This is a genomic window from Desulfallas thermosapovorans DSM 6562, assembly GCF_008124625.1.
GTDB classification, from domain to species: Bacteria; Bacillota; Desulfotomaculia; order Desulfotomaculales; family Desulfallaceae; genus Sporotomaculum; species Sporotomaculum thermosapovorans.
The window spans coordinates 115343-173013 of the sequence record NZ_VNHM01000001.1 but is presented as its reverse complement, the minus strand read 5'-3'; the positions used below and the strand labels follow the sequence as shown (position 1 = coordinate 173013).

62 protein-coding genes and 1 riboswitch (2 of these 63 running past the window's edge) are annotated in these 57671 nt (G+C 46.9%); of the genes, 55 read left to right on the top strand and 7 right to left on the bottom strand.

Features of this window, described 5'->3' with window-relative positions; translation table 11 throughout:
• The 52 genes from LX24_RS00850 to guaB all read left to right on the top strand — a co-directional run.
• A protein-coding gene (locus LX24_RS00850; RefSeq protein ID WP_166510242.1) for a bifunctional riboflavin kinase/FAD synthetase crosses the window boundary here: on the top strand, positions 1 to 176 show its 3' end. 787 nt of this gene lie to the left of the window's left edge; the window shows 176 of its 963 coding nt (coding positions 788–963); its start codon lies beyond the left edge, outside the window; it ends in the stop codon at positions 174 to 176.
• Positions 177 to 301: 125 nt separating this feature from the next.
• The gene (locus LX24_RS00845; protein WP_166510241.1) at positions 302 to 532 is read left to right on the top strand and encodes a hypothetical protein; all 231 of its coding nucleotides are present in this window, start codon (positions 302 to 304) and stop codon (positions 530 to 532) included.
• A gap of 12 nt (positions 533 to 544) precedes the next feature.
• Positions 545 to 766 (top strand): hypothetical protein, encoded by a 222-nt coding sequence (locus LX24_RS00840; RefSeq protein ID WP_166510419.1) that lies wholly within the window; start codon positions 545 to 547, stop codon positions 764 to 766.
• An 80-nt stretch (positions 767 to 846) separates the two neighbouring features.
• Positions 847 to 1116, top strand: a complete 270-nt coding sequence (gene rpsO, locus LX24_RS00835) for a 30S ribosomal protein S15 (RefSeq protein WP_166510240.1) — start codon at positions 847 to 849, stop codon at positions 1114 to 1116.
• A gap of 208 nt (positions 1117 to 1324) precedes the next feature.
• Positions 1325 to 3541, top strand: a complete 2217-nt coding sequence (locus LX24_RS00830; protein WP_166510239.1) for a polyribonucleotide nucleotidyltransferase — start codon at positions 1325 to 1327, stop codon at positions 3539 to 3541.
• Positions 3542 to 3655: 114 nt separating this feature from the next.
• Positions 3656 to 4330 carry a class I SAM-dependent methyltransferase gene (locus tag LX24_RS00825; RefSeq protein ID WP_166510238.1) on the top strand — a complete coding sequence of 225 codons (675 nt, stop codon included), beginning with the start codon at positions 3656 to 3658 and terminating at the stop codon, positions 4328 to 4330.
• Between the two features lie 83 nt (positions 4331 to 4413).
• On the top strand, positions 4414 to 5184 hold the full coding sequence (locus LX24_RS00820; RefSeq protein ID WP_243131550.1) for a polysaccharide deacetylase family protein: 771 nt from the start codon (positions 4414 to 4416) through the stop codon (positions 5182 to 5184).
• A 47-nt stretch (positions 5185 to 5231) separates the two neighbouring features.
• On the top strand, positions 5232 to 6356 hold the full coding sequence (locus LX24_RS00815; RefSeq protein ID WP_243131549.1) for a D-alanyl-D-alanine carboxypeptidase family protein: 1125 nt from the start codon (positions 5232 to 5234) through the stop codon (positions 6354 to 6356).
• Positions 6357 to 6474: 118 nt separating this feature from the next.
• Positions 6475 to 7734, top strand: coding sequence for a M16 family metallopeptidase (locus LX24_RS00810; RefSeq protein ID WP_166510237.1), 1260 nt, complete (start codon positions 6475 to 6477; stop codon positions 7732 to 7734).
• Between the two features lie 21 nt (positions 7735 to 7755).
• Complete coding sequence (gene dut, locus LX24_RS00805) at positions 7756 to 8205, top strand: dUTP diphosphatase (protein WP_166510236.1); 450 nt, start codon at positions 7756 to 7758, stop codon at positions 8203 to 8205.
• 124 nt (positions 8206 to 8329) lie between these two features.
• Positions 8330 to 8665, top strand: coding sequence for a hypothetical protein (locus tag LX24_RS00800; protein WP_166510235.1), 336 nt, complete (start codon positions 8330 to 8332; stop codon positions 8663 to 8665).
• A gap of 27 nt (positions 8666 to 8692) precedes the next feature.
• Positions 8693 to 8962, top strand: a complete 270-nt coding sequence (locus LX24_RS00795; protein WP_166510234.1) for a YlmC/YmxH family sporulation protein — start codon at positions 8693 to 8695, stop codon at positions 8960 to 8962.
• A gap of 187 nt (positions 8963 to 9149) precedes the next feature.
• Positions 9150 to 10040: an SDH family Clp fold serine proteinase gene (locus tag LX24_RS00790; protein WP_243131547.1), complete on the top strand. Its 891-nt coding sequence runs from the start codon at positions 9150 to 9152 to the stop codon at positions 10038 to 10040.
• A 47-nt stretch (positions 10041 to 10087) separates the two neighbouring features.
• A complete protein-coding gene (locus LX24_RS00785) occupies positions 10088 to 10267 on the top strand; it encodes a hypothetical protein (RefSeq protein WP_166510232.1) in 180 nt (59 codons plus the stop codon).
• 199 nt (positions 10268 to 10466) lie between these two features.
• Entirely contained in the window at positions 10467 to 11267 is an 801-nt protein-coding gene (gene dapB, locus LX24_RS00780) for a 4-hydroxy-tetrahydrodipicolinate reductase (RefSeq protein ID WP_166510231.1), read from the top strand.
• A 91-nt stretch (positions 11268 to 11358) separates the two neighbouring features.
• Positions 11359 to 12240: a dipicolinate synthase subunit DpsA gene (gene dpsA / locus LX24_RS00775; RefSeq protein ID WP_166510230.1), complete on the top strand. Its 882-nt coding sequence runs from the start codon at positions 11359 to 11361 to the stop codon at positions 12238 to 12240.
• Positions 12241 to 12272: 32 nt separating this feature from the next.
• A complete protein-coding gene (locus tag LX24_RS00770; protein WP_166510229.1) occupies positions 12273 to 12860 on the top strand; it encodes a dipicolinate synthase subunit B in 588 nt (195 codons plus the stop codon).
• Positions 12861 to 12910: 50 nt separating this feature from the next.
• The gene (locus LX24_RS00765; protein WP_166510228.1) at positions 12911 to 13930 is read left to right on the top strand and encodes an aspartate-semialdehyde dehydrogenase; all 1020 of its coding nucleotides are present in this window, start codon (positions 12911 to 12913) and stop codon (positions 13928 to 13930) included.
• 4 nt (positions 13931 to 13934) lie between these two features.
• Positions 13935 to 15155: an aspartate kinase gene (dapG, locus tag LX24_RS00760; protein WP_166510227.1), complete on the top strand. Its 1221-nt coding sequence runs from the start codon at positions 13935 to 13937 to the stop codon at positions 15153 to 15155.
• Between the two features lie 35 nt (positions 15156 to 15190).
• Complete coding sequence (gene dapA, locus LX24_RS00755; RefSeq protein WP_166510226.1) at positions 15191 to 16075, top strand: 4-hydroxy-tetrahydrodipicolinate synthase; 885 nt, start codon at positions 15191 to 15193, stop codon at positions 16073 to 16075.
• A 311-nt stretch (positions 16076 to 16386) separates the two neighbouring features.
• Positions 16387 to 18051, top strand: coding sequence for a ribonuclease J (locus LX24_RS00750; RefSeq protein WP_166510225.1), 1665 nt, complete (start codon positions 16387 to 16389; stop codon positions 18049 to 18051).
• 104 nt (positions 18052 to 18155) lie between these two features.
• Entirely contained in the window at positions 18156 to 18977 is an 822-nt protein-coding gene (locus tag LX24_RS00745; RefSeq protein WP_166510224.1) for a ClpP family protease, read from the top strand.
• Positions 18974 to 19189, top strand: coding sequence for a YlzJ-like family protein (locus LX24_RS00740; RefSeq protein WP_166510223.1), 216 nt, complete (start codon positions 18974 to 18976; stop codon positions 19187 to 19189). Before LX24_RS00745 ends, LX24_RS00740 begins: the two co-directional genes overlap by 4 nt.
• Positions 19190 to 19351: 162 nt before the next feature.
• Positions 19352 to 21613 (top strand): FtsK/SpoIIIE family DNA translocase, encoded by a 2262-nt coding sequence (locus LX24_RS00735; protein ID WP_166510222.1) that lies wholly within the window; start codon positions 19352 to 19354, stop codon positions 21611 to 21613.
• Between the two features lie 76 nt (positions 21614 to 21689).
• Positions 21690 to 22751, top strand: coding sequence for a tRNA 2-selenouridine(34) synthase MnmH (mnmH, locus tag LX24_RS00730; RefSeq protein WP_166510221.1), 1062 nt, complete (start codon positions 21690 to 21692; stop codon positions 22749 to 22751).
• A 4-nt stretch (positions 22752 to 22755) separates the two neighbouring features.
• A complete protein-coding gene (locus LX24_RS00725; RefSeq protein ID WP_166510220.1) occupies positions 22756 to 23535 on the top strand; it encodes a helix-turn-helix domain-containing protein in 780 nt (259 codons plus the stop codon).
• Between the two features lie 80 nt (positions 23536 to 23615).
• Positions 23616 to 24947 (top strand): 30S ribosomal protein S12 methylthiotransferase RimO, encoded by a 1332-nt coding sequence (rimO, locus tag LX24_RS00720; protein WP_166510219.1) that lies wholly within the window; start codon positions 23616 to 23618, stop codon positions 24945 to 24947.
• Entirely contained in the window at positions 24944 to 25489 is a 546-nt protein-coding gene (gene pgsA / locus LX24_RS00715; RefSeq protein WP_166510218.1) for a CDP-diacylglycerol--glycerol-3-phosphate 3-phosphatidyltransferase, read from the top strand. Before rimO ends, pgsA begins: the two co-directional genes overlap by 4 nt.
• A gap of 190 nt (positions 25490 to 25679) precedes the next feature.
• Positions 25680 to 26231, top strand: coding sequence for a hypothetical protein (locus tag LX24_RS00710; RefSeq protein WP_166510217.1), 552 nt, complete (start codon positions 25680 to 25682; stop codon positions 26229 to 26231).
• Positions 26224 to 27699 carry an AAA family ATPase gene (locus LX24_RS00705; RefSeq protein ID WP_166510216.1) on the top strand — a complete coding sequence of 492 codons (1476 nt, stop codon included), beginning with the start codon at positions 26224 to 26226 and terminating at the stop codon, positions 27697 to 27699. Before LX24_RS00710 ends, LX24_RS00705 begins: the two co-directional genes overlap by 8 nt.
• Positions 27700 to 27945: 246 nt before the next feature.
• Positions 27946 to 28461, top strand: a complete 516-nt coding sequence (locus tag LX24_RS00700) for a CinA family protein (RefSeq protein WP_243131545.1) — start codon at positions 27946 to 27948, stop codon at positions 28459 to 28461.
• 94 nt (positions 28462 to 28555) lie between these two features.
• Complete coding sequence (gene recA, locus LX24_RS00695) at positions 28556 to 29596, top strand: recombinase RecA (RefSeq protein ID WP_166510214.1); 1041 nt, start codon at positions 28556 to 28558, stop codon at positions 29594 to 29596.
• Positions 29597 to 29601: 5 nt separating this feature from the next.
• The gene (locus LX24_RS00690) at positions 29602 to 30078 is read left to right on the top strand and encodes a regulatory protein RecX (protein ID WP_166510213.1); all 477 of its coding nucleotides are present in this window, start codon (positions 29602 to 29604) and stop codon (positions 30076 to 30078) included.
• 270 nt (positions 30079 to 30348) lie between these two features.
• On the top strand, positions 30349 to 31923 hold the full coding sequence (gene rny / locus LX24_RS00685; RefSeq protein ID WP_166510212.1) for a ribonuclease Y: 1575 nt from the start codon (positions 30349 to 30351) through the stop codon (positions 31921 to 31923).
• Positions 31924 to 32089: 166 nt separating this feature from the next.
• The gene (locus LX24_RS00680) at positions 32090 to 32608 is read left to right on the top strand and encodes a hypothetical protein (RefSeq protein WP_166510211.1); all 519 of its coding nucleotides are present in this window, start codon (positions 32090 to 32092) and stop codon (positions 32606 to 32608) included.
• 15 nt (positions 32609 to 32623) lie between these two features.
• Entirely contained in the window at positions 32624 to 33403 is a 780-nt protein-coding gene (locus LX24_RS00675) for a TIGR00282 family metallophosphoesterase (RefSeq protein WP_166510416.1), read from the top strand.
• Positions 33404 to 33522: 119 nt separating this feature from the next.
• On the top strand, positions 33523 to 33783 hold the full coding sequence (locus tag LX24_RS00670; protein WP_161822673.1) for a stage V sporulation protein S: 261 nt from the start codon (positions 33523 to 33525) through the stop codon (positions 33781 to 33783).
• Positions 33784 to 33885: 102 nt separating this feature from the next.
• The gene (locus LX24_RS00665) at positions 33886 to 34833 is read left to right on the top strand and encodes a dipeptidase (RefSeq protein WP_166510210.1); all 948 of its coding nucleotides are present in this window, start codon (positions 33886 to 33888) and stop codon (positions 34831 to 34833) included.
• 114 nt (positions 34834 to 34947) lie between these two features.
• Positions 34948 to 35775, top strand: a complete 828-nt coding sequence (locus tag LX24_RS00660) for a PHP domain-containing protein (protein ID WP_166510209.1) — start codon at positions 34948 to 34950, stop codon at positions 35773 to 35775.
• Positions 35776 to 35816: 41 nt separating this feature from the next.
• Complete coding sequence (locus LX24_RS00655; RefSeq protein ID WP_166510208.1) at positions 35817 to 36995, top strand: LL-diaminopimelate aminotransferase; 1179 nt, start codon at positions 35817 to 35819, stop codon at positions 36993 to 36995.
• Positions 36996 to 37061: 66 nt separating this feature from the next.
• Complete coding sequence (locus tag LX24_RS00650; protein WP_166510207.1) at positions 37062 to 37316, top strand: translation initiation factor 2; 255 nt, start codon at positions 37062 to 37064, stop codon at positions 37314 to 37316.
• A gap of 128 nt (positions 37317 to 37444) precedes the next feature.
• Positions 37445 to 37650: riboswitch (cobalamin riboswitch) on the top strand.
• Positions 37651 to 37797: 147 nt separating this feature from the next.
• The gene (gene cobU / locus LX24_RS00645; protein ID WP_166510206.1) at positions 37798 to 38379 is read left to right on the top strand and encodes a bifunctional adenosylcobinamide kinase/adenosylcobinamide-phosphate guanylyltransferase; all 582 of its coding nucleotides are present in this window, start codon (positions 37798 to 37800) and stop codon (positions 38377 to 38379) included.
• Positions 38379 to 39914 (top strand): cobyric acid synthase, encoded by a 1536-nt coding sequence (locus LX24_RS00640; RefSeq protein ID WP_207706486.1) that lies wholly within the window; start codon positions 38379 to 38381, stop codon positions 39912 to 39914. The genes cobU and LX24_RS00640 overlap by 1 nt, the downstream gene beginning before the upstream one ends.
• 2 nt (positions 39915 to 39916) lie before the next feature.
• Positions 39917 to 40876, top strand: a complete 960-nt coding sequence (cbiB, locus tag LX24_RS00635; RefSeq protein ID WP_166510205.1) for an adenosylcobinamide-phosphate synthase CbiB — start codon at positions 39917 to 39919, stop codon at positions 40874 to 40876.
• Between the two features lie 151 nt (positions 40877 to 41027).
• Positions 41028 to 42419 (top strand): cobyrinic acid a,c-diamide synthase CobB, encoded by a 1392-nt coding sequence (locus LX24_RS00630; RefSeq protein WP_166510204.1) that lies wholly within the window; start codon positions 41028 to 41030, stop codon positions 42417 to 42419.
• Entirely contained in the window at positions 42416 to 43183 is a 768-nt protein-coding gene (gene cobS, locus LX24_RS00625) for an adenosylcobinamide-GDP ribazoletransferase (RefSeq protein ID WP_166510203.1), read from the top strand. The genes LX24_RS00630 and cobS overlap by 4 nt, the downstream gene beginning before the upstream one ends.
• A 19-nt stretch (positions 43184 to 43202) precedes the next feature.
• Positions 43203 to 44309, top strand: a complete 1107-nt coding sequence (gene cobD / locus LX24_RS00620) for a threonine-phosphate decarboxylase CobD (protein ID WP_207706485.1) — start codon at positions 43203 to 43205, stop codon at positions 44307 to 44309.
• Positions 44302 to 44934 (top strand): alpha-ribazole phosphatase, encoded by a 633-nt coding sequence (cobC, locus tag LX24_RS00615; protein WP_166510201.1) that lies wholly within the window; start codon positions 44302 to 44304, stop codon positions 44932 to 44934. The genes cobD and cobC overlap by 8 nt, the downstream gene beginning before the upstream one ends.
• A gap of 165 nt (positions 44935 to 45099) precedes the next feature.
• Positions 45100 to 45426 carry a YtrH family sporulation protein gene (locus tag LX24_RS00610; protein ID WP_166510200.1) on the top strand — a complete coding sequence of 109 codons (327 nt, stop codon included), beginning with the start codon at positions 45100 to 45102 and terminating at the stop codon, positions 45424 to 45426.
• On the top strand, positions 45423 to 45905 hold the full coding sequence (locus LX24_RS00605) for a sporulation membrane protein YtrI (RefSeq protein WP_166510199.1): 483 nt from the start codon (positions 45423 to 45425) through the stop codon (positions 45903 to 45905). Before LX24_RS00610 ends, LX24_RS00605 begins: the two co-directional genes overlap by 4 nt.
• A gap of 50 nt (positions 45906 to 45955) precedes the next feature.
• On the top strand, positions 45956 to 46180 hold the full coding sequence (locus LX24_RS00600) for a helix-turn-helix domain-containing protein (RefSeq protein WP_166510198.1): 225 nt from the start codon (positions 45956 to 45958) through the stop codon (positions 46178 to 46180).
• A gap of 108 nt (positions 46181 to 46288) precedes the next feature.
• Positions 46289 to 47746, top strand: coding sequence for an IMP dehydrogenase (gene guaB / locus LX24_RS00595; protein ID WP_166510414.1), 1458 nt, complete (start codon positions 46289 to 46291; stop codon positions 47744 to 47746).
• A 116-nt stretch (positions 47747 to 47862) separates the two neighbouring features.
• Here the strand turns inward: guaB and LX24_RS00590 are convergent, their stop codons facing one another.
• Positions 47863 to 48489 (bottom strand): GNAT family N-acetyltransferase, encoded by a 627-nt coding sequence (locus LX24_RS00590; protein ID WP_243131570.1) that lies wholly within the window; start codon positions 48487 to 48489, stop codon positions 47863 to 47865.
• 197 nt (positions 48490 to 48686) lie between these two features.
• Here LX24_RS00590 and LX24_RS00585 point away from each other — a divergent pair, with 197 nt between their 5' ends.
• The 3 genes from LX24_RS00585 to LX24_RS00575 all read left to right on the top strand — a co-directional run bounded on the left by LX24_RS00585 (position 48687) and on the right by LX24_RS00575 (position 53208).
• Positions 48687 to 50084, top strand: coding sequence for a phage-shock protein (locus LX24_RS00585; RefSeq protein WP_166510197.1), 1398 nt, complete (start codon positions 48687 to 48689; stop codon positions 50082 to 50084).
• Positions 50085 to 50194: 110 nt separating this feature from the next.
• Positions 50195 to 51778: an ASKHA domain-containing protein gene (locus LX24_RS00580; protein WP_166510196.1), complete on the top strand. Its 1584-nt coding sequence runs from the start codon at positions 50195 to 50197 to the stop codon at positions 51776 to 51778.
• A gap of 254 nt (positions 51779 to 52032) precedes the next feature.
• Positions 52033 to 53208, top strand: a complete 1176-nt coding sequence (locus LX24_RS00575) for an aminotransferase class V-fold PLP-dependent enzyme (RefSeq protein WP_423244308.1) — start codon at positions 52033 to 52035, stop codon at positions 53206 to 53208.
• A 69-nt stretch (positions 53209 to 53277) separates the two neighbouring features.
• Here LX24_RS00575 and icmB read toward each other — a convergent pair whose 3' ends face one another.
• From icmB to LX24_RS00545, 6 genes are all read right to left on the bottom strand, one after another.
• A complete protein-coding gene (gene icmB, locus LX24_RS00570) occupies positions 53278 to 53679 on the bottom strand; it encodes a coenzyme B12-dependent isobutyryl CoA mutase small subunit (protein ID WP_166510194.1) in 402 nt (133 codons plus the stop codon).
• A 26-nt stretch (positions 53680 to 53705) separates the two neighbouring features.
• On the bottom strand, positions 53706 to 55355 hold the full coding sequence (locus LX24_RS00565; RefSeq protein ID WP_166510193.1) for an acyl-CoA mutase large subunit family protein: 1650 nt from the start codon (positions 55353 to 55355) through the stop codon (positions 53706 to 53708).
• 4 nt (positions 55356 to 55359) lie between these two features.
• Positions 55360 to 56307 (bottom strand): methylmalonyl Co-A mutase-associated GTPase MeaB, encoded by a 948-nt coding sequence (meaB, locus tag LX24_RS00560; protein ID WP_166510192.1) that lies wholly within the window; start codon positions 56305 to 56307, stop codon positions 55360 to 55362.
• 23 nt (positions 56308 to 56330) lie between these two features.
• Positions 56331 to 56870 (bottom strand): cob(I)yrinic acid a,c-diamide adenosyltransferase, encoded by a 540-nt coding sequence (gene cobO / locus LX24_RS00555; protein ID WP_166510191.1) that lies wholly within the window; start codon positions 56868 to 56870, stop codon positions 56331 to 56333.
• A gap of 228 nt (positions 56871 to 57098) precedes the next feature.
• Positions 57099 to 57308: a hypothetical protein gene (locus LX24_RS00550; protein ID WP_166510190.1), complete on the bottom strand. Its 210-nt coding sequence runs from the start codon at positions 57306 to 57308 to the stop codon at positions 57099 to 57101.
• Positions 57295 to 57671 carry the 3' portion of an acyl-CoA dehydratase activase gene (locus LX24_RS00545; protein WP_166510189.1) on the bottom strand. 604 nt of this gene lie beyond the right edge of the window, so the window shows 377 of its 981 coding nt (coding positions 605–981); the start codon falls outside the window, past its right edge; it ends in the stop codon at positions 57295 to 57297. Before LX24_RS00545 ends, LX24_RS00550 begins: the two co-directional genes overlap by 14 nt.

Genomic DNA, 57671 nt, shown 5'->3' with positions numbered 1-57671 from the left:
ATTTTTACGGTGATTTATATGGCAAAGCGATAAAAGTGTATTTCATCAGGCGGCTGCGCAATGAGAAAAGATTTAACTCAGCAGGTGAATTAATTGAACAAATTCAAAGAGACATTTTTGAAGCTCGTATAGATGCGCCGGTGCCGGGTATGGAAAGTTTGAAGTGGGGCCTGTGAGCGATTCTTCATCTTGATAAGTTTACTTGCCAGGTAGAATATGTTACAATGAGTAAGTAATCAAATACGGTTTTGTTACCCAGCCGATAAACGTCCCATAAAAATTGAAGGGAGACGTTTTGTTTATGGGGGTGCCCAAGATCGATTTGCCGGAAGAAGAGATTAAAAGATGGTTAAACCATATTGCACTGATTTGTCTAAGTGAGGATTTTCAAAGTTTAAAAAAGGAACTGGAAAAAATATATTTGCAGGCCAGCACCGAGGAAGATGCACAAATAGCGGCTTTCCAGGATGCTTTATATGCATTTCTGGCCCAGGAAGAAGATGAACTAACCTGCAAATCCGGGGCAAACTAAAGTAATATGGAAATGAACGTAATTATTACTGAACACGCGCGCAAGCGATTACGTGATTATCGCCAGGATAAAATCACGGTTGCTGATATTATAGCCGCTTCCAATGGTATACCGGGTCGCATACCCACAGCAACCCGTTTTAGGGGTTTTTTTGCAAAATCGGGGCGCATGTTTGACATTGTTGCCAAGGATATATCCAGCGGGCGGCTGGTTATTACCGTGATAGGTAAATAAGAACTGTTAGCTAGGGAACTCGCTTATCTCCGGCGATTAGCTTGGCTAGCAGCGATTACAAAATAAAGGAGGTGAACCCTGTGGCATTATCGGTGCCGGATAAACAGTCCGTTATCGACAGATTTAAGCTGCATGAGAGCGATACCGGATCACCCGAAGTACAGGTGGCTTTATTGACCAGGCGGATCAACGACCTTACAGAGCATCTCAAGATCCATAAAAAAGACCACCATTCCAGACGTGGACTTTTGAAAATGGTTGGTCAACGGCGGGCCTTGTTGAATTATTTAAAAGGCCGGGATTTTAATCGTTACCGCGAGTTAATCGAAAAATTGGGGTTGCGCAAATAGAGCGGGTATATATACCCGCTTTTTACATTTTATACAAGTAATAAAAATATCAATGTATTTTTTATATTTTAGGCAGGATATAATACTAAATGTGTAGAAAGAGTTTTTTTTATGATTATAGTAAAATGCCAGTCTAAAATAGAGCTTGACTGGATGAGGAAGGAGGTCTACCGGTTCGGTGTTTTTCGGGCCGGAATAAAAGCAGGATATGCAGCAACAAAAAATTTTAAGTAAAAGCATTGACATTGGTGGCAGACAAATGACCATAGAAACAGGCCGGGTGGCCAAACAGGCTGGCGGGGCCGTTTTGGTTCGTTATGGTGATACCGTGGTACTGGTTAATGCCACTATGGCCAAACAGCCCAGAGAAGGGATTGATTTTTTTCCTCTCACTGTCGATTACGAAGAACGTCTTTACGCGGTGGGCAAAATACCCGGCGGTTTTATTAAAAGAGAGGGGCGGCCCAGTGAAAAGGCAACCTTGACGGCGCGGTTAATTGACCGGCCCATACGTCCCCTGTTTCCCAAAGGTATGCGTAATGAAGTGCAAGTTATTGCTTTGGTATTATCGGTGGATAAAGATAACCCACCGGAAATGGCTGCCATGGTAGGGGCATCAGCCGCCCTGCATATTTCAGAAATTCCGTTTAACGGGCCCATCGGCGGTGTTATTGTGGGGCGGGTGGATAATAAGCTTATTATTAATCCCAACATAGCCGACGCAGAGAAGAGTGACATGCATTTGGTGGTTGCCGGTACCGGAGAAGCCGTGATGATGGTGGAAGCGGGCGCTAAAGAAGTACCCGAGAACCATATGCTGGAGGCTATTGTTTTTGGACATGAAAAGGTGCGGGAGATCGTGAAGTTTATTGAAGATTTTCGCACCGAGGCGCTGGCTATGGGTTTGGCCAAAGAGAAGTATAATCCCGAATTGATGGTTGTCGACGAAGAGCTGGAAAGTATTATCACACAAAAAGTTTCCGATGAAATCAGATCAGCCATACAGGACTGCATTGTCAAACAACTATCCAAAAAAGAAAGGGAAGCGTTACTGGATGGCGTAAAGGATAAACTTGTTGAGGAATTACTGGAACAATACCCCGAAGAAGAAAAGGCCATTGTCAGCGTTATAGAAAACGTAGAAAAGAAACTGGTGCGCCGTTTTATTCTGGTTGACCGGGTACGTATTGATGGCAGGGCCCTTAACGAGGTGCGACCCATTAGTGTTGAGGTGGGTATTTTACCGCGTACACATGGTTCGGGTCTTTTTACCCGGGGACAAACCCAGGTACTTTCTGTTGTAACACTGGGGGCTATATCAGAGGAACAAATACTTGACGGCTTGGGTATTGAAGAAACCAAACGATACATGCACCATTATAACTTCCCACCATTCAGCACCGGGGAAACCAAACCGATGCGTTCGCCCGGCCGCCGGGAAATTGGTCATGGTGCACTGGCTGAGCGTGCCCTGGAACCAATGATTCCCCCTGAGGAAAAGTTTCCGTACACCATCAGGATTGTGTCCGAGGTATTGGAAAGTAACGGGTCAACTTCAATGGGCAGCGTTTGCGGCAGCTGTTTGGCCCTTATGGACGCCGGAGTGCCCATAAAGGCACCGGTGGCTGGTGTGGCCATGGGGCTTATTAAAGAAGGCGATGAATTTGCAGTTCTAACTGATATCCAAGGCATTGAAGATCACTTGGGAGATATGGACTTTAAAGTGGCCGGCACCGCCAAGGGTGTTACTGCATTACAAATGGATATAAAAATAGCCGGTATTGACCGGGAAATATTACAAATTGCCCTGAATCAGGCCAATGAGGGTAGAATGCACATTCTGGGAAAGATGCTGGAAGTGATTGATAAACCCAGAACTGATTTGTCTCCCTATGCTCCTAGAATTATCCAAACTGTTATTGACCCGGATAAAATTAGGGATGTGATTGGACCAGGCGGTAAAATAATTAAAAAGATTATCGAAGAAACCGGAGTGGATATTGATATTGAAGATGACGGCCGGGTGTTTATAGCCGCTGTAAACCCGGATGCCGGTTACAAGGCATTATCCATTGTTGAAAAGCTAACCAAGGATGTGGAAAGCGGGCAGATTTATAAAGGCAAAGTGGTTAAAATAACAGACTTCGGGTGTTTTGTGGAAATAATTCCCGGGGTGTTGGGACTGCCGGGCAAAGATGGCCTGGTGCATATCTCCCAGCTGGCCCACGAGCGGGTTAATAAAGTGGAGGATGTAGTCAAAGAGGGAGATATGCTGGAGGTTAAAGTTATTGGCTACGATAACCAGGGGAGATTAAAACTGTCCCATAAAGATTTAATACCGGCACCCGAGGGTATGGAAAAACCCAGGGATAATAGGCGTTCCCAGCGCAACCAGCGCCGGCAACAAAATTATAAAACAAGCTAAACGGTTACGCCCCTGAAAAAAATAGGGGTTTATTTTTTGTAAACTTGGTTTTACACTGAAGACAAAGTAGCATTTGAGGCCAGTATGACCCGGTGTGAATGGGAGGTTTGCTTAGTGTCTTTGGAGTTATTTGGCTACAAAAGTGTCCAGGAGAAAATCAATCAGGAAAAACAATGGATGAAAAACAATTTTACCGACTGCCCGGTAAAGTATGACCCCGAAGCGGCCTGGCGCGATAATGCCGTCATATGTCGTTTATCTCTGCTCAAGCCCTATTGTGACACCTTTGGCATTTATCAAATATTAAACAGAGAGTTTAATGATGCTCTGGCTGCAGAAGTTAAAAAATTGGGTTTACATCCCATTTTGGAGGTGGGAGCTGGAAACGGCGATTTGGCAGCTGTACTGCGCAGCCGGGGAGTAAAATTGGAGGCCGTGGATAATTACGCCGAGCCGCCTGGCAAAGAACCTAGATACAATGTTTTCAAGCCGGAAAATATGGACTATTGTGATGCGCTGGTAAAATACAAACCGCAGCTGGTGATTTGCAGCTGGATGCCCCAGGGATGTGACTGGACTCGTGATTTCAGGGCTACCAGCTCAGTGGCGGCTTATATATTGATAGGTGAAGAGGACAGGGTAATTTGGGGCGATAACCCGGGTTGGCGGAGTCGGGTGCTCAAAGAGCCCAATAAATGGTCACTGTGTAGATTGGATAACGGTGTTGATTTTGAACGACCGGAGTTATGGTGGAGGCATTCCAAGGTAGTTTTATTTGAACGTATCTAAAGTGGATTGATTAAAATGACCTGCCTATAAGAGGCGGTTATTTTTTTATAAAGCATGTTCATTCAATCTAATGCATAAGTATTATGAAAAATATTGCAGGCAGGGAGGAAAAGCATATTTGGAAAAACATGTTTATTGTTATTAACTTTCGCCGGGTTGCAGGGTTTTTTATAATTTGTTGTATCATAGCCATTATATTATCGGTCCACTTTACCCGGGGGCATGTCGCCGCTATTGCTGTTGAACCTATTTACCAGGGCGATGAAAACAATAAGACCATGGCGCTGACATGTAATGTGTTTTGGGGCGAGGAATATATCGGCCGCATGTTGGAAGTTCTAGAAGAAAAGGATGTGTCCATGACGTTTTTTATCGGTGGCACCTGGGCGGAAAAGTTTTCCGGATTGGTTAAGGAAATATATGATCGGGGCCATGAGATTGGGAGCCATGGCTATTCCCACCCGCATCCTGACAAAATATCACGGAAGGAGAATATACAGGATATAGCTAAAGCAGAAAAGGTTATATATGGTATAACAGGCGAAAAACCGCGTTTGTACGCTCCTCCTTACGGGGAAAGAGGTCCCGCGGTATTGGAGGCTGCTCGGGAGTTGGGCTACCATACGATACTCTGGACTATTGACACTGTGGATTGGCAGCGCCCGGCTCCGGAAGTTATCATCCAACGGGTATTAAATAAAACGGAAAATGGTGCCATTGTGCTTATGCATCCAACAGCACCCACTGTGCATGCCCTTCCCAGCATTATTGACGGGTTAAAAGAAGAGGGATACCAATTGATCACGGTTGGAGAGATGTTGAAACAATTGCCTGTTAATAAAAACGAAGGCTAGTGGGAAAACCTATCTAGTGACTATTAACCCTGAACGAGGTGGTCCCATTGTCCTTCGGTAGGTTTACCTTACCTTTAGTTTTATTTGCTTATCTATTTTTCACGCTTATTGATACCCCGTTTGTTCAGGCCAATACTAAGCAGCAATATGAACCGCAGGTCAGTGCCCGGTCGGCTCTATTGATGGATGTAAGTAGCGGTCAGATACTTTATGGCAAAAACCACCGGGAGCCAAGGCCCATGGCCAGTACCACCAAGATAATGACGGCGGTGGTGGCCCTCGGGGCTGCAGACGCTAAAAGCACTGTAACCGTTAGTTCCCGGGCCGCCGCAGTCGGAGAATCATCCATGTATCTTGAGCCAGGCGAAAAGCTAACTTTGGAACAGCTGTTATATGGCGCCATGCTTCGCTCCGGTAATGACGCTTGTGTGGCCATTGCCGAGCATGTGGCCGGTACAGAGGAAGCTTTTGTGCTTTTAATGAATGAAAAGGCGGTGCTGCTTGGTACCGAAACCACCCGATTTCGCAATACCAACGGTCTTCCAGCACCCGGCCACTATTCCACCGCACGCGACCTGGCGTTATTAGCCCGTTATGCATTGCACAATCCGGATTTTTGCCGCATTGTTAAAACCCGTACCCAAGTAATTGAAGGGCCGGGTGGTTTATATCATTACTTGCAAAATACAAATAAACTACTCTGGCGTTACCCCGGGGCTGACGGTGTTAAAACTGGTACAACCGTGGCCGCGGGCAAATGCCTGGTGGCTTCTGCCACCCAGGGGGACAGGCGCCTGGTGGCGGTGATTTTAAATGGTAATGACCGTTTTGAAGATGCCGCCCGGTTGTTGGATTATGGTTTTGAGCATTTTAAGACCGTACAGGCTGTTTACGCCGGAGCAATATATGACCGGGTTAATGTTGCCGGCGGGATTGCCGGTACGGTACCGGTTAAGGCGTTGGATGATATAACAGTTAATTTGCGGGTTGACGGAACGGACCGGCTGGAGAAGCGGGTGCAATTGCTGCGTAGTATTAGTGCTCCGGTATATGAAGGGCAACCTGTGGGCAAGATGCATGTACTGGTTAACGGCGAAATAGTTGGTGTAACTGATATTGTGGCGGGCTGCACCATTGAAAAGAGTTCTTTATGGCAAAGGCTGCTGAGGTAACTATATTATCTAAAGTGATAAAAAATAATTATTATTAAACAAGGATTTTTATTGAAAAACAAGAAGTTATACAAATGTAATTGGTAATGGATACTTTTGAGTAACAGGGGGTAAATGCGTGATACAAGTAGCCGAACTGGCTAATGGAATTAAAGTGCTGACGGAGAATATCCCGCATGTGCGATCGGTGGCCATAGGGGTTTGGGTTGATATAGGATCCCGGGATGAAAGTAATGAGTTGGCTGGTATATCACATTTTATTGAACATTTGATGTTTAAGGGGACATCGAAACGTACCGCCAAGGATATAGCAGAGGCCTTGGATGCTGTAGGCGGACAGTTGAATGCCTTTACAACCAAGGAATACACTTGCTATTACGCCAGGGTGTTGGATGAGCATCTTTCGCTGGGCGTGGAACTGCTTGGTGATATGCTGTTGCACTCCCGGTTTGATCAGGTTGATATTGACCGGGAGCGAAATGTTATATTGGAAGAGATAAAAATGTACGAGGATGCTCCCGATGAGCTGGTGCACGATGTATTTGCCGGCACAATCTGGCAATCCCACCCGCTGGGCAGACCCATTATTGGCTATGAAAAAATTGTACAGGGACTGTCCCGGGAGCAAATAATTTCCTTTTATCAAAAGTACTACAGCCCTGGTAATATGGTGGTTTCGGTGGCGGGTAATATTGATCATCAACAGGTCATTGGTGCATTAAACGACACCTTTGGGAAATTAACCGGGGCTAAAAAGGAACGGCTGTATACATTACCCGAGCCCGCCCGCCGGGCTGTTTGCAGAACCAAGGATACCGAGCAGGTGCACATTTGCCTTGGCACACCGGGATTAGCCCTGGATAATGAAAAGATATATGTTTTCCAAATTATTAATACTATTTTGGGTGGGGGCTTAAGCTCCCGGCTTTTCCAGGAAATCAGGGAACAGCGCGGGCTGGTTTATTCTATATATTCATATCACAGTTCATATCATGATTCCGGTTTGTTCTGCATCTATACGGGATTAAGTAAACAAAATGTCCGGTCCACTCTGGAATTAATCATTAAAGAAATATATAGCATTCAGTCAAAGGGAGTGTCTCCGCCGGAATTACAGCGGGCCAAGGACCAGTTAAAGGGCAATCTTCTACTTAGTTTGGAAAGTATCAGCACCAGGATGAGCCGGTTGGGTAAATCCCAAATGTATCTGGGCAAAGTTGTGTCACCGGATGAAATAGTGAACCGGATTATGGCGGTATCGGACAATGATATTAAAGAGTTGGCCAGAACGGTCCTGAAACCGGAAAATTTTTGCCTGGCCAGTGTGGGGCCTTGGGATGATGGTGATATTTTAAGGGAGATAGTTGGTAAAGGTTAATGGTAGTGAGGATGTGGGAATGTGCAAGTGAAATTTAAAAAGTTAAACAGCGCCATAGGTGTTACCATACCCGAGCCGGCTTATGCCACTGCCGGGGCTGCCGGCATTGACCTGGCCGCTTCAATAAAGGAATCCCTGGTTGTGGCGCCGCAGGAAAGAGTGCTGGTTCCCACCGGACTGGCGGTGGATATACCAACCGATAATGTGGTGGGTTTGGTTTTTCCCCGCAGTGGCCTGGCGAGCAAATACGGACTGACCCTGGCCAATGCAGTGGGAGTAATTGATAGCGATTACAAGGGCGAAATAAAGTGTGCTATACACAATAACGGTGAAGAGCCTTATGAAATAAAGCCGGGTGACAGGATCGCCCAGCTGGTATTCGTGCCATGCTTTCATGTTGAAATTGCTTATACCGACCAGTTGACCGCGTCGGACAGGGCTGACGGGGGTTTTGGGTCAACGGGCAGATAAATAAGACCGTGTGTGCGGTCTTTTTTATTTGCCTGTCCCGGGGGTAATGTTGTTAAAATGGATAACAAAAAATAAGGAATATTTAACTAGCAGGTTAATATAAATTGGTACGGGAGGTGATAATATGAAAATCAGTGCGCTGGTCTTTGTTTTAGTTATTGTATTATTAATTGTCATATCGGTGCGCGAGCGCATTAGATGGCAAACGATGCGGGATAAAAACTGGGATGTCATAGGAGAGGCCAAGTCGTCCCCTTTATCCCAGGCCATCACCGGTATGGTGGGCACGGCCGGCGGTATATACCTTTCTTTGATATTAATGCAGACTTTCCTGGAGTTGCAGATACCACGTTCCTTTCAGGTTAGCGGTGTTTCCCTGGAACCGCTGGCCGCACTATCCATAGCCTTGGCCATCATTCAGCCCTTTGCTATGCGATTATTCCTGAGAAGGAGATACTGATTATAATTGGGGGAGGCGCGGAGTAAAATGAGACTGGGCGAATTGGCGGGTAAAGAAATTATCAATATAAACGATGGCGCCCGGTTGGGGGTAGTTGGAGAAACCGATTTAGCCATCGACGACGAAACGGGACAAATAAAGTCAATTATTTTGCCCCGCAAAGGTAATGTTTTAAGTATGTTTGCCGAAAAACAAGAATTGATTATACCATGGGAATCGGTAAAAAAGGTTGGTTTTGAGGTGATTATTGTAGAATTGGACCAGGCCATTCCCAGGTATGGCAAGTATTTGATATGAAATCCGTCACTGGCACGGATTTTTTTATTTTTGCGTAAATTCTATATTATAAAGTACTATGGGCCATAATAAATGCAAAACGGGGAGGTAACTTATGGCTCGGGTGCAGAGAGTTGATTTATTAAAAAAAATAGGCTGTAAGCGAGGCTCGGTTGTATTGTTATATTTTACTGGGGACAGGGAAAATGTGAGTACAAGAATTGCGCCGGATGTGGTGCGTGTAATTTACAGGCACCTGGAGCTTATTGGTAACAGGACACGGTTGGATTTGATTCTTTATACCAGAGGTGGCGATGTACTGACACCGTGGCGTTTAGTAAACCTGATTCGCGAATATACTGAGCATTTTTCTGTTTTAGTCCCCTTTAGAGCTTACAGCGCCGGGACTTTGCTATGTCTGGGAGCTGATGAAATTGTTATGGGTAAAATGGGAGAACTGGGTCCTATTGATCCCAGTATCATCAATGCTTTTAACCCCCAGGACCCCTCTAACCCTTCAGCCAGATTACCCGTGAGCATCGAGGATGTATACTCTTATATGACCCTAATTGCGGAAAAAATGGGCAATTATGACGAAGGCACCATGGCCCGGGCTTTTTTATTGTTGGCGGAGAAAATTCACCCCCTGGCCCTTGGTAATGTACAAAGAAACTGGCTGCTCATACGTTCACTGGCCCATAAAATGCTTGGATTGCGCAGAGGAGCTTTAACCGCCGAACAGGTGCAAAACATTGTGGAATATCTTACCGAGAAACTATATGCTCATAATCACATGATCGCCCGGCGGGAAGCCAAAGAGGATATCGGTTTGCCGGTAACCTATGCGGACAATGAATTAAATAATATGCTGTGGGCTATATATGAAGACGTTGCAGCTGATCTCAAACTGGCCGAACCCTTTAATCCCGTTGAAATAATGAGGGGAAATCGTACAGAATTTGAGGTGGCCAGCGGTTTGGTGGAATCAGAGTATGGCAGTGATTATTTTGTTTTTAGTGGCGTAGTGGAAAGAAAGGACTATCCCGATACCGGTCAAGTTAACGTAAATATAAACAAACAGGGCTGGCGGACGTTGTGATGTGCATGGGAAAAGTAAAAATAATGTGGGCAGGAGGTTGTACTATTTTGGAAGTCAAAAATCAATCTCTAGGGTGGAAAATAAATTACCATACTGCAGGTTGTAAATACTATGTAGTGACAGAGCATTCGGGTGCTCCGGCGGCTAACTTTTATTACCAGTCCCGAAAATTGGCCCATGGACTTATTATGCCCCGGGACGGGGACAGTTCGGCGGATTTAAAATAACTTTTGATAAATATGGAACTCCAGCATTAACGGGCTTCTAAACTCGGCCAGTAATGGTTTTTAACTTGACATACTTGGGGAGATATTAGAAAATAATTTTTACAAGCAAATTTGTACAGATATTAAATCGCCATGGAAAGGGGGGAGCCGGTAATTGATTTAGCAAAAAAATTTGCTTAACGGTTACCGGTATACTACTTTGATTAAAGTTGCTATTAGCGGTGTGGCCGGGCGAATGGGGAGGGAAGTATTAAAAACCGTGCTGGCCGCTCCCGATACTGAATTATGCGCGGCAATTGATATTTACAACGAAGGACTCGATGCCGGTTCACTGCTCGGCGGCGAGAACTTGGGAATTACAATAACCTCTAACCTGGCTGAAGCCCTGGCCACTTCAGGTGCCCAGGTGATGGTGGATTTTACAAACCCGCGATCAGTGGCGGACAATGTCATTACGGCTTTAAATGCAGGTGTGCGTCCTGTGGTGGGTACTACCGGTATGTCCGAGGATGATTTTGCCAGGGTTTCCGAACTGGCCCAAAAAATGCACCTGGGGTGTATAATAGCGCCCAACTTTGCCATAGGAGCATTACTAATGATTAAATTTGCTGCCGAAGCTGCTAAATATTTTCCTAATGTTGAAATAATTGAAAAGCACCATGATCAGAAACTGGATGCCCCTTCCGGTACAGCCATTAAAACCACCGAGAAGATTTTGGAGCAACGGGGCGATTTTCAGCAGGGCTTGGAGATGGAAGAGGAAAAAATCACCGGGGCCAGGGGAGGCAAAATGCCCGGTGGTTTACGCATTCACAGTGTCAGATTGCCCGGCTATGTGGCCCATCAAGAGGTAATTTTTGGGGGCGTGGGGCAGACGTTGACAATAAAGCACGATTCTATTTCCAGGGAGTCCTTTATGCCCGGCGTGTTAACCGCCATTAGGGCGGTGCTGCGCCTGGAAGGAGTGGTATATGGTCTAGAAAACCTTTTATTTGAATAAGCTTGTATCAACAATTTCATACATGCACCTCTAAAACCGGCGCTTCATATATTGGTGTAAGTACAAGAGGTTGGAGGAGGGTTTGTCGGCCATGCAGATTTTGACAGGCCTGACGGTGGCCGTAATGGGCGGCGATGCCAGAGAGGTTATCCTGGTACAGCAACTTGCCAATGCCGGGGCAACCGTTAAAACTTTGGGGTTACCCGTGGAAAAGCCCAATATTGTCCCCTGTCTGGAGCCGGAGGAATGCCTGGCCGGAGTGCAGGCCTTAATATTACCGGTTCCCGGGGTTAATGAACACATGGAGCTGCACTCGGCATACCTGGAACCCAGGCCGAAAATAACCGGGGAACTGCTCTCACAATTACTAGCCGGTACACCTGTTTTAGTAGGAATGGCCAGAAAACCGTTGCGCGAGCTGCTGATAAAAAATGATCTGGAACTTGTGGAGTTAATGAGTCTTGATGAGGTGGCTATTCTCAACTCGATTCCTTCCGCTGAAGGAGCCGTGCAGATGGCTATGGAGAGGCTGCCCATCACTATCCATGGTAGTTGTGCAATGGTATTGGGTTTTGGCCGCACCGGGCAAACATTAGCCCAGTTGTTATCGGCCATGCATGCTGATACCACGGTGGTGGCCCGGGATCCCGCGCAGTTGGCCAGAGCGACGGCTATGGGACTAAAGGCGCTCCATTTTAAAGAGCTAGCTGATTATTTGAAAGACGTTGATGTAATATTCAATACCGTACCCGCACCGGTTATTAATGAGGATTTACTACAAAGGCTGCCCTTGGCAACCCTGATTATCGACCTTGCTTCTGCTCCCGGGGGCACTGATTTTGTAAAGGCGCGGGAGTTGGGGATTGAGGCGGTATTGGCGCCCGGCTTACCCGGCAAGGTGGCACCTAAAACCGCCGGTATGATCCTGGCCCGAGTGGTGCCCGGTATTTTACTGCAGAAGATAGGACATTAGTTTTCCGGTTTACCCAGGAGGTGCATGTGTTAATGAGATTAGAGGGTATCAAAGTGGGATTTGCTTTAACGGGCTCTCATTGTACCCTGGATGAAGTGTTGGTGGAAATGAAAAGGGTTGCTGATGAAGGTGCTATATTATATCCTATAATCAGTGCATCCGTGGATGAAACAGATACCAGGTTTGGTGCGTCCGCCGGCTGGAAAGAGCGTATAACAGAAATTTGCGGGCGGAAAATAATTAACAGTATCGTCGATGCAGAGCCAGTTGGCCCGGAAAAATTACTGGATGTGCTGGTGGTTGCGCCGTGCACCGGGAATACTCTGGCTAAATTGGCCAACGCCATCACCGATGGCCCCGTGCTGATGGCCGTCAAAGCCCATTTGCGCAACCAGCGGCCGGTGGTAATAGCCGTTTCCACCAATGACGGTCTTAGTTTAAATGCCAGGAATATTGGTTTGCTTTTAAACGTAAAAAATATATACATGGTTCCATTTGGCCAGGATAACCCCGCCGGTAAACCAAATTCATTAAAAGCAATGATGAATAAAATGGTAGATACCATTGAACATGCTTTGCAAGGAAAGCAAATTCAACCTGTTTTAGTTGCCTACGATTGAATTCTACTAAGCCGGTGGAATAGTGGAATATAAGAATGGAGGGATAGATTTTGGCTAATTATAAAGTAATCATTGTAGGAGCATCCGGAGCAGTGGGACAGGAAATGTTACAGGTTCTGGACGAAAGGAATTTCCCGGTGGGTGATTTGAAACTTTGCGCCACCGCCCGTTCCGCCGGCAAAAAAATGCTTTTCAAAGGTAAAACCTATACTGTTGAGGAGACTACACCGGATTCCTTTGACGGCATGGATATTGCCCTGTTCGCCGGCGGTGCGGCCAGCACAGAATTTGGTCCCCTGGCGGCTGAAAAGGGTGTGGTGGTTATTGATAACAGCAGTCATTTTCGTTTGGACCCGCAGGTGCCGCTGGTGGTTCCAGAGGTCAATCCCGAGGATGTCAAGGAACATAAAGGTATTATAGCTAATCCCAACTGCTCAACTATTATTATGGTGGTGCCCCTCAAAGCGATATATGATGCTGCAGGTGTCAAGCGGGTGGTTGTTTCCACTTACCAGGCAGTGAGCGGTGCCGGGGCCGAAGGCATTACGGAATTAACCAATCATACCCGGGCCGCCCTGGACGGCGGCCAGGTAGTTCCGTCCAAGTTTCAATATCAAATTGCCTTTAATTTGATTCCGCATATTGATGTGTTCCAGGAGATGGATTACACTAAAGAAGAATGGAAAATGGTAAAGGAAACCCATAAAATTTTACATGATGACACAGTGGGTATAACCGCCACAACTGTACGGGTCCCGGTTTACCGCAGCCATTCGGAATCTGTTAACATAGAAACAGAACGTAAAATTACCGCAAAGGAAGCCAAAGAAATTTTGGCCAATTTCCCCGGGGTGATTGTTCAGGATAACCCGTCGAACAAAGAGTATCCTATGCCCCTTTATACATCCGGTAAAGATGAGGTATTTGTAGGCCGGATCAGGGAAGACAATTCACTGGATAAGGGTCTTAATTTGTGGGTGGTGGCTGACCAATTGCGCAAGGGCGCAGCCACCAATGCGGTACAGATAGCAGAATTGGTGATTAAATACGGGTGCCTTGGAAAGAGGTAGGTAAATGAATTTTTTGGTGCTTAAGTTCGGGGGTACTTCACTGGTAACTCCCGAACTGAGGGAACGGGTAGCGAGCAAGATTATTGCCGCTAAAAATGAGGGCTACGTGCCTGTGGTGGTGGTTTCGGCCATTGGACGGCAGGGTGACCCTTATGCTACCGATACCTTAATTAACCTGGTTAAGCAAGCCAACCGGGAACCATCTGAACGAGAGATGGATATGCTGATGTCCTGCGGTGAAATAATATCCGGGGTTGTTATGACAGCAACGCTGCAAACCATGGGTTGCCCGGCGGTCTTTTTAACGGGGGCTCAGGCAGGGATAGTTACTGATAATAAATATTCCCAGGCGCGTATTTTGAAAGTCCAGCCAAATAATATTATAAAATATGCTAAAGAAGGTTATGTGGTGGTGGTAGCCGGCTTCCAAGGAGTGGCTGAGGGTGGCGAAACAACCACTTTGGGACGAGGGGGTAGCGATACCACCGCTGCAGCCTTGGGGGTAGCTTTAAACGCTGCTTATGTGGATATTTACACCGATGTGGAAGGTATTATGACAGCAGATCCGCGCATTGTAACAGAGGCCAAAGCACTAGAAACCATTACCTATGATGAGATTTGTCATCTAGCCCATGAAGGGGCCAAGGTGATACATCCCCGGGCTGTGGAGATTGCCATGCAAAAAGGTATTCCGCTACGAGTTCGACCAACCTTTTCCGACGGGCCGGGGACCCTGGTAACCAGCCTGGGCGAAGTTTACAAGGGCTCTATAGATATTACCCGGGATCGTATAATTACCGGAATAACTTATATATCCGGCATAGCTCAAATAAAAGTCAATTCCGGTGCCGATGGCTTTCAGCAGCAACGACGCATGTTCAGAGCTCTGGCACTGGCCGGGGTGAGTATTGACTTCATTAACATTTTACCTGAATCGGTTTTATTTACAGTACAGGATGAGATAGCTGAAAAAGCTGTAAAAGTGCTGGAAAACGCCGGCTATGCGCCGGAAGTAATTACCGGATGTGCCAAAGTGTCTGCGGTGGGTGCAGGTATGTCCGGGGTGCCCGGGGTTATAGCGGATATAGTAGAAGCAATAACCAAAAATGGTATTCAGATATTGCAATGTAATGACTCCCATACCACTGTTTGGGTACTGGTTAGGCGTGAGGATATGGAAAGCGCCGTCAGGGCCTTGCACCGGCAATTTAAACTGGCTCATTAAGGCAGGGTGGTTAACCTGGAAGGAAGGTGAAAGATTTGGGTATTGATTTCGGGCGAGTATTAACGGCCATGGTAACACCATTTAATAAAGACATGACGATTAATTTCGACCAAGTGAAAAAATTGGCCCGTTACTTGGTACAATCGGGTTCGGACGGTTTAGTCGTCTCCGGTACTACCGGTGAATCGCCTACCCTGACAAAGGAAGAAAAGGTGAAGCTTTTTCGTGTAGTGGTGGAGGAGGTTGGCGGTGACGCAGTGGTAATTGCCGGCACGGGGGGGAATGACACCTCGGCCAGTGTAGAGTTGACCCAGGCAGCGGAAAAGGTGGGGGTTGACGGTGTTATGCTGGTGGGTCCTTATTACAATAAACCATCCCAAGAAGGACTGTACCAGCATTTTAAAACCATTGCCGGCAGTACCAATTTGCCGGTCATACTATACAATGTTCCCGGGCGCACGTCGGTAAACATATTACCTCATACTATTGTGCGATTGTCTGCCATAGATAATATAGTGGCTGTTAAGGAAGCATCGGGCAATCTCGATCAGGTCAGTGAACTGAGGCGTTCTTTACCTGATCATTTTGCCATTTATAGCGGGGATGACTCCATGACGCTACCCATATTGTCATTGGGTGGCCGCGGAGTTATCAGCGTTGCATCGCATATCATTGGACAACGTATCCAGGAAATGATTAATGCCTACACCTCGGGGAACGTGACCATGGCCACCAAAATACATTGCAGCATGTTTCCGGTATTTAAAGGTATGTTTATAACCACTAATCCGGTACCCGTTAAGGCGGCTCTTTGTATGCTGGGGTGGCAGGTGGGCCCACCCAGGTTGCCACTGGTGGAAGCCAGCCAGGCTGAAAAAGATGACATTAAAAAAGTGTTATCGGATGCCAAACTGCTGTAGACAGGCTGTATAATATGATAAAAACCATTTTAGGTAGTATTCACCTGTTGGTGTGTATAGTTTGCTTATAATGGGAATAATTAAAGGGAAGCCCACGGGGCTTCCTTTTGTATTATATTTTGTATTTTATGGTAAATAATATTATAAATGCGTCATAGTAACCTTGTTATGGGGCATGAGATAAAGTATAATATTGCTAACGAGTTCTGAACGGACTTTATGAAAACAGAATATTTTCCCGCCTTCTCCTAATTCTCACCAAGTGTTGCATTTTACTAGACAATAATGTTTACAATATTAGGAGGTGTGGTATGGCGCGTGAACCAAAAGTATCCTTGATCCCTTTAGGGGGACTGGGTGAGATCGGCAAGAACATGATGGTGGTGAGATACGGGGAAAATATTCTGGTTATTGATTCCGGTTTGATGTTTCCTGAAGAAGATTTGCTGGGTATCGATATAGTAATACCGGATATAACCTACCTCTTGGAGAATAAAAACATTGTACGCGGTATTGTGCTGACCCACGGCCACGAAGATCATATCGGGGCACTGCCATATGTGCTTAAACAACTTAATGTTCCTGTATACGGAACCAAGCTGACCCTGGGAATTCTGGGCGGTAAATTGCGTGAGCAGCATATTTTGGAGAACGTCAGGTTGAATTGCGTAAAACCACGGGATATTGTGCAAATAGGACCCTTTAAGGTGGAGTTTATTCGGGTTTCCCATAGTATTCCCGATGCTGTGGCCTTGGCTATTGAAACCCCGGTGGGGGTAATAATCCATACCGGTGATTTTAAAATCGATCAAACTCCGGTGGATGGTGAGGTAATAGACTTTTACCGGTTCGCTCAGCGAGGAGAAAAAGGTGTACTGGCCTTGCTAAGTGATAGTACCAATGTGGAAAGATCGGGGTACACCATGTCGGAAAGGGTAGTGGGGCAAACCTTTGATGATACCTTCAGAGAAGCCCGGGAAAGAATTATTATAGCTACCTTTGCCTCCAATGTACACAGGTTACAACAAGCCATAACCACGGCCGCCCGCTATAAGAGGAAAGTGGCCGTGGCCGGGCGCAGTATGGTTAACGTAGTTAACATCGCTTGCGATCTGGGGTATCTTAATGTTCCGGACGGGTTGTTGGTGGAACTTGACGAAGCTGCAAGGTTACCCAGAAATCAGGTGGTTTACCTTACCACCGGCAGTCAGGGGGAGCCAATGAGTGCTCTTACCAGAATGGCCAACCGTGACCATCGCCAGGTGGAAATAATGGCCGGTGATACCATTATCATATCCGCCAATCCTATTCCCGGTAACGAAAAACTGGTAGCCAGAGTGATAGATCAGCTTTTTAAGTTAGGTGCTAATGTCATTTATGAGGCAGTATCCGGTATCCATGTCAGCGGTCACCCCAGTCAGGAAGAATTAAAGCTGATGATAAACTTGGTTAAGCCCAAGTTTTTCATGCCGGTACACGGGGAAAACCGCATGCTCATTAAACATGCCCGGTTGGCCCAAGATTTGGGCATCCCGGAATCAAATATTTTTGTAGGCGAAAACGGCCAGGTGGTGGAGCTTACCAAGCGTAGCGGTCGTTTTGCCGGCCGGGTTACCTCCGGGCGGGTATTGGTGGATGGTCTGGGCGTGGGGGACGTAGGTAATATTGTACTGCGTGACCGTCGCCAGCTGTCTCAAGACGGCATACTAATAGTTGTGGTAACCATCAGCCGTGATACGGGTTTAATTGTTTCCGGCCCGGATATTGTTTCCCGGGGATTCGTGTATGTTCGTGAATCCGAGCAATTAATGGAACAAGCCAAGGACAAGGTCAAATTATCACTGGATAAATGTACCGCTCGCAAGATATCGGAATGGGCATCGATAAAGTCCCAGGTAAAAGACGATTTAAGCAAGTTTTTATTTGAAAAAACCAGGAGAAGGCCAATGATTTTACCAATCATCATGGAAGTATAACAATTGCCAAAAATACACAGGTTTAAACCTGTGTATTTTTTTGCATTATTTATACATACTAAAGGGGAATTTCCATCAATAAGCAGAACGGGAGAGGATACTAAATGTCTTATTACCAATCTTTTGATGAAGTACCCGGTATATTTCCTTATCATCCACCGGCCCAGCCCGGCCCTGAAACCAACCCGCAAAATCCCGAGAACCCCGATGAAGAGCCGAACCACGATAAGACCAGGGTGGTTGGCAAAAGCAAAAACAGCATGGAAACAGTTAAAGAGATGGGTGTCACTCAGGTGCCTGAAGTAAAGAGTAATATCCATTGTTTAACTATTGTTGGACAAATAGAAGGCCATTTGGTACTACCGCCCCAGAATAAAACTACAAAATATGAGCATATGATACCTCAGTTGGTGGCTCTGGAACAAAGCCCGGATGTGGAAGGTATACTGGTGGTGCTAAATACCGTAGGCGGTGATGTAGAAGCAGGTCTGGCCATTGCCGAGATGTTATCGGGTTTATCCAAACCTACCGTATCTGTAGTGCTGGGTGGAGGGCACAGCATAGGCGTGCCCATAGCTGTGGCGGCGGATTATTCTTTTATTGCTGAAACCGCCAGCATGACCATCCATCCCATTCGCTTGAACGGATTGGTTATAGGTGTTCCCCAAACCTATGAATACCTGGATAAAATGCAGGACCGGGTAGTGCGTTTTGTTACTGCACACTCCGGTATTAGCCAGGAGAAGTTTAGAGAACTGATGTTTCGTACCGGGGAATTGGCCAGGGACATCGGCACAGTCCTGATCGGTCAGGAGGCGGTGGAATGCGGGTTGATTAATGAGGTGGGCGGTATACACCGGGCTATGGATAAGTTAAAAAGATTGGTTGAGGAATGGAAGTCGGGAAAAGAGGTGCTCCTGCAATGATTCTCTATACGCCGATGCAATTGGAGCTTGTTTTGGCCGGGCTGGAACAAATGACTCATTGTTCAGAGCGAAAAACTACCGTTAACGGGGTACCTGCGCTGGTACGTAACGTGGGAGGCAAGGAGGAATTGGTTCGGCTCTTAAGTACCGATCCCATGGACTATTTAAGTGCGGACCTGTACCCGGGAGCCCGGGTAAAGCCCAGCAGCTAATTTTGGTAAGCCGTATATAATTGATAAACATCTCACGACCTTTAAAAAACAAGGGTTGGGGATGTTTTTTTTTGAAGTGGAGCCAAGTTTTTTAATAATACTGGAAGGAATTAAATGTAAAATATGGAATAACCTAATATATAAAGCGGAGGTGTGATAAAAATGCCGGATGAGTTAAAATATGAGGTTATTGGGGTCACTTTGTTGGCCATGGCTATTCTGGTATTGGTCAGTATAGTTAATCCCGGTGTTGGATTGGCGGGGAGTTTTATAAACAATTCATTAATGCATCTCGCGGGAGAGGGAAGGTTTTTATTTCCCGCTTTACTGGCAGTGGCCGGTTATAAAATGTTATGCCGAAAAAAGAAAAAAATTAAAAAAACGGTTAATTTTTACGGTGCGTTAATAATGGCGGTGGTGGCTTTAACTATCCTGCACTTGCCCATCCCGGTGGATTATATCATTAAGGCCGGGTGGCAAGGGGATGGTGGTGGCTTTATCGGCGGGGTTACTTATTTTATTTTGATTAAGTCCTTTGGCAAGCCCGGTGTATATATTATACTGGCCACTATGTTTATTGTGGGTTTGCTGTTATCCACCAACCAACCTTTGGTGGAATTATTTAAAAGCATAACCCGCAAGATGGAAAACGGTGTAAAAAAAACGGTACACATAGTGGATGACTTTCTTTTTACAAAGGATAATGAAGCTGAAGAGTTGCCGGAGGATTACCCCGTGATTGTTGACCGGTGTAATGACGGGGGGGTTGTTGCTTCCGACGCGGATTGTGATGATTGTCAATGCGATGCACAGCATAAGAACCAAATTGACTATACAGTTGAAACCCCTGGACCAGAAGAGAAAAAGTGCAATGTAATTTACTACCGTCCGGTAAAGCAGCCTGGTGATAATAAAATGATGGAAGCTGCCTCAAAAACAGGTAAAATAATATCGCCTGAGCAGACGGAATCCAAAAAAAGTTATCACCTGCCCCCTGTATCCCTATTGGCCAAGTCTGTCCGGGGTAAAGCAAACAGGGATAATCGAGATATTAACGAGAATATTAAAGTACTTGAGGAGACACTGGGTAGTTTCGGTATAAAGGCCAGAGTTATACAGGTATTCAGGGGACCCGCCATTACCAGATATGAGATTCAGCCCCCTCCTGGAGTTAAAGTTAGCCGAATTGTCGGTTTATCCGATGATATTGCTTTAAGTATGGCCGCCTCCCATGTACGCATAGAAGCACCGGTACCGGGCAAAGCTGTGGTGGGCATTGAAGTGCCAAACCGTGAAATTGCTACAGTTCTACTGCGCGAGCTGGTGGAATCGATGGAGTATCAAAAATCTTCATCACAGCTTACCATAGCTTTGGGAAAGGATATAACCGGCAAACCTGTTTTGGACGATCTTGCCCGTATGCCACATCTGCTGATTGCCGGGGCTACCGGAGCAGGAAAAAGCGTTTGTTTAAACACAATGATTGCCGGGTTTTTGTTTAAATCAACCCCCGAACAGGTGAAATTCATGATTATTGATCCCAAGATGGTAGAATTGGCGGCATTTAACGGTATTCCCCATTTGGTGTCCCCGGTGGTTACCGATCCTAAAAAAGCAGCCACATCATTGCGCTGGGCGGTAAAGGAAATGGAATATCGTTATGATTTATTTGCCGGTTACGGAGTGCGCGATATCGCCCGTTACAATAAGTTAATGCGGCAGCAAAATAAACCACTGTTGCCGCTGTTGGTGATAATTATTGACGAACTGGCGGATTTAATGATGGTGGCTCCCGCAGATGTGGAAGACGCCATATGCCGATTGGCCCAGATGGCCAGGGCGGCGGGTATTCATCTGGTGGTGGCAACCCAGCGTCCATCGGTGGATATTATTACCGGGCTGATTAAAGCCAACATACCATCACGAATCAGCTTTGCTGTTTCGTCCCAGATTGATTCCAGAACTATTTTGGATATGGGTGGGGCGGAAAAACTACTGGGTAGGGGTGATATGCTTTATTATCCCATAGGAGCGGGTAAACCTATCAGAGTTCAGGGAGCCTATATATCGGACCGGGAATTGGAACTTTTAGTGCGTCACTGGAAACAACAAGCGGAACCGGAGTATGATGACAAAGTTACCGGTGAGGTTTTTCAGTCCGGTGATGTACAGGAAATTTCAGATGATATGCTGCCGCTGGCGGTAAAGGTTTTTGTGGAAACCGGCCATGCCTCCATATCGTTACTGCAGCGCCGTTTGCATATCGGCTATGCCCGGGCCGCCAGGTTGATGGATATGATGGAGAAAAAAGGTTATGTGGGAGGATATGAAGGGAGCAAGCCCCGGGCGGTATTGATTACAAAGGATGAATATAATAGTTATTTTTATGATGTATCGGGTTCCCAGGCGGGGAATGATAAATGAAAAGAGGATTATGGTTTTTTGTGCCGAATGATAAACTGAATTCGGGTTAATTTTTTCATTCTCCGAGGGATAATTAATGTATATAAACGTAGATATACATCAAGCTTTATATGAAATAGCGGATGTGCCCATGGTCGATTTGCGTTCACCCGGGGAGTATGCTGAAGCCACAATACCCGGTGCTTATAATATACCTTTGTTGGATAACATTGAGCGGGCGCTGGTGGGCACGGTGCATAAAAATCAAGGACCCGGTAAGGCCAGGGAATTGGCCATGGAAATTGTGGCCCCGCGGCTACCTGTTTTTATAAGATCATTTCAAAGCATAGCCCCTGATAAAGAAGTAATTATTTTTTGTTGGCGCGGCGGCGACCGCAGTCATTTTGCCGGAAGTATTTTAGATGCCATGGGATTTAAGGTTTACCGGATAGTGGGGGGATTCAAAGCCCACCGCCGGCTGGTTGTGGCATATTTTGACCGGGAAAAATTACCTTTACGGGCAGTGGTGACCCATGGCTTAACCGGGGTAGGGAAAACCGATTTATTACTGGCATTGAAAGATATGGGGTATCCTGTGCTTGATCTGGAGGGACTGGCCAGGCACAGGGGGTCTGTATTTGGTAAAATTGGACAACCCCCATCACCCAAACAAAAGATGTTTGAGGCATTAATAGAGAGGGAATTGCGGGGGGCTGAGAAAACCGGTATATTTTTAGTTGAGTGTGAGAGTAAAAGACTGGGCAGTTTATATGTTCCGGATGCGGTGCTCAATAACATGCAAGAGGGGCATAGGATATTGTTGTATGCCCCGGTTAATGTGCGGGTGCAGCGGATAATTAAGGATTATGCAGTGGGCGGGCCCGGTAATTTGGTGGCTTTGCAGGGGGCCATAGCCCGGTTGACAAAGTATCTGGGGAAAAATAATGTTGCCCGGCTCAACCAGGAACTGGCAGCGGGCAATGCGGAAGAAGTAATAAGTTATTTGTTACACAGGTATTACGATCCATTATATAAATATCCTGATCAACCAAGTGATGCCTATGACTTATCGATAAATACCGAAAATATGTCACAGGCGATAAAAAAGGTTAGTGATTTCATTAATGGTTTGCCGGAATATACCACTCCAAGGGGGTGAGGTATTGTCCATAGGTGAAGAGTTACGCCGGGCCAGGGAATTAATGGGGGCATCGCTATCGGATGTGGAAAATGAAACAAAAATTCGTACCAAATATCTTGCTGCTATGGAAAACGATGCCTTTGATGTGTTACCAGGTAAAGTTTATGTTAAGGGATTTTTGCGCAATTACGCCCGGTTTCTGGGGTTGGACGGTGAAGCGCTGGTTAATTTGTATGAGGAACAGTTTGCACCCCGGTCGGTTGAAGAAAAGGAACATGAAATGCCTGACCAACTGCCCCGGAATAATAAACCGCCGGGCTGGTGGAAGGGTTTAGCCGCAGGTGCAGTGGTGTTATTGGCCTTTATAACGATCTACCGGGTTGGCGGGCCGGTGTTTAACCCGCCAGAGGATAATATAACTGGCAGCGGACAGCCTCCGGGAATCTCCGATACAAAGGGCGAACCGGCCAATGACCATAGCCAGGCACCGGGCTCAAATGAAGACGGTACAGAGGACGATGCAACCGGGGAAACACAAGGTGTGGACATGGTTTTACATGTTACCGGCGGAGAGAGTTGGATGCAAGTGGTGGTGGACAATGAAAATGTATTTGAGGGGTTGGTCGGTCCCAATAATGTAAAAGAATTTGCCGGGCGGGAAAAAATCTGGCTGAAATTGGGTAATGCGGGTGTAGTCAAAGTGCGGGTAAATGGTAAAGATTATGGCTTTCTTGATGGACCTGGTCAGGTGGTAACCAGGACATTTACGGAAAAAGATGACCAGCAAACAGCCGGGGGATAACCTCCCCCGGCATATTCTTTGACAGTGCTGACCGGGGTGGGTTATACTTGAGTGAATAATTTTGCAAAGGTGAATTTAAAATGTCTTATACCATTGGATTTATTAGTCTTGGTTGTGCAAAAAACAGGGTGGATTCGGAAATAATGCTGGGCCAATTGCGCCGGGCGGGCTATATTTTTACCGGCGATATTAATCAAGCTGAAGTAATTATTGTTAATACCTGTGGTTTTATCACCGCGGCCAAGGAAGAATCAATATCCGCCATATTGGAGGCGGCCAGGTGTAAAGAAACAGGGCGTTGCCGGTATTTGCTGGTGGCGGGTTGTTTGGCCCAGCGTTATGGAAATGAATTGTTGCAGGATTTGCCGGAAGTAGACGGCGTTATGGGCACTGGAGAGGTGGCGGAGATTGTGAAGGTACTTAATGGGATACAAGCTGGCGAAAGACCGCTGGCTGTAGGTGCTCCCGGCTATATTCATCAAATACCCGCCCCCAGGGTGCTCACTACACCAAAACATACGGCTTACTTGAAAATTGCCGAAGGGTGCGATAATCATTGCTCTTATTGCATCATTCCCTCCATCAGAGGCCCTTATCGTAGCCGTACCATGGATGATGTTGTAAGTGAAGCGCAATGGTTATGCTCAGACGGGGTCAGGGAACTAATTGTTGTAGCTCAGGAAACTACCCGTTACGGACGGGATATTTATGGCCGGTATGTTCTGGCTGAACTATTGCGGAAACTTTCAACAATCGATCAGTGTTATTGGATTAGATTGATGTATTGTTATCCTGATTCCTTTACCGAGGAGCTAATTGAATTACTGGCTACTTCTTCTAAAATATGCCGTTATATCGACTTGCCGCTACAGCATATCAATAACCGTTTGTTGCGGATGATGAACAGGCGGGGGAGCAAGGAGAGTATTATTAAACTGGTGGAAAAATTGCGCCGGTTTATTCCGGGTGTGGCCCTGCGCACCACTTTTATTGTCGGTTTTCCCGGTGAAACCGAGCAGGAGTTCGGTGAGCTGCTGGATTTCATGGAACAGGTCAAGTTTGAGCGAGCCGGCGTTTTTGCATATTCTCCCGAGGAGGGTACTCCGGCTGCAGCACTGCCGGGTCGTATCAGTGATGATGTGGTGGCGGAAAGGGTGGAACGGGCCATGCTTTTACAGCAGCGCATATCCCTTGCCCATAATGTTGGCAAAGTGGGGCAGGAAGTTACCGTGTTAGTGGAGGGTTGGGACGAAAACGAAAAAATGTATTGGGGCAGGACAGAGGCCGATGCTCCGGAAATAGACGGTAGGGTTTATTTTACATCACGGACGGTGGTCCGGGAAGGGGAATTTGTGCAGGTAAAAGTGTTGGACGCTGCAGAATATGATTTATCAGGAGTAAGAACCGAATGAACTTGCCAAATCGTTTAACATTGCTTAGGATTTTAATGGTACCTGTTTTTCTGGTGGTGCTAGCCCTGCGCCTGCCGTGGGGAGATTATATCGCTGCCGCTGTATTTGTATTGGCGGCCTGTACCGACGGTCTGGACGGTTATATGGCCCGAAAACGTAAACAAATTACCAGCTTGGGTAAATTATTGGACCCATTAGCTGATAAGTTACTTATTTCTGCTGCGCTGATTGCCCTGGTGGAACTGGGCAGGCTGTCAGGTTGGGTGGCCGTGGTGATTGTGGGACGCGAATTTGCTGTAACGGGGCTGCGTTCCCTGGCCATTGCCGAAGGGGTGGTAATTGCCGCCAGCAACCTGGGCAAAATAAAAACAGTGACCCAGATTGTTGCTATTGTGGCTTTGTTTTTGCGAGATTATCCATTTAATTTGATTGGCGTACCATTTGGCAACGTGGCAATGGCTGTGGCGGTGGTTTTTACCATTTGGTCCGGGATGGATTATTTCCAGCAGGCCGGCTTTTTATTACGATCACAGGACAAGTAGTTTCTATGAGGCTTGATTAGCAACCTTACTGCCAGCGGTGGGTTGTTTTTTTATGCCCGCCTGAATGTTGGAAATGGACGGTGGTGACATTTACCTGACAAAAGGGCTCAAGGGTTATGTTATAATTATTAACTGTCAGAACAGCGTAAATTGAGCAGCTATGGTTGCTTGTGCGGAAAGGAATGGTGCTATGCGCTGGCAAGGCATAAAGGTTCATCTGGTGGCTGTATCGATGCTGGTTGCGCTGGCGACCTTTTTGGGTGCCCAGTGGTTATATACCAGCTTAAATTTTGAACAGCCATTAAAGAAAAAATTAGATAATAACCACTATGTTAATAATTATCAAATAACAGAAGATGCCGGTGTATATACAATCACGTTAACCTTACGTAATAATGGTGATTTTGCTGATATATATCGTCAAATAGACGAACAGTTGCGGTCCATTATGGGGGGTCGCAAATACGCCATTGAGCTGGTTGACCGGCCAAATGACCGTTTAAATGCCTTATATAACCGCGGGCAGTTTGCCATTCACGAGGCTATGGTCAGGGGCAATTTTAGAGATATGGCGGATTACTTGAACGGGTACGCCGGAGAGGTTGGTGTGCAATCAAAGGTTTATATAGACAGCGATAATATATACTGGTATATGCAGGATGGTGCGTATTATCTGTATGCAGTGTTACCCAGAGGGGCTTGGCCCGAAAATGCACAGGAAGGAGGGTCAAGTGGTGCTTAAAGAAATAGGCTTAGGAATTGGTTTGGCCATGGTCGTTTTTATGGCTATTTCCGGTTATGACGTGACTCCTGTGTTATTTTTGGGGGTGGTTGCCGGGGCGCTTTATTATATTGCCCGTTCCCGTGGCATACATGCCACATTTAATACCGCGCCGCTCATGCGCCGGCCGGAAATCAGCTTTGACGATATCGGCGGGCAGAATTCCGCCATCAAAGAATTAAAAGAAGCACTGGATTTTATAAAAAATCAAGAGCAAATTATTAAACTGGGTATAAGACCCATTAAAGGTATTTTACTCACCGGACCGCCAGGTACCGGAAAAACACTTCTGGCCAAAGCTGCCGCAGGATACACCGACTCGGTTTTTATTGCCTGCAGCGGTTCTGAATTTATTGAAATGTACGCCGGTGTTGGCGCCCAGCGGGTGCGCCAGCTTTTTCAATCGGCCCGTGATACCGGGCAAAAACAAAAAAAGGACAGCGCTTTGATATTTATTGATGAAATAGATATCCTGGGCGGTAAAAGGGGGCAAAATACCAGCCATCATGAATATGACCAAACGCTCAACCAACTGCTTGTTGAGATGGACGGCCTCAAAGTAAACGATAAGGTACGTATACTGGTGGTAGCGGCCACCAACCGGGTGGACATGCTGGATCCGGCGCTATTGCGCCCGGGACGGTTTGACCGCCAGGTAAAAGTGGACCTGCCTGATAAACAGGGACGACTGGAGATATTAAAACTGCATTGCCGCAATAAACCCCTGGCTAATGATATTGACCTGGAAAAAATAGCTCAAGAAACATTTGGTTTCAGCGGGGCACACTTGGAAAGCCTGGCCAATGAGGGAGCTATTTTAGCCATGCGGGAAGGTTGTGTAGAAATTGAACACCGGCACCTGCACGAGGCCATTGATAAGGTAATGATGGGCGAGAAACTGGAACGTTGTCCCTCCAGGCATGAATTGGAGCGGGTAGCTGTTCACGAGGTAGGGCATGCTATCATCAGTGAGCAAAACCGCCCGGGTTCTGTATCCACCCTTACCATTACCCCTCGCGGTCAGGCGCTGGGGTATATGAGACAAGTGCCCGAAGACGACACATACCTGCACACCAGGGATTACCTGGAAGGTCAAATCCGGGTGCTGCTGGCGGGGTCGGTGGCCGAAGAAATTGTGCTGGGCAATCGCAGCACGGGTGCGGCCAATGACTTTGAGCAGGCTGTAAACACGGCCGCACAGATAATACGTTCCGGAATGTCCGAGCTTGGTGTGGTGGATCCTGATATTTTACCGCCTGATTTGCGCTACCGGGTGGTCAGCGGCATAATCAGGGAGCAGGAAAAGAAAGTTAAGGAGTTTTTGTACCGCATGCGCGGGGCTATCAAGCAAATTGTAAATGTACTGCTGGTGGAGGAAAAGATATCCGGTGAACAATTTAGAATAATGATGAAAGGGAATAAACATTAAGGAAGTTGGGCGCTGGTGCAGCATAATAGCCCGTATCGATGTTTGGTGATCATAGGGTTATTTATACTCTCCGATACGGGCTATAATATACTGCTTTTTTTTACGCATTAATAGAATAATCGCCCTGAAAATTACCACCGTACAGGCAGGGTGCAGTAAGTGCGGGGTTATTATGTTTTTTTGCAGTATTAGCAGGAATTACCTTTAAACGGCACGAATATGCATGTTAAGCGAGGTGGCGATAATTTGTCCAAGGAAAATATATTGCCCGGTAATGGTAATGACATGTTATTAATTAAAACAATCGGATCAGTGCTGGTTGATCGAGGTATGACAGTGTCCCTGGCTGAATCATGCACCGGAGGATTGGTTATGAAATGCTTATCGGATGTCCCCGGAAGTTCTCGCTATTTGGCCGGTGGAGTGGTGGCCTACAGTAACGATTTAAAAACTAATATGCTGGGGGTGCCCCGGGAGATAATTCAGCGGCACGGGGCGGTTAGCGAGCAAACCGCTCGCTTGATGGCCGAAGGTGTGAAAAATGCCACCGGTACCTCTCTGGGCATTGGTATAACAGGTATTGCCGGGCCCGGAGGTGGCACACCGGAAAAGCCGAGGGGTTTAGTTTATATTGCCCTGGCCGCTACAGGTCAAACAGTTTGCCAAAGATGTGTTTTCTCCGGAGACCGGAATAACGTGCGTGATCAGGCGGCAAAAACAGCACTATATATGCTCTGGCAATATGTGTCGGGCTTATCCTGATTAATCGTTAACCGGGTAAATGAAAAAGTTATATTGACAGGCAATGGTTAAATCTATAAAATTACATAGAACACCTGTTTTAGGGGGAATTGGCTTGACTGATAAACAAAAAGCGTTGGAGAATGCTCTTCAACATATCGAAAAACAATTTGGCAAGGGCTCCATTATGAAATTAGGTGAAAGCGCGGCCAGGTTAAATGTGGAGGTTATTCCCACTGGTTCCATATCCCTGGATATGGCCCTGGGGGTGGGCGGGGTGCCCCGGGGCAGGGTGGTGGAAATATTCGGGCCCGAGTCATCAGGTAAAACTACCGTGGCATTACATATCATTGCCCAGGCTCAAAAGGCCGGGGGACTGGCAGCTTTTATTGACGCTGAGCATGCCCTGGATGCCGTTTACGCAAGTAAAATAGGCGTTGATATTGAAAATCTTTACGTATCGCAGCCTGACACCGGGGAACAGGCGCTGGAGATAGCCGAGCAATTGGTGCGCAGCGGTGCCATGGACCTGGTGGTTATCGACAGCGTGGCTGCGCTGGTTCCCAGAGCCGAAATTGAGGGGGAAATGGGTGACGCTCATGTGGGATTGCAGGCACGGTTAATGTCCCAGGCGTTACGTAAATTAACCGGTGTAATTAGCAAATCCCGTTGTACGGCTATATTTATCAACCAGTTACGGGAAAAGGTAGGGGTGATGTTTGGCAACCCGGAAACAACCCCCGGTGGGCGGGCACTAAAGTTTTATGCCTCTGTGCGCCTGGACGTGCGTAAAATTGATAATTTGAAACAAGGGACCGATGTTATCGGTAACCGGACCAAGGTGAAGGTGGTTAAAAATAAAGTGGCACCTCCTTTTAAACAGGCCGAGTTTGACATTATGTACGGTACCGGCATTTCCCGGGAGGGTTGTATACTTGATGTGGCGGTGGATATGGGGATCGTTAATAAAAGTGGAGCCTGGTATTCCTATGGAGAGGAGCGGTTGGGCCAGGGCAGGGAAAATGTTAAGGAATTGCTGAAGGAACGGTTGGAATTGGCGGAAGAGTTGGAAACTGCGGTACGCCAAAAGGCGGGATTGCCTGTTTTAAGCGGGCAACTTCAGACTGCTACAGAAGGCGCAACCAAGGTGGATTGATTAGCTTGTCATATGAAAAAGATGTTCAAATGGCTAAAGATACATGTTTGCGCCTGTTAACCTACAGGCCCAGAACGGAATACGAGATGAGATGCCACTTAAGGCAAAGGGGATTTGGAACCGATGTCATTAACGAAACAATTTTCCGCTTATCAAAAGTGGGATTAATAAATGACGAGCTTTTCGCCAGGGATTGGGTAAGATGGAGGCTTAATGCCAAGCCCGTGGGCAGGGAGTATATACGGTATGAGTTGCGACAAAAAGGCGTGGACAATGCCATTATTGAAGATACACTGCGTGATTACGGTGACGGTGATGAACTGGAAATGGCGTTGGTGTTAGCCCGGAAAAGGGCGGGTCGCTGTACCGGACTGACCCGGCGCAAACTGGCCGGTTACTTAAGCCGCCGGGGTTTCTCCCCCGGCGTTGTAACCACGGTGTGTAATACGCTGGCGGACAACGGTGGATTGGATATATCTTGACACCTTATCCTAAAAAAAGTACAATTAATGCTGGGAGAAAGTAGAATTGGAGTTACCCGGCCTTCGGGTTCATATATATATTGCCATAAAATAATATATGGAGCAGACAAAGGAGAATTTTTGATCAGTTGCTGCTTTGTTATATTTATTGCAGTAACGGTCAATATGCTTTTGGGGTTCGTTGCCGGGACAATTATGTTTAAATAGTCCGATTCTTTTTCTTACCGAGTAGCGCTCGGTGTTTTTTTTGTTGACTGAGCATAATTTATCATGCTATTTTTACTAGGAGGTGAAATATTGCAAGCTAGCCTGGAAGTATTTGTTATTGTTGTAATTGTTGCGGTACTTGTTGCCTTTGGCGCGGGATATCTGGTCAGAAAATTGATTGCCGAATCCAAAATAGCGTCTGCTGAGGCGCAGGCTATGAAAATTTTGGAGGATGCCAAAAAGGAAGCTGAAGGCAAAAAGAGGGAAGCGATTTTAGAAGCAAAAGAAGAAATATTAAAACAACGAAATGAAATGGAGCGGGAACATAAGGAACGCCGCTCCGAACTACAAAGGTTGGAACGCAGGCTGGTTCAAAAGGAAGAAACACTTGATCGTAAAGTGGAAGGTATAGAGAAAAAAGAGGAAATTTTGAACCGTAAAGACCAGGAAGCCGAGGCGTTGAAGGCTGAACTATCAGCCATCTACAGTCGCCAGGTGGAAGAATTGGAAAAAATATCAGGTCTTACATCTGATGAGGCCAGGCAGATATTACTTTCCGATATAGAAAAGGAAATCCAACATGAAGCGGCCATATTGATCAAGGAAATAGAGAATAAAGCCAAAGAGGAAGGAGAAAAACGAGCCAAGGAGATTATCACTTCAGCTATTCAGCGTTGTGCCGCTGATCACGTTGCGGAAACAACAGTGGCAGTGATACCGCTCCCCAATGATGAAATGAAAGGCAGGATTATCGGCCGGGAGGGGCGAAATATCAGAGCCTTTGAGACAGCCACCGGTATTGATCTGATTATTGACGATACCCCTGAGGCAGTCATATTATCGGGTTTCGATCCTATTCGCCGCGAAGTGGCTCGTATGTCCCTGGAGAAGCTAATAGTGGACGGCCGTATCCACCCGGCCCGTATTGAGGAAATGGTGGAAAAGGCCCGTAAAGAAGTGGAACAGCAAATTCGGGAGGCCGGTGAGCAAGCTATATTTGAAACTGGAATACATGGTTTGCACCCGGAACTGATCAACTTGCTTGGGCGGCTGAAATTCCGTACCAGTTATGGGCAGAATGTTTTAAAACATTCCATTGAAGTGGCTCACTTGGCGGGCTTGATGGCTGCAGAGTTGGGTGTGGACGTGCAGTTGGCCAAAAGGGCAGGCTTATTGCACGATATAGGCAAGGCGGTGGACCATGAAGTAGAAGGACCACACGTAACCATAGGCGTGGAATTAGCCAAAAAGTACCGGGAAGGCCATGAGGTTATTCATGCTATTGCTGCGCACCACGGTGATGAGGAACCTAAAACAATTGTGGCCGGTTTGGTACAAGCGGCAGATGCCGTATCAGCCGCCAGACCGGGTGCCAGGCGTGAAACGCTGGAGAATTATATTAAGCGACTACAAAAACTGGAGGAAATCGCCGGCGCCTTTGAGGGAGTGGATAAATCCTATGCCATTCAGGCCGGTCGGGAAATTAGAATTATGGTTAAACCTGAAAAGGTTGACGATCTGGGGGCCATAAAGTTAGTTAGGGAAATTGCCAAAAAGATTGAAAATGAACTTGATTACCCGGGTCAAATCAAAGTTATGATCATTCGAGAAACAAGAGTCGTAGACTACGCCAGATAAGAAAAGACTAACGATCTCTTTAGTGTGATACAAAACCTTTCGATGTTACCTCACCAGCGAAGGGTGTTGTATTAAAGAGATCGTTTTTTTAATTTACGGCAGGAAAAAGCTAAATTAAAACGAAATCTTACTAACAGCTGTGATTTTGGAAGGAAGGTGGATTTTTTTGCATGCTCAATTTAAACCCGGTGATGATGTTACAGATTGTGTGGGTTTATTAATTTCCATACTTGTTCGTTATCCCCAGGTAGCTTCAATTAACTTTGATCCCTGGAGGCAAATACTGAGGTTTAACTTTATTTGCTCCCGGGTTTTAAATGATAACGAATTTAACGAGTTTAAAACACTGCTATTAAACTCTATACAAGCATATAATTACCTGGAGAAAAAAGAAGCGGTACTGGTGGAAATTACGCACCAGGTATATGACGATTTGACGCTGATAGAGATCAAAAGGGATGTGGGTACTCTTTCCCAGGAAGAAATAGCGCTTGTGGTGGCAGTGTTTTACCAGTTTATGGGCGTAAATTTGGTTTCTGACTTAAATGAAGCTATAATTGAAGAAGATTTGCTGGTTCAGGAAGAAATTATTGAGCACATGCTGGAAAGTGTCAGGGGTTCGGTGGAGGAAAAACACTTATACGCCTTTCGGGAAGAGGGCAAAGTGCTTGTATTTAATAAATAGGTGGTTATTATCTTGATACGCTTGATGATGATAGGAGATGTGTTTGGGCGCCCCGGGCGCCGTGCAATAAAAGATAATGTACCGGCACTGATCAGGGATGAGAACCTTGATCTGGTTTTAGCCAATGGTGAGAACGCTGCCGGGGGAAATGGTATTACCAGGGAAATCGCCATGGAAATATTTGCTGCTGGCGTCGATGTAATTACCATGGGTAATCATGTTTGGAATAAAAAGGAAATTATAAATTTTATAGACAGGGAAAGTAGAATTATTCGTCCTTATAACTACCCACCGGGAACCCCGGGAGTGGGGTATGGTTTTTTTAAAACCAGAAATAACGAAACGGTGGGTGTTATTAATTTATCGGGCCGAGTATTTATGCCAGGTCTGGACTGTCCCTTTAGATGTGCGGATCAAGTAGTACCGGTATTGCGAGAGCAAACCCCGGTGATATTAATGGATTTTCATGCCGAGGCCACGTCGGAAAAAGCGGCCATGGCCCATTATATGGACGGTAGAGTATCAGCAGTTTGCGGAACGCACACCCATGTGCAAACAGCAGACGAGCGTATTCTGCCCGGTGGTACGGCGTTTATTACCGATGTGGGTATGACCGGTCCGTATGATTCGGTGATCGGTGTAAAAAAAGAACCGGTGCTGGAACGGTTTCTGACCCAGTTGCCGCAAAAATTTGAACCTGCTGCGGGATTATACCAATTTAACGCGGTCATAATAGATGTGCGGCGGGAAACTGGCCGGGCTGCAGCTATCAGGCGGATTCAAAACTACGAATAGAGTTCAAAAAAGTTAAAAAAAGATTGTGTAAAAAAGGAATTTAGCCGGTCTTGCAGAATATATTTTAAAAACAGGGATAACTGCATACAGTCTTTCCAGAGAAGAAGGAGGTTCGATGAATGGAAGTGTTAAAGGTTTCAGCAAAATCTAATCCAAATTCTGTAGCCGGGGCCCTTGCCGGAGTGCTGAGGGAAAAGGGATGCGCGGAAATGCAGGCCATAGGTGCGGGTGCTTTGAACCAGGCTGTAAAAGCGGTAGCCATTGCCAGGGGGTTTGTTGCACCCAGCGGTGTGGACCTCATCTGTATTCCGGCATTCACTGATATAATAATAGACGGAGAAGAGCGAACTGCAATTAAATTAATTGTCGAACCCCGTTAGTATGTAGGATTACTTGTGCGCGCATATGTGAACCTGTTTATTCTAATTAAAGGATAAACAGGTTTTTTAGTCTGTCATTTCATTGAACGGGGGCTAAATATATTGAACATACCGTGGATGGTTGACGGGCACTGTGATACCTTGACGGCTATGGGTAAGCAAAACCGGGCTTTTAATGTTCGATCGGATAGGGGACAATTGGATTTGCCGCGGATGCAAGAGGGCGGTATTAATGTGCAATTTTTTGCGGCTTTTATAGCACCCAAATATAAAGATGCCGCTTTAAAAAGATGTTTGCAGTTAATAGACATTTTCTATGAGGAGATACTCCGGGATCAGAGTGCTGTTGCGCTGGCCTTAAACTCAGAGGATATTTACAGGATTACCGGGGCGGGTAAAATAGCCGCGCTGTTATCCATTGAGGGCGGAGACGCGCTGACCGGGGATTTATCAGTATTAAGAACATTCTACCGGTTGGGGGTCCGCTCCTTAACCTTGACCTGGAACGGGCGCAATGAGCTTGGTGACGGTGTTGGGGAAGGGACTGCCGCCGGTGGCTTGAGTTTGTTCGGCCGGTCAGTTGTGCAGGCTATGAATGATCTGGGTATGCTAATTGACGCAGCTCACTTGTCCCGCCGGGGATTTTGGGACGTGGCGAAAACATCCAGCCAGCCCTTTGCCGTAACCCATGCCAATTGCCGGGCAGTCTGTGACCACCCCCGCAATTTGGATGATGCTCAGATAGAGTATCTGGCCCAAAGCGGTGGTATAATTGGGTTGACTTTTGTTCCCGAATTTGTTGATCGGGACAATCCCGGCTTGGCAACATTTATCAGACATGTGGATCATATTTCTTCCCGCTTTGGTACCGGTTGTATTGGGCTAGGTTCTGACTTTGACGGTATGGATAAAGTCACTCCCGGTTTACATGACGCAACCTGCCGTCCGCAACTGGTCAAGGTATTACTGGACCACGGTTATAGTCATGAACAGATAGCCGGTATAATGGGAGGGAATTGGATAAGATTACTGGCCGAGGTATTAAAATAAAATAAATAGAGTTTGTAATTTTTATAAAAACCCGAAATATTCATTGTCTATGCTACAATAATGGTACAATAACACACGACCTTTGTTCGAGATATATATGTTAGGGTGATACTAATGTTTGCTGATTTACATATCCATACTACCTTTTCCGATGGCGCCAGCACTCCGGAGGAAGTGGTTCGTATGGCCGCGCAGGCCAAACTGCGAGCTGTGGCTATAACCGATCATGATACCATGGATGGTTTTTGGCCAGCCAGACGGGAAGCGGAACTGTTGGGTGTTGATATACTTGAAGGAGTGGAGTTAAGCACTGAGCATGATGGTATGGAAGTACATATCCTTGCTTATTGTATAGGGCCTGAAAACACCCGCTTCCAAGAACACATGGATGTTTTTCGCAATGCCCGGTTAAGCAGAGCCCAAAAGATTGTGACTAAGTTACAGCATTTGGGGATTGATATAAGTTTTGACGAGGTGCTAAAAACAGCCGGGCACGGTTCGGTGGGTAGGCCGCACATTGCCCAGGTCCTGCTGGCTACCGGTAAAATCAGCAGTATTGCCGAGGCCTTTGAATATTATATCGGTGTTGGCAAGCCGGCTTATGAACCCCGGTTAAAATATCACCCGGCGGAAATGGTCATGCTGGTTAGAAAATTAGGCGGGGTACCCGTATTGGCTCATCCAGGCATATCTTGCGCGGACGATCTGATAGTGTCCTTAATAGAAGCCGGGCTGCAGGGGCTGGAGGTGTACCACCCCAAGCATCCCCGGGAAATGGAGAATTACTATTTGGGACTTTGCCGCACCTACGGGTTGGTGGCTACCGGCGGATCTGATTTTCATGGTACGGGCATGGCGGGACACGGGCGGTTGGGTGAAGGCAAAGCACCTTATACAACGGTTTTACAGTTGCGGGCGCTGGCAGCGGCAAACGGTCGGTGACTATACTTCGTAATATTTTAACTTAAGGGAGAGAATTTAAATTGGAAGTGGCACGTAGAATACAAAATATAAGTTCAGCGATTTTTAATGAAATGGAAGAACTGAAAAAACAGGTGGAAAAGCGGGGTATTGAAGTAATTAATCTGGGTGTGGGCAGCCCGGACCGGCCACCCGCGCCACACATAATAGAAGCCATGCACCGGGCTTTGAACAAACTGGATAATTATCGTTACCCGCTGGTGGGCCGGCCGGAATTGTGCAGGGCGGTTGCGAATTGGTATAAAAACAGGTTTGGGGTGGAATTAAACCCTGATAACGAGGTGCTGGTACTAATGGGATCCCAGGACGGTTTAGCCCACATAGCCATGGCCTACATAAACCCGGGGGATATAGCATTGATTCCCGATCCCGGCTATCCTATATATGCCACCAGTATTGTACTGGCTGAAGGTGAAATTTACCCTATGCCTTTGCTGGCAGAAAACAACTTTTTGCCTGATTTGAAAAACATCCCCCGAGAGGTGGCCCGGCGGGCAAAGTTATTGTGGGTAAATTACCCCAACAACCCGGTGGCTGCTTCGGCTAACCGGCAATTTTTTGCTGAACTGGTGGATTTTGCGCGCACCTATGATATTGTGGTTTGTCACGATATTGCCTATTGCGAGCTGGCCTTTGACGGTTATAAACCCGTTAGCTTCCTTGAAGTACCCGGTGCTCGGGAGGTGGGCATTGAATTTTATTCTTTGTCCAAAACATATAACATGGCCGGGTGTCGGGTTGGATTTGCCGTGGGCAATGCGGGTATTTTGGAAGCATTGAATAAAATAAAAACCAATATTGATTATGGTGTGTTTAACGTTGTGCAGGAGGCGGGCGTAGCAGCCCTGGAGGGCCCCCAGGATTGTGTTCGGGAAAATGCGGAGTGTTATCGCCGGCGCCGGGACGTGCTGGTGGACGGCCTGGCTAAACTGGGCTGGGAGGTCCCCAGACCTAAGGCTTCTATGTTTGTTTGGGCGCCCCTACCTAAGGAGTGTAGTTGTTCCTCAAGGGAATTTGCTTTAAAACTATTGAACAGTACTGGTGTTTTGTTGATCCCGGGCACTGCCTTTGGGGAGATGGGCGAGGGTTACCTGCGTATTGCTTTAGTGCGGGACGAGCCTGTATTGGAAGAAGCAGTGCGCCGTATTGGCGAATTTTTACGCTCCGGGGTACCGGCCTGATATGTCTATTTAATTACCACCTGTCATATAATAAAACTATTAGAAGACGGTCAAGGTGGTGTTGCGATGGAAGAATACCCGGATGTACAGTATTTCCAGCGCAGGATACAGGAGTTGGAGGACAAAGTGGACCAACTTCGTCTTAGCCGCAGGGTATTGATGAACTTGGTTGAAAAGGTGGAAAAAGAAAAGACATTCTTTTTGGCCAGGCTGGAGAAGGAAAACCGCCGGTTGCACCGGAATAATTACAAGTATGCTTGCTGGTTATTGAAGAAAAACAGGCAGATTATGGAACTGGAAGCGAAAATTAAAGATCAATAAAAATACTTATTTAAGACGACCCTAACAATGGGTCTTTTTTTTTAAGTTATGATATAATTTTGTATGAATGGGGCCAAGTTGTTGCATTTGGATAAAGCTTGGCACAAATGTAAAACAAAAGGTTAAATTTATGATCTTTTTTCACAGGTGCCCGGCGGGTGCGCCACAGTACCCGGGGGATAATAGGGAATCAGGTTGAAGCCTGAGCGGTCTTGCGCCACTGTAAGCGGGTAGTCGCCATAGCCGGTACATCCGGTCCAACCACTCTTCGGGGGAAGGTGTATGTCGGCAATGACCCGTTAGCCAGGAAACCTGCCTGTGATTGCCAATAACCTGCGTGAGATGGTGATGGCTTTCTTTAATGGGGCGCTTAAACTCCAGTTTTGGAAAGCTGGAGTTTTATTTTATTAAAATTAATAAATTGTTTAGGTGCGTAGTTGTTCAAATTATATAAAACGTTTAAGATGGGGGAGATATTCTTTTGTTAAGTGAAATAGTGCTGGTTATTGGTGGCACGCGCAGCGGAAAAAGTAGATTTGCTGAAAAATTGGCCGCAAGGTCCGGCAAAAATGTTGTTTACTTGGCTACCGCCGGCATACATGATGATGAAATGGCCCAGCGGGTTAAAGAGCATCGCCTGCGCCGGCCGGAAGCCTGGCGCACGGTGGAGGAAACACACAACCTGACCGGTGTGCTGTCAACGCTGCCCCCGGGAACTGTGGTGTTGATAGACTGTATAACCCTTTGGATGTCTAATTTATTGCTGGATGAAAATATGCCCCGCCCCGGTGCAGGTGGACTGGAAAAGGAAAACCATATTACCACCGAGGCCAGGGAGATTGTTCATGTAGCCCGGGATAAAAATTTACATTTGATCATGGTTAGCAATGAGGTGGGTTGTGGTCTGGTGCCTGAATATGAACTGGGCAGGTCATACCGCGATATTGCGGGACGGGTCAACCAGCTACTGGCCGAACTTGCCGACCGGGTATTTTATATAGTGGCCGGCCTGCCGCTGGAGTTAAAATCAATGGCCTCAGGCGGCGCACAAAGGGGGGTATAATGGTGGCAGCCAAAACAATAATGGTTCAGGGAACGGCTTCCCACGCCGGTAAAAGTGTTTTAACGGCTGCTTTGTGCCGCATTTTTTACCAGGATGGTTACCGGGTGGCACCGTTTAAATCCCAAAATATGGCTTTAAATTCATTTGTCACCGCTGACGGCGGGGAAATGGGCCGTGCACAGGTGGTACAGGCCGAGGCGGCCGGTGTGCCGCCCAGCGTGGACATGAACCCCATTTTGCTAAAACCTACGGGTAACGCTTCGTCCCAGGTGGTGGTACTGGGACGCCCGCTGGACAATTATAACGCCTGGGACTATCATCAAGAGCTGGCAGGCAAACTATGGAGTGTGGTTACCGTAGCACTGGAAAGGCTGCAAAACGATTTTGATATTGTGGTTATAGAGGGGGCTGGCAGCCCGGCGGAGGTTAACTTGCAGGCCACTGATATTGTAAATATGAAGGTTGCCCGTCAAGCCGGGGCACCGGTATTACTGGTGGCTGATATCGACCGGGGCGGCGCCCTGGCGGCAGTAGTGGGTACTTTGGAATTGCTTCCCCCCGGGGACAGGGAGAGGGTTAAGGGTATCATTATAAATAAATTTCGCGGTGATGTGAATTTATTTCAACCCGCTATTAAATTCCTAGAACAAAAAACAGGGGTGCCGGTATGCGGCGTAGTGCCCTATTTTGATGATTTATACATACAGGACGAAGATTCGGTGGTTATGGAGAGAAAGAATTACCTGGCCGTTAATGATGGTGACAAAGTGGATATTGCCGTGTTGCGCTTGCCCCGGATCTCCAACTTTACTGATTTCGATCCCCTGGAAAGTGAACCCGGCGTGTATTTGCGCTATGTGGGCTGTGATGATACGCTGGGTCAGCCGGATTTGGTTATTATACCTGGTAGTAAAAATACCATTGAGGATCTTCTTTATCTCAAACAAACCGGGTTGGCGGGTGAAGTGGTGCGATTGGCCCGCCGGGGAGTGCCGGTGGTCGGTATTTGCGGCGGCTTTCAAATGCTGGGCCGTGAGCTTAAGGACCCTTTTAAAACCGAATCATCCATTGAACATATTCCCGGGCTGGGGCTGCTGGATATGCAAACAACCTTTGCCAGGGAAAAGGTGACCAGCCAAGTACAAGCTACGGTGGCCGGTGATGGTGATTACCTGGGCGGTTTCGGCGGGCACCTAACAGGTTACGAGATTCATATGGGCCGAACCGAATTGGGTGCCCAAGCCAGGCCCGCTTTTATAATCGAAACACGTTCCGGTCAACAGGTGGATGTGCCGGACGGGGCGCAAAATGCCGAAGGGTCTGTATGGGGCACATATATACACGGTATATTTGATAATGATTTATTCAGGCGGCACCTGGTTAATATACTGAAAAAGAAAAAGGGTCTGGATACTGAGGGGCAAGCAGCCATAATAAGTACCGAACAAAAAAAACAAGCGGGTTATGACCGGTTGGCTGAACTGGTGCGTAATAGCCTGGATATGGGGCTAATTTACCGCTTAATGGAAATATAAAGATGAATATATTTGTTTTATTTGCCCTGGTCGGTTTTATAATTGATTTGTTGGTTGGAGACCCGCCCCGCTTACCCCATCCGGTGGTATATATCGGCCGGGGTATTGCCCGCCTGGAGAAGGTGGCCAGGAGCGTTGCCTCATCCCCTTTGGCCCTGAAAGCAGCGGGGGTGGGTATAGCCATAACGGTGGTTGTGGTTAGTTTTGGTGTTACCATGCTTATTTTATGGGCAGCCCGGCAGGCCAGTTATTATGTTTATTTGTTTTTGGGAGCCTGGATTGTTTCCACCACTTTGGCTACCAGAGGTCTTGCCGAAGCGGCAGGTACCATAAGGCAACTGCTGCTAGCGGATGATCAGCAGGTGGCCCGCCGGCAGGTGGGCTATATCGTGGGCCGGGATACCGAATCAATGGATAGGGAGCAAATGGTGCGGGCTACTGTGGAAACCGTGGCCGAAAATATTAACGACGCCGTGGTGGCACCGCTTTTTTATGCTTGCCTTGGCGGGCCTGCTCTGGCCATGGCCTACCGGGCGATAAACACGCTGGACTCTATGCTGGGTTACAAAAATGACCGGTATTTGTACTTGGGATGGGCGTCAGCCCGGCTGGATGATTGGGCGGGATATATACCGGCCCGTCTGACAGGCCTGGTACTGCTACTGGCCGCCTGGTTGTCGGGAAGAGATTGGAAGCGGGCACTGAGGGCATGGCGCAGGGATGCCGCCGGTCACCCCAGTCCCAACAGCGGCATACCCGAGTCGGTTATGGCCGGGGCTATACATGTCAGGCTTGGGGGATGTAATATCTATGACGGGGTGGCTTCATTTCGCACTTATATGGGTGACCCGTTGGAGGAGTTCAGGCCGGATCATATTGTCCGGGCGGTGGACATGCTGTACCTGTCCTCGACCTGTGCTGTGATTTGCCTTGTGGTACTGGCCTGGCTAGTCATAAATTAAGCTACTCGCCTGGTACCAGTGTGATGTATTGCCTGAATACTGTACTTGCATGTATACCATACCTGTTTAAACGGTACGGCAAAATTAAACGACCTTGGTGGGAGCATAAAAATTTAAACATGTTAATTTATTAGATAGAAGGTGATAAGTAATGCCAAATTTTCCCCGCCTGATGATTGCCGGGACACATAGCGGAGCAGGTAAAACCACTGTAGCCACAGCAATAATGGCTATGCTCAGCGCTTCCGGCATGCGGGTTCAGCCCTATAAAGTGGGACCTGATTATATTGATCCCGGCTTTCACCAGGTGGCCACCGGGCGGATTTCCAGGAATTTGGACACCTTTTTCCTGGGAGAAGACGGGATAAAAGAAGTGTTCACCCGCTCGGCGATGGGTGCGGATATTAGTATCATAGAAGGGGTAATGGGTTTGTATGATGGCATTGGCTCCACGGACGAGGGTAGTTCCGCCCGGGTGGCCCGGTTACTTCAATGCCCGGTGGTGCTGGTTATGGATGCCCGTTCCATGGCGCGCAGCGCCGCTGCGGTGGTTTGGGGCTATGCCAATTTGCCCGGTGGTATTCCATTGGCCGGTGTTATTTTAAACCGGGTGGGCAGCCCCCGGCATCTGGCTATATTAACAGAGGCCATTGAGTGCAAAACCGGGGTGCCGGTGCTGGGGGGGATATTACGTGATCACGAGTTACACCTGCCGGAGCGGCATCTGGGATTGGTGCCCAGCGTGGAGAACAGTGATTGGCCCAAGATAATGCAAATGCTGGGACGGCGGGTGGCCTGTGGTGTATCAGGGGAAAGGTTGGTAAATCTAGCCCGTAGTGCCCCCGGACTGGAGGCCCGGCAGCAAATTTTTGCGGTGGAACCGGGCACAACTGTGCAATTAGGTATTATCAGAGACAAGGCCTTTAATTTTTATTACCAGGATGGGCTGGATTTACTGGCGGCCATGGGAGCTGAGCTGGCTCAATGCAGCGCGCTGAAAGACCGGTCCCTGCCCGGTGAATTGGACGGACTTTATATAGGTGGCGGTTTCCCTGAAATGTTTATGGAACAATTATCCGCCAATACAACTTTTATTGATGATTTAAGGCGCCGGGTAGCCGGTGGAATGCCTGTTTACGCCGAGTGTGGCGGTTTAATGTATCTTTGTGATACGGTAACTGATTTTACCGGGCGCCGGTTAAAGGGTGCCGGCATACTACCTGCTCACTGCCGGATGGAAAAGAAGCGGGCGGCTTTGGGTTATGTTGAGGCTAAATCATTGCGGGATAATGTACTGGTCAATAATGGAGCCGAGCTGCGGGGTCATGAATTTCACTACTCCACTGTTACAGGGGAAGGACTAATACCGGCATTTACGCTGCGTAAACCCGGGGGGGCTGTGGGGCGCCCGGACGGGCATGCCTGTAATAATGTACTGGCCACTTACTTGCACATTCATTTTGCCGGTTTGCCCCTGGCCGCCCGGGGGTTATTAAACTCCTGTGCCCGTTACAGCCGTTTAAAAAAGAAGGTGAAGATATGAAAACCTTTTGTTTTGCACTCCAACACTTAACCAGAATAAATATTTACAAAGGTGATTTTGATGAAGCGGCCTTTGGGCGGGCGGCTGTATATTTCCCTTTGGTGGGTTTATTGCTTGGCGTTTTACTGGCTCTGGCACAAATGCTTTTTTCTTATTTTTTTTCGGAGCCCCTGGTGGCGGGGTTGCTGGTGGTGTTGATGGTTATTATGACCGGTGGTATGCATCTTGATGGTTTTATGGATACCGTGGACGGAGTTTTCAGCGGGCGTCCCCGGGACAAAAAACTGGAAATTATGCGGGACAGCAGGGTGGGTGCCTTTGGGGTTTTGGCTCTGGTCTGTCTTTTACTGTTAAAATATAACGTATTTTTAACTGTGTCTTCACCCCTTATATACCAGAGCATACTACTGGCCGTGATATTAAGCCGCTGGTCCATGGTATATGCCATTGCTTGTTTTCCATATGCCCGCAGGGAAGGACTGGGCACGTTATACAACAGGTATACAGGTAGGCGGGAATTATTATGGGCAACAACCGGTACAGCTATAATGGTAGTTATAATTGCCTGGATGGCGGGTTTAATATTATTATTAACTGCGTGGGGTTGGGTGCACTTGATGGGCAGCAGGCTGACCGGCGATTTGGGTGGACTGACCGGTGATATATATGGTGCCACGGCGGAAACCACTGAACTGTTCATTTACCTGGCGGTATTTCCCCTTTATACATACTGGGCCTGGTTGTTCAGTAACCCGTGGTTATAAAAATATATTAAGGAGCTATATGATGATACATAACGAATACAAGCATGGTGGGGATATATATGGTGCTGCCCGTAGTTTGCAATGCAACCCCAGGGAAATATATGATTTCAGTGCCAACATCAATCCCTTGGGTGCTTCTCCCCTGGTTTTGAAAGCGATAATTGAAAACCTGGACCTGATCCGGCATTACCCCGATCCGTGCTGCACGGATTTGCGGGCAGGTTTAACCAAACACCTCAAGGTAGCACCTGAAAAAATGCTGCCGGGCAACGGGGCTGCGGAATTAATTTATCTATTGGCCAGGGTAATGGGTTACCGCCGGGCTGTAATTACCGCACCCACCTTTGTGGAATACGGTGCGGCGATCACCAGTGCCGGGGGGGTGATTTGCGAAGTACCGTTATTGGAGGAGGAGGAGTTTGTACTGCCGGTATCACGGCTAAAAAGGGTAATGGAAAGTGCCGATGTGGTATTTATTTGTAACCCCAACAACCCCACAGGAAAAGCGGTGCAAAGGGCGGTTATCCAATCAATTGTTGATTACGCGAAAAAGTATGGCGCTACTGTAGTGGTGGATGAAGCCTTTATTGATTTTATTTACCGGCAGGAGCAGTATACGGTGCTGCCGTTGCTGGATGAATACCCCAATTTGGTTGTATTGTACTCATTAACGAAGTTTTTCGGTATCCCCGGTCTGCGATTGGGTGTATTATTAGCCGCAGAGCCAGTGATCAAAAAACTTGAATCTGCAAAGGATCCGTGGAACGTGAACAGCTTGGCGCAAATCGCGGGTGTGGCGGCACTGGCGGATGAAGATCATATGGCCAGGACCCGGCAAATAATTTGGCGGGAAAAGGAATTTCTGTGCCAGGCGATTTCTCAGATACCGGGACTAAAAGCTTATGCCGGGGAAGCCAATTATTTGCTGGTTAAAATTAAGAGTCACGCCCTGGACTCTTCCCGGCTGGCTGCCCGGACGGCCAGGCAGGGTGTTCTGGTACGGGATTGCGCCAGTTTCAATGGTTTGGGTAACCGGTACATTCGGGTGGCGGTTAAAACGAGGGCGGAAAATGAAGTGCTGCTGAATGTGCTCAGTGAGACTATGAAAGGGGTAGCCAATGGGTAGTCGTTTATTTCTGGTTAGACATGGTGAAACTGTCTGGAATAAAGAGACCCGCTTGCAGGGCCGTGCCGATATTGCTTTAAGTGATAAAGGAATCAAGCAGGCTGAAGCGTTAAGCAAGCGTTTAGCGGGGCATAATTTCGCTGCCTTCTATTCCAGCAATCTTTCCCGGGCACGGGAAACCGCCGCAATTATAGCCAGGCCACATCGCAAGCCCGTGCAGGAAATCCCGGATTTGCAAGAATTAAATTTCGGGCATTGGGAGGGGCTGACCATAGAGGAAATTCGCCGTAAATACAGGCGAGAATCCGAGGCCTGGTGGTCAAACCCTCTGGAAACCAGGATCCCGGGGGGCGAAACGCTGGCTGAAATGACTGAACGCTCCGTGCGAGCTGTTAAAAATATCGTGGAGCAATACCCGGATGAACAGGTGCTGGTAGTGGTGCATGGAGGGGTTATCAGGAGTATTGTGGCCACCGTGCTGGGTATTGATTTAAACCAGTACTGGCGCTTGCGCCAGGATAATGCTTCCCTTACTATCATTGATTTTTACCAATGGGATAAGGCCATATTGATGCTGTACAATGATTGCAGCCACCTGGCACCGGGCCAAGTTCCACCGGTATGATATGTTTTTCCTTGAATAAAACCGGGCTAACCGGTTTTTTTATTTCGGTATTAAAATAAAGTGTTATTATTGCTTGTTCTTACTTAATTGCTAAGTACATATATTTGGGACAGGAGGTGTCTTGTTAAAACCAGACTCTCCGGTATTTATTATAAGGGGAGAATCATGGATACCTTTGTTAATAAAACGATACTGATTTTTTTTACCGCCCTTGGTATTATGCTTGGTGCGGCTTTGGTGGGCGCTCTGGCGGCTGTTTTGGTGCGGGAACCACCCGTGGGCACTATGCTGAAACTGGCCAGGGAAATTAAAATATGGGCTATTGTAGCTGCCATTGGCGGTACTTTTTCCACCTTTGAGGTATTGGAATCAGGTTTATTCCAGGGCGAGGTGCGGGCGGTTATCAAACAATTGATTTATATAACCAGCGCTTTGGCGGGAACCCAGAGCGGCTACTATTTATTATTGATACTGTCGGGTGAAGGGCAATGAAAAAACGCCTGTTATTTGGGCTTGCGGTTTTTTTGCTGGGTTTGATAACAGGTGCTGCCCTAACGGGAGTGATTATAGGTAAACAGATTGATGACTTATATATTAAAAATCGCTCCCTGGCAGATAACCTGGCGGTTACCGAAAAGGAACTTGAACAACTGCGGCAAGCCAGTGAGGCGCTGCACACCAATGTGGTCACTAAAATCAGCACCCGCATTAGCTTTGCTGAGGAATGCGATTATTCAGAGTATGAAAAAAGTACCATAGAGTTAACGGTTGAAAAAAAAGTGAGGGAATGGTTAAAAATTATTTCGGGGCAGGAGTTGGATACTATTAATTACCTTTTGGTACCTCGGATTGTTGATAACCGGGAGATGGAGGTGGAAGGGAAAAAGATTCGTTTAAAGGTCATGCTGGTTGTATTATCGGAACATGTCATTGTCTATTTAGAAATAATACCCATACAAAACATGGTATAATAATGAAAAAGCCTGCTGGACACAATACCTGTAAAAGGGGTGTCTTTAGCATGGAAGAATATATTCGTTCCCGGGTTCCCTGGAGCACAGAGCCCAGTTTGAAATTCAAGGCCGAAGAGGTAGGCGTTGATTTTGATGATTTTATAGCGGGTTTAAGGGACGGTAAATCCGATTTAGAGATGGCGGAAGAATTTGATGTCACGGAAAAGCTGATTTTTCACCTGCGCGATCATTTTATGCGTTATGGCCTGGGCCACATTATGGGGCAGGACTGATGGCACGTAAATAATTTTTTTCGGGGAAATGTCAATAAATTGATCCCCTTATTACCACACGTTGTGCTATAATAAGCAGATATATTAATAGGAGGGGAGTGAGGGGACATTTATCCCGATAAATTTAATAAAGTAGGGTTAACGTTTGATGATGTACTGTTGGTACCATCGGCCTCAGAGGTGCTGCCGCGGGATGTGGATACTTCCACCCGGTTGACTAAAAATATAACACTTAACATTCCCCTGATCAGTGCCGGTATGGATACCGTCACCGAGTACCGTATGGCCATTGCCATGGCCAGGGAAGGCGGTATCGGTGTAATTCACAAAAATATGTCCATTGAGCGCCAGGCGCTGGAAGTGGATCGTGTAAAGCGCTCGGAACATGGTGTTATTTCCGATCCCATTTATCTATCACCGGAAAGCTCCATCAGTGAGGCATTGGTATTGATGGAGCGTTACCGTATCTCCGGTGTACCGGTTACCGATAACGGTAAGCTGGTGGGCATTCTAACCAACCGGGATTTACGGTTTGAGAAGAACTTTCAGCAAAAGGTTGCCCACGTAATGACCAGGGAAAACCTTATTACCGCCCCGGTAGGTACCACCCTGGAAGAAGCCAAAGAGATCTTGCAAACTTATAAAGTTGAAAAATTGCCCATTGTGGATAACGATTTTAACCTGCGAGGACTTATTACCATTAAGGATATTGAAAAAGCCCGCCAGTTTCCTTTGTCAGCCAAAGACGCGGGGGGTAGGCTGCTGGTGGCCGCAGCCGTGGGTGTTACTGCCGATACCATGGAGCGCGTTACCGCATTGGTGGAAGCAAAGGTGGATGCAATTGTCATTGATACGGCCCACGGACATTCCCGTGGAGTACTTAATACTGTGTACAATGTGAAAGCAAAATTCCCGGAATTGGACGTTATCGCTGGCAATGTTGGTACGGCTGAGGGGACCCGGGATTTAATCAATGCCGGTGCCGATGCGGTTAAGGTGGGTATCGGCCCCGGTTCTATTTGTACCACCAGGGTGGTGGCGGGAGCAGGTGTACCCCAAATCACAGCTATCTATGACTGTGCCCAGGAAGCCACTAAATATAACATACCAATCATAGCTGATGGTGGTATAAAATACTCGGGAGATGTTACCAAGGCCATAGCCGCCGGTGCTGACGTGGTTATGCTGGGTAGTTTGCTGGCGGGTACGGAAGAAAGCCCGGGGGACATGGAAATATATCAGGGTCGCAGTTACAAGGTCTATCGTGGCATGGGTTCACTGGGTGCTATGAAAGAAGGCAGTAAGGACCGTTATTTTCAGGAAAATCAAAAGAAACTTGTTCCCGAAGGAGTTGAGGGGAGAGTTCCCTACCGGGGCACACTGGCTGATACAGCTTTTCAGCTTATTGGTGGATTGCGGGCCGGTATGGGGTACTGTGGAGCCGCCTCAATCGAAGAATTAAAGAAAAACAGCCGTTTTATCCGCATAACTCCGGCTGGATTGCGGGAAAGCCACCCCCACGATGTGATAATCACCAAAGAAGCACCTAACTACAGCCTGCGCTAACGGGTTATAACAGCTATTTTGGCCCGGGTATATCCAGGCATGTGTTTGCCTTTAATATAATGATCAAGCATATTAAAGCCTCCGGAAATTACAACCGGGGGCTTTAATATGCTTGATCATTTATAATTGAAAATGCTGCCGCCGCAGAATTTCATTTCTTCGAATTTTTTAACATCCTCTTCCGATACCCGGGGGCCTACCCGGGCCATCATTACATTGGCGATGTGTTCCAGTATTTCCGGGTCATCAGTGGGAACGCGCACTAAACCAACACTACCAAATAAATTACTTAACATTTTCTGGTATTGCCAAATATCAAGGCCGGTGTTCTCAAGATCCCAGTGCCAGCAAAATTCTATGGTGATGACAATTTTTTCATCCATGATGGGATTGGTAAAGGCCAGTTTCATAAGATTTTTGCCCACTTTATGCTTACGCCAGGCTGGGCTTACTTCGATGGCACCGAGTTCCAAGATGTTGTCATGCTTGCACCAGCGACTGTATTGGTCCGGGTTATGAAAGGTAACATAACCTACAATAATATTTTGGTGGCGTGCTATGTAAACTATTCCATCAGATGAGGCCGCTATATCAACCAGTGCTTGGTGTTGTTTATGCGGTTCGCGGAAAACATGCAAATCAGGTGACATTTCCAGTTGGGAGATGTATTCCGGCTGTACAGGGCCCTCATAGACCAGTTGAGCACTGGGTATCTTGCTTCCTGTGTAATCCTTGTTATCCACTTCCAACTCAACCACCTCTTATTCCAACGACATGGATTATTTATCTAATTATATGGTAGTAAGGGATGTTGAACAAGTAAAAAGTTCAGGAAAAAAATAGAAATGATATTAATAATTAGGAAGGATATTTAAAAAAAAAGATGAAGTATATATACAAGGAAAAATATGTAAAATACTTTACCGGGGTGGTGCATAAAATGAGTGGAAAATTAAATTCCCTTACCGATGTACTTAAAAAGACCTTGTTTTTCTTTGAATCACTATCCGTTGCGGAATTAGCTCCCTATGTACACAGAAAAATGCTGGTTGATTATACCCGTGAACAGGTTGAGGAAAAAGTTTGCTTATGTTTGGAACAACATAAATGCTTTGAAAGCAGTGATGGTTACATATGGGTTATTAACCTGGAAGGCAAAAGGGAGAATGATCATTTTTATAATGTCTTATTAAAAAAACAAAAGCCCCTTAGCTTAAATGAATTGTCTAGAAACGGCAATAAGCGAAAGAAAAGTAAGCCGGTGGCAGAGCAAGCTGATTTAATAAGTGACGGAAGGTTTATTCAACTGGCCAACGGGCTTTGGGGCTTAACTGAATGGGAAGTGGAAACAGAGCATTATTCATTAAAGCATTTAATTATCAAGGCTTTAAAGATACACCCCACGGGGTTGTCACTGGCTCAACTGACAGATGTTATTAATAATTGGCGTCATACGGGACAAGGGGAAATACTTGGTGTATTGAAAAAATTTCCGTATTTCGATGAAATAGGTAGGGGAGTATGGTGTTACAATGCGGAGGCCAAAGTAGTTTATGATCGTATAATCAAAAGATATTTGGAAGCCCTCAAACGCCAAAGAGAGCGCTGGAACCGGGAACGAAATAAATGGTCCCGTAAAAACACCGCCCTGCGGAAGCAAATTGACGAGGTGTCGGCGGCCCACCGCGAGGCGGCTGCAGCGCTTGCCCTGCGCCAGAGCGAAATGGGGCGCTATGAGCAAATGACCACCCAGATGGCCGAAAAAGATTTGCTTTTAGCGCTTAGAAAAAAAGAAATATATCGTTACAAGGAACACCTGCAAAAGCTGGAGGCCAAAGCCAACAGCATATTATATCAGTGCCGGCTCTGGGTGGCCAGATATAAAGAAAAAGAAGCGGAGAATCAAAAACTACAGCAATTGTTGAATAAAAGCCAATCCAGCCAGGAGATATTATTCGGCAAGCTGCAGCAGTATAAAGAACGGGACCGTGAAAATAAGGCTAAAATAATAGAGATTAAGGAAAATCATGCTAACCGGGTTGCTGAGCTGCAAACCGAAATTGTTGAACTAAAACAGAAGATGGAAAGGTTAAAGGAAAATACCAGCCAGGAGCAGAAAATATGGCGGGAAGAGATTAATACGCTAAGTGCTGATCTTAAACATGCCATGGCTGAGGGGGAGAAGCTAGGTCATGCATTGCGTTTGGCCCAACAAGAATTGGCCAAGGCAAAGGATGAGTGCCGGGTAATGGAAAATTATTTAACCCATCCTTTGGTAAAGATGATGGCCAGGATAGTGAGTAAATTTAAAAGAAGTACCGGACAAGTAATTTCTTAAGAGATACCAGGTGGTATCTCTTTTGCATTTTAACTGGCTGTGTTATTATTTAGAGGGTAAATTTACTGAAAATTAATGATGTGGGGACAATTCAAGGAGGTTTGTGTTAATTGTCAGCTGAACATGACTACTCAATCATTTTGCAAAACAGGGTGCTTGTTGATGTTGATATCAACCCGATGAGTCAAAAGAAATATGTTGAACTGGAACCGCCAAGTTTGTTGAACAACCAGGCTGATATAGACAGGCTGACGGAAGCACTGGGTAATTGTTACCGTAACTTGTCGGTGCCGTTACCACTAATGAATAAAATCAGTGTAGTTTTGCGTGAAGCTGATTGGCGGGTTACTGTTACTGTGGCCAGGTATGGGGACTCCTGGCAATTGATAGATATCGAACCGGGAGATCAGGTAAGTTGTCATTTGGGATTGGCAATTGATATTGGCACCACCACCGTAGTGGGTTATCTGGTGGATATGGTAACTGGCCGGGTTCTTGATATGGCAGCTGATTTTAATGGTCAGGTAGAATATGGTGCGGATATCTTAACCAGAATCTATTGGGCTGCCACCGATGAGGGAAGAACACAACTGCAGCAAGCGGTGGTGGATACGCTAAATAATATTATAAAGCGACTGAGTTTAAGCAAGGGTATCCAAGGACAGGCCATTAGCGCTGTTACCGTGGGGGCTAACAGTACCATAGTGCACTTGCTTTTAGGTTTGGACCCATCCCGCATTTGCATGGCCCCATATATTCCGGTGGTAAACCTGCCCGGTTTTATCAACGCTTCAGCCATTGGTCTGGCTGTAAACCCGCAGGCTCCACTTTACTGTCTGCCCAGTGTAGGCAGTTATGTTGGTGGTGATGTAATAGCCGGGATACTGGCCAGTGGTTTGCATAAAAAACCTGAACTGGCTCTATTTGTAGATATTGGGACCAACGGTGAAATGGTACTGGGCAATAATGAATGGCTGGTGGCCTGTTCCGGTGCCGCCGGCCCGGCATTGGAAGGCGGCGTTGCCAGAGATGGTATGCGGGCGGAACCTGGGGCGGTCTACCAGGTGAGAATTGACCCCGAAACCCGGGCGACCCGGTATCGTACCATTGAAAATCAGAAAGCCTTGGGTATATGCGGTTCCGGATTGGTGGATTGCCTGGCCGAATTACTGCTGGCCGGCATAATAGACCGGGCGGGCAAGTTCAGGGAAGGCCAGGAATTTGTGGTTGTACCGGCCGCACAGTCGGCTACGAACAAGGATATTTCCTTTACCCAGACAGATATTAATAATATTTTGCGTACCAAGGGTGCGGTGAATGCCGCTCTGGAAGTGCTGCTGGAAGGCGTCGGCTGTCAAATGTCTGATATATCAACCTTTTATGCCGCCGGAGCCTTTGGCCAGTACCTTGATTTGGAATCGGCCATAACCATTGGTTTATATCCCGATCTGCCCCGGGAACGAATGATTCGCCTGGGAAACAGCTCGGGCGAGGGGGCCAGATTAGTGTTATTGTCCGAGGAAAGCAGACTCGAGGCAGAGGATATAGCTCGTAATATTACGTATTTTGAGCTTAACGCCAACGAAGTATTTATGAATAAATTTGTAGGCAGTAAATTTTTACCCCACACTAATTTGGATTACTACCCCACAGTAAAGGAAAAAATGATCCAGCGGGGGCTTCTGAACGATTAAACGTAAATTGCGGTATTCTCTATTTTACAGTGCACTTAATTTGTCATTAACAAAGCTGAAACTGCCAGTATTAGCTTGTTTGACCGTAAAGCCATACAATGAAAAAGAAAAGAGTACCCAAAAACTGATTTTGGGCGCTCTTTTTTATTTTGTGCTCGGGTCAAATTTTACATAATACAAATTTACTGCTTATGGGGTATAAGCTAACGGGCATTATACAACAATAGTAACGTTTATTTCAATGCGGGAGGTTTATGATGATTTATTTCGATAACGCTGCCACTACATGGCCCAAACCGCCCGAGGTGATGGAAGCAATGCGCCGCTGTTTAGAGGAGGTAGGGGCCAACCCGGGCCGGTCCGGGCACAAAATGTCGCTGGCGGCAGGTAAAATAGTAGATGAAGCCAGGAAATCAATAGCAGCATTATTTAACATAAAGGATAGCGATAGGGTGATTTTCACCTTAAATGCCACAGATGCATTAAACATGGCTATTAAAGGGTCGTTAAATGCTGGTGACCATGTGATCACCAGTTCCATGGAGCATAACTCGGTGACCAGGCCACTTTACGGTTTGCGGGAAAGAATTGAGGTAACCAAGGTGCAGTGTGCAGAGGATGGTACCCTTGACCCGGGCGATATAAAAAAGGCCATCCGGGCCAATACCAGGGTTATTGTTTTAACCCATGCTTCAAATGTAACCGGTACCGTGATGCCTGTCAAGGAAGTTGGGGAATTGGCCCGTTCGGCCGGTATTATATTTATATTGGATGCGGCACAAACCGCCGGTTTACTGGACATAGACGTGGAAAAGATGAATGTTGACTTGCTGGCCGCACCAGGGCATAAGGGGCTAATGGGACCGCCCGGTACCGGAATACTTTATGTGGGTGAACGGGCAAAGGTGAGGCCATGGCGTGAGGGGGGTACGGGTAGTAAATCAATAGTGGCGGGGCAGCCCGATATTTTGCCCGAAAAGTACGAAAGCGGCACATTAAATTCAGTGGGGATTGCCGGGCTTGGTGCCGGGGTAAATTTCGTACGCCGTATTGGAACGTCCAAGATATTGGAGCATGAGCTGGCACTGGCCAAAAGGTTTATCGAAGGTGCCCGGCGGATACCGGGAATAAAAATATTTGGGCCATTGGACGGTAACCACCGGGCACCGGTAATATCTTTTCAACTACAGGGTAAGGATACCGGGGCTGTGGGCGGTGCCCTGGACCACTGGTATAATATCGCCTGCCGGGCCGGCCTGCACTGTGCCCCTGATGCACATCGTACGTTGGGTACCTTGGAAACCAAGCTTGTAAGGTTTAGTTTTTCTTATTTTAATAAGCTTGAAGAGGTGGAATTTGCGCTACAATGTTTAAGGGATGTTAAGGGAAGAGACCTTAGCCAATTTAGCGGTAGCGGTTGTAATTGTTAAAATATCCCATCGCTTGACAAGTGCTTTTCAAAGCAATCGCCCGGGGTAACCCGGGCGATAAGATATTTATTAACTTGACTTTGTGTTGGAGTGAATCCATTCTACAATGGTTTCTATAGTTGTTCCCGGCGTGAATATTTCTGCTGCATAGCCGCCTTCTTTAAGGGCCTTGACATCGGCTTCGGGAATGGTGCCGCCACCCATGACAATGATATCATCCGCACCGTTTTCCTTAAGCAGTTCGCAAACTCTGGGGAACAGTGTCATATGAGCACCACTTAAAATGGACAGGCCAACGATATCCACATCTTCCTGGATGGCTGCTTCCACTATCTGTTCCGGTGTTTGGTGTAAGCCGGTATATACCACTTCCATGCCGGCATCCCTTAATGCACGGGCTATCACCCGGGCACCCCGGTCATGACCGTCTAGACCGGGTTTGGCCACCAGCACCCTGATTTTTTTCGCCATTGGTTTTACCTCCCTTGATCGAAAACTTAAAAAGTTGGTTTTTCCTTATATTCTCCGAATACCTCGCGCAGTGTCTGTATAATTTCACCTTCAGTGGCGTAAGCCCGTACGCAATCAAGTATATATGGAATCATATTTTCTGTACCCATGGCAGCCTGGCGCAACGCATCAAGCTTGTCGCTAACCAGCAAGTTGTTACGTTCGCGGCGCAGTTTTTGTACCTTTTGTACCTGCCTGCGCTCAATTTCCGGATCAATGGTAAGTATTTCAATATCCAGTTCTTCGTCAGGATCTATAAATTCGTTAACGCCAACTTGGATACGCTGCTTTTTGTCGATAGCCCGCTGGTACTGATAAGCGGCATCGGCAATCTCCTGCTGGAAGAAGTTCTGATCAATGGCTGCCAAAACGCCGCCGCGGCGTTCAATTTCCTCGAAGTACTTTTCAGCTTCCTCTTCCATTTTATTTGTTAACGCCTCAACATAATACGAACCTGCCAGCGGATCGATAACATTGGCCACGCCTGTTTCATAAGCCAGGATTTGTTGAGTTCGTAACGCAATTTGCACTGCTTTTTCCGTTGGTAAAGCAAGTACCTCATCCATGGAGTTGGTATGGAGTGACTGGGTGCCTCCCAGTACTGCCGCCATGGCTTCGTACGCAGTGCGAACGATATTGTTTTCAGGTTGCTGGGCTGTCAAACTGCAGCCGGCAGTTTGGGTATGGAACCGTAGCAATAAAGATTTGGGATTTTTGGCCCCGTATTTTTCTTTCATGCGCCGGGCCCAAATGCGCCGGGCCGCGCGATATTTGGCAATCTCTTCGAAAAAGTCAATATGGGAATTAAAGAAGAACGACAGCCTGGGAGCAAAGTCATCCACATTAAGGCCTGCCTCAATACCGGCCTCTACATAGGCGAAACCGTCTGCCAGGGTAAATGCCAATTCCTGTACAGCGGTGGAACCAGCCTCCCGAATATGGTAGCCGCTGATACTTACAGTATTCCATTTGGGTACATGTTTAGCAGCATACTCAAATATATTGGTGATCAGGCGCATGGATGGTTCCGGTGGGAATATCCATGACTTTTGGGCAATGTATTCCTTCAAGATATCGTTCTGGATGGTGCCTGTCAATTTTTCCGAAGGCACACCTTGTTTTTCCCCGGTGGCTATATAAAGGCACCAAAGGACGGCAGCCGGTGCGTTGGTGGTCATGGATGTACTAACTTTATCCAGGGGAATATCCCGGAACAGGGTCTCCATGTCCTCCAAACTATCTATGGCCACACCCACCCTGCCTACTTCACCCAGGGAGCGGGGGTGATCGCTGTCGTAGCCCATGATGGTGGGCATATCAAAGGCTACACTTAAACCTGTTTGCCCTTTTTCCAGGAGGTATTTATAACGCTGGTTGGATTCCTCGGCTGTGGCAAACCCGGCGAACTGGCGCATGGTCCACAGGCGACCACGGTACATATTACTCTGCACACCCCTGGTGTAAGGATAACTACCGGGGAAACCCAAATCATTCATATAATCGAAATCTTTGATGTCATCCGGAGTATATAAATCCTGGACCGGCATGCCGGATACGGTTTCAAAATTAATGTCCCGGTCCTTTTTTTTGCCTCTTTCCGCCAACCATTCATTTTTGGCGGCTTTAATTTCTTCCATTTATTCAACGCTCCTTTAAAAAGTTATTCAAAAACTTTTGGGCTTCGGTGTAGGGATCCGTCTTGCGTTTTGCCATTAAGTGAATAAGGTCGCTGGTTCCTTCGCTTTTATGAAAGTAATCCCATAATCTGTTGCGTAAATCCTCTTCCACAAGTTCCATCAATTCCATGCTCAATCTTTTACGCACTGCTTCTTGCAATTCACCACTGTCGCCGGTATACTGCAGGTGGTTGTTGATTACTGACCAAAGTTCAGCGATACCTTGCTGGTTTATTACGCTTGTTTCCACCACCGGCGGTCGCCATCCCGTTTGGAATCTTGGGCTCATGTCCAGCATTTGTTCAATGTCGGTAACAATTTTTTTGGTATTTCCCAAGTCTGATTTGTTAATTACAAAAATATCCGCGATTTCCATGATCCCGGCCTTGATGGTTTGAATATGGTCCCCCGCTCCGGGGGTAAGCACCACCAGGGTGGTATCGGCATAATGCATGATATCAAGTTCACTTTGGCCGACACCAACAGTTTCTATAATAATAATGCGGCATCCGTAAGCGTCCAGTACCTTGACTACGTCCTTGGTGGCCCTTGCCAGACCACCCAAACAACCCCTGGTACCCATACTGCGAATAAAAACATCTTTATCCAGGGCATGTTCCTGCATGCGAATGCGATCACCCAAGAGTGCGCCACCGGATATTGGCGACGTGGGATCAACGGCAACCACGCCTACTTTATGACCGCTTTGGCGTGCCTGTTTAATGAGTTCATCAGTTAAAGAACTTTTGCCCGCACCTGGTGAGCCCGTGATACCGATAACATGAGCCCGACCTGTGTGCGGGTATAGTTGGCTTAACAATTCTTGTTTACCTGCACCATTATTTTCAATTAAGGTAATAATTTTGGCTGCTGTTCGCTTATCCCCCTGTATCAGTTTACTAACTTCCAACATACTTTCCTCACCCGCCTATGCGATCAATATTCAATGCCTTCTCTGGCTGCAACCCCATGGTAATAAGGGTGTTTGATCAGGTTAACTTCACTGACCAGGTCGGCTACTTCCGTTATTTTTTGGGGCACGTATCTTCCCGTCAAAACCAATTCCACATGGCGCGGCTTGGATTTAATGATATCCAGTACATCATCCAGTTCAATTAAATTAAAGTCCAAGGCGGTATTGATTTCATCCAGGATAACCAGATCATAATGTCCTTCGCTGATAACTTTTCGAGCTGTTTCTAGACCCTGCCTGGCCAAATCAATGTCTGCCCGGGATGGGTTTTCTTTGCTGACAAATGTTTCTAAGCCACTTTGCACAATAATCAAATTTGGCAAATATTTTTCTGCGGCTTGAATCTCACCATAATCTTTGCTGCCTTTCATAAATTGCAGCATGAATACCTTATAACCGTGACCAATAGCCCTTAGCGCCAGGCCCAGGGACGCCGTTGTTTTGCCTTTGCCGTTTCCTGTATATACCTGCACCAAACCCTGGTTTAACCGGGGTCGGGACATGGGGCCACCTCCCTCCCTGCACCTAATAAACATATGCTTTTGATATATCAGTAGCAAAAGGTATGCCATTTTTTCTTAATTTTTGTTTTTTTGTTTCCTGAGGTTCTAACGTGAAATATTAATGTTTTGTTATTTCAGAAAATAATAATTGTTTGTAGATGATCGTTGACACCTGTCAACGACAACAATGCAGATGGGTACAAAAAAAAACGCCGGTTACCGGCGGTCTTATTTATAAAACTTATTTTTAAAAAAATAATAAAAAATCGGGCCTATAACCAACATCCAACCGGCAAAAATACCCCATATGATTGATTCCGCCAGGGGACGACCTGTTTTGCGAGCATCGATACCCACCCAGAGGCCGGAAACAAGCATTATAATAATGATCACCGAGTTGAAAAAAACTGCCAGTATTTTTAATTCATGCTCTGTCACGTGAATCCTCCTGAATAATATCCCATTTTGGACATCTGGCCCCCCAGCGGCCAATAACGCGGTTTTCTTCGTAAATTTCTGCAATCTCACAATTATTGGGACAGCCGTCACATTCAAAACTGCCGGTGCGATAGGTTAACCCGGCAATGGAAAAACCTTTGAAGCCGGTGGTTTTTTTGGTATGTGTCAGTTCCTCCTTGGCCAGCAGTGCCGCGCCGATGGCGCCCATTATATCGTAATGGGGGGGGACTGTTATTTCCATGCCCAAAGCTCTTTCAAAGGCTGCCTTTATACCGGCATTAGCGGCTACACCGCCTTGGAAAACAACCGGGGCCAAAATTTCTTTACCTTTGCCGATATTGT

Excerpts from the sequence above, each read along its gene's own strand:
- cbiB (WP_166510205.1), top strand. The coding sequence starts at position 39,917 with ATGAATATATTTGTTTTATTTGCCCTGGTCGGTTTTATAATTGATTTG.
- mnmH (WP_166510221.1), top strand. The coding sequence starts at position 21,690 with ATGTATATAAACGTAGATATACATCAAGCTTTATATGAAATAGCGGAT.
- LX24_RS00750 (WP_166510225.1), top strand. The coding sequence starts at position 16,387 with ATGGCGCGTGAACCAAAAGTATCCTTGATCCCTTTAGGGGGACTGGGT.
- LX24_RS00840 (WP_166510419.1), top strand. The coding sequence starts at position 545 with ATGAACGTAATTATTACTGAACACGCGCGCAAGCGATTACGTGATTAT.
- LX24_RS00740 (WP_166510223.1), top strand. The coding sequence starts at position 18,974 with ATGATTCTCTATACGCCGATGCAATTGGAGCTTGTTTTGGCCGGGCTG.
- dpsA (WP_166510230.1), top strand. The coding sequence starts at position 11,359 with ATGCAGATTTTGACAGGCCTGACGGTGGCCGTAATGGGCGGCGATGCC.
- cobO (WP_166510191.1), bottom strand. The coding sequence starts at position 56,870 with ATGTCCCGACCCCGGTTAAACCAGGGTTTGGTGCAGGTATATACAGGA.
- LX24_RS00565 (WP_166510193.1), bottom strand. The coding sequence starts at position 55,355 with ATGGAAGAAATTAAAGCCGCCAAAAATGAATGGTTGGCGGAAAGAGGC.
- rny (WP_166510212.1), top strand. The coding sequence starts at position 30,349 with ATGCTATTTTTACTAGGAGGTGAAATATTGCAAGCTAGCCTGGAAGTA.
- LX24_RS00845 (WP_166510241.1), top strand. The coding sequence starts at position 302 with ATGGGGGTGCCCAAGATCGATTTGCCGGAAGAAGAGATTAAAAGATGG.
- cobS (WP_166510203.1), top strand. The coding sequence starts at position 42,416 with ATGAAAACCTTTTGTTTTGCACTCCAACACTTAACCAGAATAAATATT.
- LX24_RS00770 (WP_166510229.1), top strand. The coding sequence starts at position 12,273 with ATGAGATTAGAGGGTATCAAAGTGGGATTTGCTTTAACGGGCTCTCAT.
- LX24_RS00800 (WP_166510235.1), top strand. The coding sequence starts at position 8,330 with ATGAAAATCAGTGCGCTGGTCTTTGTTTTAGTTATTGTATTATTAATT.
- cobD (WP_207706485.1), top strand. The coding sequence starts at position 43,203 with ATGATGATACATAACGAATACAAGCATGGTGGGGATATATATGGTGCT.
- LX24_RS00735 (WP_166510222.1), top strand. The coding sequence starts at position 19,352 with ATGCCGGATGAGTTAAAATATGAGGTTATTGGGGTCACTTTGTTGGCC.
- LX24_RS00660 (WP_166510209.1), top strand. The coding sequence starts at position 34,948 with ATGTTTGCTGATTTACATATCCATACTACCTTTTCCGATGGCGCCAGC.
- LX24_RS00600 (WP_166510198.1), top strand. The coding sequence starts at position 45,956 with ATGGAAGAATATATTCGTTCCCGGGTTCCCTGGAGCACAGAGCCCAGT.
- LX24_RS00650 (WP_166510207.1), top strand. The coding sequence starts at position 37,062 with ATGGAAGAATACCCGGATGTACAGTATTTCCAGCGCAGGATACAGGAG.
- LX24_RS00640 (WP_207706486.1), top strand. The coding sequence starts at position 38,379 with ATGGTGGCAGCCAAAACAATAATGGTTCAGGGAACGGCTTCCCACGCC.
- LX24_RS00745 (WP_166510224.1), top strand. The coding sequence starts at position 18,156 with ATGTCTTATTACCAATCTTTTGATGAAGTACCCGGTATATTTCCTTAT.
- meaB (WP_166510192.1), bottom strand. The coding sequence starts at position 56,307 with ATGTTGGAAGTTAGTAAACTGATACAGGGGGATAAGCGAACAGCAGCC.
- cobC (WP_166510201.1), top strand. The coding sequence starts at position 44,302 with ATGGGTAGTCGTTTATTTCTGGTTAGACATGGTGAAACTGTCTGGAAT.
- LX24_RS00710 (WP_166510217.1), top strand. The coding sequence starts at position 25,680 with ATGCGCTGGCAAGGCATAAAGGTTCATCTGGTGGCTGTATCGATGCTG.
- dapG (WP_166510227.1), top strand. The coding sequence starts at position 13,935 with ATGAATTTTTTGGTGCTTAAGTTCGGGGGTACTTCACTGGTAACTCCC.
- rimO (WP_166510219.1), top strand. The coding sequence starts at position 23,616 with ATGTCTTATACCATTGGATTTATTAGTCTTGGTTGTGCAAAAAACAGG.
- LX24_RS00820 (WP_243131550.1), top strand. The coding sequence starts at position 4,414 with ATGAAAAATATTGCAGGCAGGGAGGAAAAGCATATTTGGAAAAACATG.
- LX24_RS00575 (WP_423244308.1), top strand. The coding sequence starts at position 52,033 with ATGATGATTTATTTCGATAACGCTGCCACTACATGGCCCAAACCGCCC.
- LX24_RS00795 (WP_166510234.1), top strand. The coding sequence starts at position 8,693 with ATGAGACTGGGCGAATTGGCGGGTAAAGAAATTATCAATATAAACGAT.
- pgsA (WP_166510218.1), top strand. The coding sequence starts at position 24,944 with ATGAACTTGCCAAATCGTTTAACATTGCTTAGGATTTTAATGGTACCT.
- LX24_RS00830 (WP_166510239.1), top strand. The coding sequence starts at position 1,325 with ATGCAGCAACAAAAAATTTTAAGTAAAAGCATTGACATTGGTGGCAGA.
- LX24_RS00630 (WP_166510204.1), top strand. The coding sequence starts at position 41,028 with ATGCCAAATTTTCCCCGCCTGATGATTGCCGGGACACATAGCGGAGCA.
- LX24_RS00605 (WP_166510199.1), top strand. The coding sequence starts at position 45,423 with ATGAAAAAACGCCTGTTATTTGGGCTTGCGGTTTTTTTGCTGGGTTTG.
- LX24_RS00610 (WP_166510200.1), top strand. The coding sequence starts at position 45,100 with ATGGATACCTTTGTTAATAAAACGATACTGATTTTTTTTACCGCCCTT.
- icmB (WP_166510194.1), bottom strand. The coding sequence starts at position 53,679 with ATGGCGAAAAAAATCAGGGTGCTGGTGGCCAAACCCGGTCTAGACGGT.
- LX24_RS00670 (WP_161822673.1), top strand. The coding sequence starts at position 33,523 with ATGGAAGTGTTAAAGGTTTCAGCAAAATCTAATCCAAATTCTGTAGCC.
- LX24_RS00585 (WP_166510197.1), top strand. The coding sequence starts at position 48,687 with ATGAGTGGAAAATTAAATTCCCTTACCGATGTACTTAAAAAGACCTTG.